The sequence below is a fragment of the Soonwooa buanensis genome, from assembly GCF_900167905.1.
Taxonomy (GTDB): Bacteria; Bacteroidota; Bacteroidia; order Flavobacteriales; family Weeksellaceae; genus Soonwooa; species Soonwooa buanensis.
Window position 1 is genome coordinate 461,374 of sequence record NZ_FUYZ01000001.1, and the last position, 57,671, is coordinate 519,044.

General features: G+C 37.0%; 48 protein-coding genes and 4 pseudogenes (2 of these 52 only partly in view). 24 read left to right on the top strand and 28 right to left on the bottom strand.

Going from position 1 to position 57,671, the window contains the following annotated elements; translation table 11 throughout:
* From B5X62_RS02270 to B5X62_RS02280, 3 genes are all read right to left on the bottom strand, one after another.
* Positions 1-874, bottom strand: the beginning of a protein-coding gene (locus B5X62_RS02270; RefSeq protein ID WP_079665755.1) for a type IA DNA topoisomerase. 1,265 nt of this gene lie to the left of the window's left edge; 874 of the gene's 2,139 nt are visible here — the first part of the coding sequence; the start codon lies at positions 872-874; the stop codon falls past the left edge of the window.
* Between the two features lie 76 nt (positions 875-950).
* Positions 951-2,417 (bottom strand): DUF3945 domain-containing protein, encoded by a 1,467-nt coding sequence (locus B5X62_RS02275; protein ID WP_079665756.1) that lies wholly within the window; start codon positions 2,415-2,417, stop codon positions 951-953.
* 91 nt (positions 2,418-2,508) lie between these two features.
* A complete protein-coding gene (locus B5X62_RS02280) occupies positions 2,509-2,799 on the bottom strand; it encodes a helix-turn-helix domain-containing protein (RefSeq protein WP_079665757.1) in 291 nt (96 codons plus the stop codon).
* Positions 2,800-3,040: 241 nt separating this feature from the next.
* Here B5X62_RS02280 and B5X62_RS02285 point away from each other — a divergent pair, with 241 nt between their 5' ends.
* Together B5X62_RS02285 and B5X62_RS02290 are read left to right on the top strand one after the other, a co-directional pair.
* Complete coding sequence (locus B5X62_RS02285; RefSeq protein WP_079665758.1) at positions 3,041-3,916, top strand: AraC family transcriptional regulator; 876 nt, start codon at positions 3,041-3,043, stop codon at positions 3,914-3,916.
* 66 nt (positions 3,917-3,982) lie between these two features.
* On the top strand, positions 3,983-5,149 hold the full coding sequence (locus tag B5X62_RS02290; RefSeq protein WP_079665759.1) for an iron-containing alcohol dehydrogenase: 1,167 nt from the start codon (positions 3,983-3,985) through the stop codon (positions 5,147-5,149).
* 79 nt (positions 5,150-5,228) lie between these two features.
* Here B5X62_RS02290 and B5X62_RS02295 read toward each other — a convergent pair whose 3' ends face one another.
* Complete coding sequence (locus tag B5X62_RS02295) at positions 5,229-5,840, bottom strand: alpha-ketoglutarate-dependent dioxygenase AlkB family protein (protein WP_079665760.1); 612 nt, start codon at positions 5,838-5,840, stop codon at positions 5,229-5,231.
* Positions 5,841-5,986: 146 nt separating this feature from the next.
* A complete protein-coding gene (locus tag B5X62_RS02300) occupies positions 5,987-6,763 on the bottom strand; it encodes an XRE family transcriptional regulator (RefSeq protein WP_079665761.1) in 777 nt (258 codons plus the stop codon).
* Positions 6,764-6,823: 60 nt separating this feature from the next.
* On the opposite strand from B5X62_RS02300, the gene dinB reads away from it, so the two are divergent.
* From dinB to B5X62_RS02320, 4 genes are all read left to right on the top strand, one after another.
* Positions 6,824-7,969: a DNA polymerase IV gene (gene dinB / locus B5X62_RS02305; RefSeq protein WP_079665762.1), complete on the top strand. Its 1,146-nt coding sequence runs from the start codon at positions 6,824-6,826 to the stop codon at positions 7,967-7,969.
* An 8-nt stretch (positions 7,970-7,977) separates the two neighbouring features.
* Positions 7,978-11,064, top strand: a complete 3,087-nt coding sequence (locus tag B5X62_RS02310; RefSeq protein ID WP_079665763.1) for a DNA polymerase III subunit alpha — start codon at positions 7,978-7,980, stop codon at positions 11,062-11,064.
* An 82-nt stretch (positions 11,065-11,146) separates the two neighbouring features.
* Entirely contained in the window at positions 11,147-11,992 is an 846-nt protein-coding gene (locus B5X62_RS02315; RefSeq protein ID WP_079665764.1) for a helix-turn-helix domain-containing protein, read from the top strand.
* 85 nt (positions 11,993-12,077) lie between these two features.
* Positions 12,078-14,027 carry an oleate hydratase gene (locus B5X62_RS02320; RefSeq protein WP_079665765.1) on the top strand — a complete coding sequence of 650 codons (1,950 nt, stop codon included), beginning with the start codon at positions 12,078-12,080 and terminating at the stop codon, positions 14,025-14,027.
* 97 nt (positions 14,028-14,124) lie between these two features.
* Here B5X62_RS02320 and B5X62_RS02325 read toward each other — a convergent pair whose 3' ends face one another.
* Positions 14,125-14,418, bottom strand: coding sequence for a T9SS type A sorting domain-containing protein (locus B5X62_RS02325; protein WP_079665766.1), 294 nt, complete (start codon positions 14,416-14,418; stop codon positions 14,125-14,127).
* Between the two features lie 37 nt (positions 14,419-14,455).
* Positions 14,456-14,626, bottom strand: coding sequence for a lmo0937 family membrane protein (locus tag B5X62_RS15420; RefSeq protein WP_144038275.1), 171 nt, complete (start codon positions 14,624-14,626; stop codon positions 14,456-14,458).
* Positions 14,627-14,805: 179 nt separating this feature from the next.
* On the opposite strand from B5X62_RS15420, the gene B5X62_RS02330 reads away from it, so the two are divergent.
* Entirely contained in the window at positions 14,806-15,354 is a 549-nt protein-coding gene (locus B5X62_RS02330) for a type 1 glutamine amidotransferase domain-containing protein (protein ID WP_079665947.1), read from the top strand.
* A 101-nt stretch (positions 15,355-15,455) separates the two neighbouring features.
* On the opposite strand, the gene B5X62_RS02335 is transcribed toward B5X62_RS02330, so the two are convergent.
* Together B5X62_RS02335 and B5X62_RS02340 are read right to left on the bottom strand one after the other, a co-directional pair.
* On the bottom strand, positions 15,456-16,145 hold the full coding sequence (locus B5X62_RS02335; RefSeq protein ID WP_079665767.1) for a DUF421 domain-containing protein: 690 nt from the start codon (positions 16,143-16,145) through the stop codon (positions 15,456-15,458).
* Positions 16,146-16,391: 246 nt separating this feature from the next.
* On the bottom strand, positions 16,392-16,898 hold the full coding sequence (locus tag B5X62_RS02340) for an RteC domain-containing protein (RefSeq protein WP_221405210.1): 507 nt from the start codon (positions 16,896-16,898) through the stop codon (positions 16,392-16,394).
* 122 nt (positions 16,899-17,020) lie between these two features.
* On the opposite strand from B5X62_RS02340, the gene B5X62_RS02345 reads away from it, so the two are divergent.
* The 11 genes from B5X62_RS02345 to B5X62_RS02395 are packed head-to-tail and all read left to right on the top strand — an operon-like array spanning position 17,021 to position 25,571.
* On the top strand, positions 17,021-17,683 hold the full coding sequence (locus tag B5X62_RS02345; protein WP_079665769.1) for a MarR family winged helix-turn-helix transcriptional regulator: 663 nt from the start codon (positions 17,021-17,023) through the stop codon (positions 17,681-17,683).
* Positions 17,680-19,152 (top strand): phytoene desaturase family protein, encoded by a 1,473-nt coding sequence (locus tag B5X62_RS02350; RefSeq protein WP_079665770.1) that lies wholly within the window; start codon positions 17,680-17,682, stop codon positions 19,150-19,152. The genes B5X62_RS02345 and B5X62_RS02350 overlap by 4 nt, the downstream gene beginning before the upstream one ends.
* A gap of 5 nt (positions 19,153-19,157) precedes the next feature.
* Entirely contained in the window at positions 19,158-19,994 is an 837-nt protein-coding gene (locus B5X62_RS02355; protein ID WP_079665771.1) for a phytoene/squalene synthase family protein, read from the top strand.
* Complete coding sequence (locus tag B5X62_RS02360) at positions 19,991-20,455, top strand: hypothetical protein (protein WP_079665772.1); 465 nt, start codon at positions 19,991-19,993, stop codon at positions 20,453-20,455. The genes B5X62_RS02355 and B5X62_RS02360 overlap by 4 nt, the downstream gene beginning before the upstream one ends.
* A 3-nt stretch (positions 20,456-20,458) precedes the next feature.
* Complete coding sequence (locus B5X62_RS02365; RefSeq protein WP_079665773.1) at positions 20,459-20,929, top strand: SRPBCC family protein; 471 nt, start codon at positions 20,459-20,461, stop codon at positions 20,927-20,929.
* Positions 20,926-21,384, top strand: coding sequence for a sterol desaturase family protein (locus B5X62_RS02370; protein WP_079665774.1), 459 nt, complete (start codon positions 20,926-20,928; stop codon positions 21,382-21,384). Before B5X62_RS02365 ends, B5X62_RS02370 begins: the two co-directional genes overlap by 4 nt.
* Positions 21,381-22,091 carry a lycopene cyclase domain-containing protein gene (locus B5X62_RS02375; RefSeq protein WP_079665775.1) on the top strand — a complete coding sequence of 237 codons (711 nt, stop codon included), beginning with the start codon at positions 21,381-21,383 and terminating at the stop codon, positions 22,089-22,091. The genes B5X62_RS02370 and B5X62_RS02375 overlap by 4 nt, the downstream gene beginning before the upstream one ends.
* On the top strand, positions 22,081-22,851 hold the full coding sequence (locus tag B5X62_RS02380) for a hypothetical protein (protein WP_079665776.1): 771 nt from the start codon (positions 22,081-22,083) through the stop codon (positions 22,849-22,851). Before B5X62_RS02375 ends, B5X62_RS02380 begins: the two co-directional genes overlap by 11 nt.
* Positions 22,841-24,145, top strand: coding sequence for a cryptochrome/photolyase family protein (locus B5X62_RS02385; protein ID WP_079665777.1), 1,305 nt, complete (start codon positions 22,841-22,843; stop codon positions 24,143-24,145). The genes B5X62_RS02380 and B5X62_RS02385 overlap by 11 nt, the downstream gene beginning before the upstream one ends.
* A gap of 2 nt (positions 24,146-24,147) precedes the next feature.
* On the top strand, positions 24,148-24,666 hold the full coding sequence (gene idi / locus B5X62_RS02390; RefSeq protein ID WP_079665778.1) for an isopentenyl-diphosphate Delta-isomerase: 519 nt from the start codon (positions 24,148-24,150) through the stop codon (positions 24,664-24,666).
* Positions 24,663-25,571, top strand: coding sequence for a TIGR01777 family oxidoreductase (locus B5X62_RS02395; protein WP_079665779.1), 909 nt, complete (start codon positions 24,663-24,665; stop codon positions 25,569-25,571). The genes idi and B5X62_RS02395 overlap by 4 nt, the downstream gene beginning before the upstream one ends.
* A gap of 46 nt (positions 25,572-25,617) precedes the next feature.
* Here B5X62_RS02395 and mobB read toward each other — a convergent pair.
* Together mobB and mobA are read right to left on the bottom strand one after the other, a co-directional pair.
* Positions 25,618-26,882: pseudogene (mobB, locus tag B5X62_RS02400) on the bottom strand (conjugal transfer protein MobB).
* A pseudogene (mobA, locus tag B5X62_RS02405) lies at positions 26,879-27,322 on the bottom strand (conjugal transfer protein MobA). Before mobA ends, mobB begins: the two co-directional pseudogenes overlap by 4 nt.
* Before the next feature lie 526 nt (positions 27,323-27,848).
* Here mobA and B5X62_RS02410 point away from each other — a divergent pair.
* The 6 genes and pseudogenes from B5X62_RS02410 to B5X62_RS02435 all read left to right on the top strand — a co-directional run bounded on the left by B5X62_RS02410 (position 27,849) and on the right by B5X62_RS02435 (position 33,561).
* Positions 27,849-28,596 (top strand): annotated as a pseudogene (locus B5X62_RS02410) (ParA family protein).
* Between the two features lie 141 nt (positions 28,597-28,737).
* Positions 28,738-30,243, top strand: a complete 1,506-nt coding sequence (gene istA / locus B5X62_RS02415; RefSeq protein WP_079665780.1) for an IS21 family transposase — start codon at positions 28,738-28,740, stop codon at positions 30,241-30,243.
* 287 nt (positions 30,244-30,530) lie between these two features.
* Positions 30,531-30,713: a hypothetical protein gene (locus B5X62_RS15660; protein ID WP_245797117.1), complete on the top strand. Its 183-nt coding sequence runs from the start codon at positions 30,531-30,533 to the stop codon at positions 30,711-30,713.
* 23 nt (positions 30,714-30,736) lie between these two features.
* Complete coding sequence (locus B5X62_RS02425) at positions 30,737-31,564, top strand: IS3 family transposase (RefSeq protein ID WP_245797134.1); 828 nt, start codon at positions 30,737-30,739, stop codon at positions 31,562-31,564.
* A gap of 463 nt (positions 31,565-32,027) precedes the next feature.
* Entirely contained in the window at positions 32,028-32,342 is a 315-nt protein-coding gene (locus B5X62_RS15620; protein WP_079665783.1) for a helix-turn-helix domain-containing protein, read from the top strand.
* A gap of 106 nt (positions 32,343-32,448) precedes the next feature.
* Entirely contained in the window at positions 32,449-33,561 is a 1,113-nt protein-coding gene (locus tag B5X62_RS02435; protein WP_079665784.1) for a serine hydrolase domain-containing protein, read from the top strand.
* Between the two features lie 154 nt (positions 33,562-33,715).
* On the opposite strand, the gene B5X62_RS02440 is transcribed toward B5X62_RS02435, so the two are convergent.
* From B5X62_RS02440 to B5X62_RS02520, 17 genes and pseudogenes are all read right to left on the bottom strand, one after another.
* Positions 33,716-34,405, bottom strand: a complete 690-nt coding sequence (locus B5X62_RS02440; RefSeq protein WP_079665948.1) for a VIT1/CCC1 transporter family protein — start codon at positions 34,403-34,405, stop codon at positions 33,716-33,718.
* A gap of 66 nt (positions 34,406-34,471) precedes the next feature.
* Positions 34,472-35,662 carry a DUF3570 domain-containing protein gene (locus tag B5X62_RS02445; protein WP_079665785.1) on the bottom strand — a complete coding sequence of 397 codons (1,191 nt, stop codon included), beginning with the start codon at positions 35,660-35,662 and terminating at the stop codon, positions 34,472-34,474.
* Between the two features lie 35 nt (positions 35,663-35,697).
* On the bottom strand, positions 35,698-35,919 hold the full coding sequence (locus tag B5X62_RS02450) for a DUF4266 domain-containing protein (RefSeq protein ID WP_062669905.1): 222 nt from the start codon (positions 35,917-35,919) through the stop codon (positions 35,698-35,700).
* On the bottom strand, positions 35,916-36,842 hold the full coding sequence (locus B5X62_RS02455; protein ID WP_079665786.1) for an FAD:protein FMN transferase: 927 nt from the start codon (positions 36,840-36,842) through the stop codon (positions 35,916-35,918). The genes B5X62_RS02450 and B5X62_RS02455 overlap by 4 nt, the downstream gene beginning before the upstream one ends.
* Before the next feature lie 5 nt (positions 36,843-36,847).
* Complete coding sequence (locus tag B5X62_RS02460; protein ID WP_079665787.1) at positions 36,848-37,291, bottom strand: thioredoxin family protein; 444 nt, start codon at positions 37,289-37,291, stop codon at positions 36,848-36,850.
* A gap of 71 nt (positions 37,292-37,362) precedes the next feature.
* Complete coding sequence (locus B5X62_RS02465) at positions 37,363-37,752, bottom strand: hypothetical protein (protein ID WP_079665788.1); 390 nt, start codon at positions 37,750-37,752, stop codon at positions 37,363-37,365.
* Between the two features lie 50 nt (positions 37,753-37,802).
* Complete coding sequence (locus B5X62_RS02470) at positions 37,803-40,310, bottom strand: cation-translocating P-type ATPase (protein ID WP_079665789.1); 2,508 nt, start codon at positions 40,308-40,310, stop codon at positions 37,803-37,805.
* A gap of 76 nt (positions 40,311-40,386) precedes the next feature.
* Positions 40,387-40,851: a heme-binding domain-containing protein gene (locus tag B5X62_RS02475; protein ID WP_079665790.1), complete on the bottom strand. Its 465-nt coding sequence runs from the start codon at positions 40,849-40,851 to the stop codon at positions 40,387-40,389.
* Between the two features lie 34 nt (positions 40,852-40,885).
* Positions 40,886-42,040, bottom strand: coding sequence for an efflux RND transporter periplasmic adaptor subunit (locus B5X62_RS02480; protein ID WP_079665791.1), 1,155 nt, complete (start codon positions 42,038-42,040; stop codon positions 40,886-40,888).
* Positions 42,040-46,390: pseudogene (locus tag B5X62_RS02485) on the bottom strand (CusA/CzcA family heavy metal efflux RND transporter). Before B5X62_RS02485 ends, B5X62_RS02480 begins: the two are co-directional and overlap by 1 nt.
* 142 nt (positions 46,391-46,532) lie before the next feature.
* Entirely contained in the window at positions 46,533-46,844 is a 312-nt protein-coding gene (locus tag B5X62_RS02490; protein ID WP_317041882.1) for a hypothetical protein, read from the bottom strand.
* An 830-nt stretch (positions 46,845-47,674) separates the two neighbouring features.
* Positions 47,675-48,166, bottom strand: a complete 492-nt coding sequence (locus B5X62_RS02495) for a cupin domain-containing protein (RefSeq protein ID WP_079665793.1) — start codon at positions 48,164-48,166, stop codon at positions 47,675-47,677.
* 18 nt (positions 48,167-48,184) lie between these two features.
* Entirely contained in the window at positions 48,185-50,455 is a 2,271-nt protein-coding gene (locus tag B5X62_RS02500; RefSeq protein ID WP_245797119.1) for a GH92 family glycosyl hydrolase, read from the bottom strand.
* 13 nt (positions 50,456-50,468) lie between these two features.
* On the bottom strand, positions 50,469-51,335 hold the full coding sequence (locus B5X62_RS02505) for an ROK family protein (protein WP_079665949.1): 867 nt from the start codon (positions 51,333-51,335) through the stop codon (positions 50,469-50,471).
* A 110-nt stretch (positions 51,336-51,445) separates the two neighbouring features.
* On the bottom strand, positions 51,446-53,851 hold the full coding sequence (locus B5X62_RS02510) for an endo-beta-N-acetylglucosaminidase H (protein ID WP_079665795.1): 2,406 nt from the start codon (positions 53,849-53,851) through the stop codon (positions 51,446-51,448).
* Positions 53,852-53,970: 119 nt separating this feature from the next.
* Positions 53,971-55,398: a glycoside hydrolase family 125 protein gene (locus tag B5X62_RS02515; RefSeq protein ID WP_079665796.1), complete on the bottom strand. Its 1,428-nt coding sequence runs from the start codon at positions 55,396-55,398 to the stop codon at positions 53,971-53,973.
* Positions 55,399-55,528: 130 nt separating this feature from the next.
* Positions 55,529-57,671, bottom strand: partial view of a GH92 family glycosyl hydrolase gene (locus tag B5X62_RS02520; protein ID WP_079665797.1) — the 3' portion only. 83 nt of this gene lie beyond the right edge of the window; 2,143 of the gene's 2,226 nt are visible here — the last part of the coding sequence; its start codon lies off the right edge, out of view; its stop codon occupies positions 55,529-55,531.

A 57,671-nucleotide genomic window follows, 5' to 3' on the forward strand; every position in this document is an offset into this window, starting at 1 on the left:
GGTTGGCTTCTTTCTGTAGTTCTGTTAAATCGAACAGTAATGGAGACTGTTCTTTAACATTGTTAATAGAGACCTTTTCTACACTGGCTCTACCCTCCCGCTCTATGGCTTTTAAAATCTGCTCTGCCTGTTTTTTGTCTTCCCATTGTTGGTTGGAAACGCTGGTGAAATTTAAATAATCCTTGCGATGCTGTAATTGGATCTGCCAGTATTTCTTTTGTTTAAAATTTTTGTTCTCCTGAAATCTTTTGCAGATCAAAGCTAATGTTAGGGTCTGTACTCTTCCCAGGCTATACACATCGTTGTCCGCTGCAAGACATAATGCTTGGGTAGCATTGATGCCCACCAGCCAGTCTGCTTCGCTTCTGGCTCTTGCAGCATCATAAAGTCCATCGAAATCTGAACTGGGTTTAAGATTGTTAAATCCATTCTGTATGGCTTTTTCTGTGAGTGAACTGATCCAGAGTCTTTCAAATGGTTTATTACATTGGAGGTAGTCATAGATATAGCGGAAGATCAGCTCGCCTTCTCTTCCTGCATCTGTCGCAGCGATAATACTTGTGCATTGACTGAAGATATTTTTAATGATCTTAAGCTGCTTTAAGGCAGAAAGGGCTGGCTCGTAGTTTTTTGATTTGGTTGGTTTCGTCTTTCTTGGAGTGAGAATGAAAGGATCGGGAAAGATAGGCAGAGAGGCTTTGTCAAAGCCTCTTATGCCATAATCTTCCGGCATTCCCAAGGATACCAAATGACCTAATGCCCAGGTCACGCAGTATCCGTTTCCTTCAAAGTAGCCGTCTTTTCTGTTGTTAGCATTGAGTATTTGGGCAATTTCTCTGGCAACACTCGGTTTTTCTGCAATGATGGCTTTCATAGATTATGGATTTTATGGTGGTTATGGTTGATTTATACTTGATAGACTGAAGATTCTGTATTGAATGGGTTTTCAATTACATTTTTCTTCCTCTTGATCTAGCAGGTTTTTTCTGCTGCTCCTGTTGTTGTTTGTTGGCAGCTTCCTGCTGTTTGGATTGAAGCGGTTCTTTGATGTTCTTTGTCGCTTCGTTTGTTTTACCATCCGTGTTCACCGCCGTTTGGGTTTTATGGGATTCTGAGGGCTGAGCTTTTTCCCTGAGCATATTAGGATTGGTAAATGAGAAGTCGGTCTTGGATGTTTCCTTGTTGAAAGTAATATAGCCTTTGTATTCTTTGCCTTTACTGTCAACAAGACCGCTGACATAGACCGTCTCTCCTGCCTTGAATTTTTCATACTGCTTTTCATCAAGTTCTTTGTCCCTGAAAACTCTTGGAGGCTCAGTATTTTTATTTTGGTTTTGATCATAGTTTTGGTTTTGCTGATCGCTATCTTTTTGAGACTGGCTTTGCTGATTCTTTTGACTGTTATCAAATATAAATTCGACATAGCGTTTATCTGCATTGAACTGCACGGTAGCATCGAAGAAAGTTCCTTTTGTAGAAGTCATCCCTTCCAAATAAAGAGGCTTGCCTTCCAATAGGGTTTGTTTTTGATGCTCATCTAATTTGATTCCTTTGATCTCGTCAGGGATCTTCATATACTCTGCCCTGTAAGCAACCAGTTCATTGGTCAGGCGGTCACGGCTGATAATCGAAGGAATGATTTCATCGGTCTTGGGATTGACCAGATCAACAACTCTTCCCATATTGCCGTTCTCCATCAGGTTCTTTTTGTCTTCTTCACTGAACTCGTGGCCTAAGAACTTAAGGTTGAGATTGGGTTCTCTGCGGATGCCGTGAAGCTTGATGCCGATATCACCTGTATCGCCTTCCTGTAAAGATAATCTGACATCCATCTTGCTGACGGCAGCGCCGAGATTGATGGTGATGGGAATTAAGGTATTGGTCTTGTAGCCTCTGAGCAGAGGATCCATAGCATTCATCTTTTCAAGCTTTTCCTGCGTAAGCCCGAATTTTTCCATGGTTTTCCAGTCGATCTGTTCGGGCTGGAAACGGTATTCCTGATGTTCTGTGTTGTTTTCCATTGTTTTCTGATTTTTTAATGGGTTGTTATTTTTAGGTAAAATTTCATACTCCTTGAGTTGTCCTTTTTCTTCAGGTGACGCCTGGTTGACATACTGCTGAAGGTCTTTGGCGGTATCGACAGCATCATACTGCGAAACTTTAAAGAAATTGAAATGCGTCGGGTTTTTAAGCTGACGGTAAAAGTTGGAAAAGAAATTGGAGAAGACGTCCCCGTGCTTATCGACCCTGATGAGCTGGTCATTGTCTTTCTTGTTTTCCGGAGGAACTCTTTGCAGGTTTCCTTCCTTATCAATTCCTTTCACCAGCTCGATCCTGTTATTATGGATATTCAAAACCAAAAGGGTATCTGCTGCCGGTTCGATTTCATTGGTATTATTGGGTTGGTTATCTCCCATCGCTGATAATTTTAACAGGACGAAGATAGACGGGCTTGTTTTTAACCAATAGAAATAAGAAAGGTGTCGGTTGATTTGGCCGTCTGTGTCTTTATGTCTTCTTTGAATTCAGGCTGTTCCTGATCAACTGGTGGACATCGGACAGCTTGTAGTAAAGTTTGCCGCTGATGGTATAATACGGAAGCTTTTTATCAGTACGGTAGCGCTGCAAAGACCTTGAACTGATTTTCAGGAGCTGCAATACATCTTGGTTGTCGAGCAGCTGCTCGCCGTCGATTTCTATAAATCTGGACTGTTTTGTTACGATGTGTTCCTTGAGGATGTCGAATCGTTCCATGATTCTTTCCATCCATGCCATAAATTCTGTTCTCTCGATATTCATAACCGTGATTTTAAATGTTAAAATGAAGTGAACAGCTGATCAGCTTTATTGGGGTAAAGTTGAAGATTGGAGTTGAGATAAAATCACTACTTTTTCGTAGTACCGAAAAAACTATGGTTTAATTTAAGCAAGCAATATCGAATTTAGTGATTATTAAAGATGCTATTAAGCCTGCTTGACAATTTGAAAATAACTAAATTTGCCACTTCTATCAGATTTGAGATAGCAGGAAATAGGAGCAATGAAGAAATTTGAAATAAAGAAAAACATAAAGAAGCAAGATGATAAAAATTTATCTTTTCGAGTTTTTGATTTGACGGAAGAAAATTTGAAAGATTATTTCAAGCCCCATAAAAAAGACCATTTTTTTATTATTGTGATTCAAAAAGGAACTTTACAACTCCATATTGAAGACAAAATCCATTATTTAAAGGCAGAGAAAATTTCTGTGGTTTTCCCTGAGCAGGTTCACTTTATTTCAGATTTAAGCTCAGATTTAAAAGGGAAAATTATTTTATTTGAGGAAATATTATTCTGTTCTGATATTCTGAAAAATGAATTGAGTGCTTACAATGTTAATCTTTCGACTCAGCTTAATTGTACAATTTTATCTTCCGAAGATTTCGAACAAAGCTTGAATGCCATCAAAATTATCAAAGGAATTTATGAATATCCAAGCTTGATTAAAAAAGAGCAAGCAAGATTTCAAATCAAGATTTTTCTATTAGGTTTGATAGAATCTATTCACGGCTTGCATCCTATTTTACATAAAGAAACGGTTGACAAACCCATTTATGTTCGGTTTAAAAAATTGTTAAATGAACATTATAAACAATACCGTACCGTTCAGTATTATGCCAAAGAATTAGCCATTACCACGAAAAAATTAAACTCAATTACTAAAAAACATTGTGGAGAAACAGCAATCCAGGCTATTCATAACCGAATTTTAATTGAAATCAAACGTCAACTGATGTTTTCTGACCTCTCACATAAGGAAATTGCTTTCGACTTAGGTTTCAATTCACCATCTGCACTCAATAAATTTGTAAAAGCAAAATTGAAAGAAACACCAACCGAACTTCAGCAGGAACTGGCACAAATGTATAACGCATAGTCTTGTTTGTATAACATCGTCGGATTTTTCTAATTTAATTTTGTCACATTAAAATTTAAATAAAAAATGAGCAAATTATTTATTGCAGGAGAAGTTTTCCACGGAGCGGGAACTCTTTCCGAATTGGCAAATATCAAAGGGACAAAAGCGGTAATCGTAACAGGCGGAAGCTCGATGAGAAAGAGCGGAACATTGGATAAAGCGGTTGCTTACCTTACTGAAGCGGGAATCGAAACTCAGATTTTCGAAGGTGTGGAAGAAGATCCGTCATCTGCAACTTGCATGAAAGGTGCTGAAATGATTCAAAATTTCCAACCGGACTGGATTATCGGTTTAGGAGGTTGTTCAGCGATTGATGCTGCAAAAATCATGTGGGTTTTCTATGAATATCCTGATGCGGATTTCGATGCAATGATCAAACCTTTCACTGTTCCGGTTTTAAGAAACAAAGCGAAATTTATCGCTATCCCTTCTACCAGCGGAACTGGAACTGAAACTACGGGTCTAGCGGTAATTACAGACAGAGAAAAAGGGGTAAAATATCCTATCGTTTCTTACGAATTAACTCCGGATATCGCAATTGTTGATGGTGAAATCTGTGCTTCAATGCCGGCTCACGTGACTTCAAACACCGGTCTTGATGCTTTGACACACTGTGTGGAAGCTTACGTTTCCAATATCGATAACAATATCGCTGATGCTCTTTCTAAAGGAGGTTTGGAGATTGTTTTTGATAATTTGAAAGAAGCGGTAGAAAATCCTAATAATATTGTGGCTCGTCAGAATATGCATGATGCTTCATTTATGGCAGGTTTGGCGTTCAACAATGCTTGGTTGGGAATTGTTCACTCTTTGTCTCATCAGGTTGGTGCTTTGTATGGAATTCCTCACGGAGCTTCTAATGCCATTTTCCTTCCGAATGTGATTCGTTATAATGCTCAAGCAACAAACCGTTTTCCTGATTTAGCAAGAGTAATCGGTAAAGAAACGGCTGAGGATTTAGCTCAGGCTATTGAGACCTTACGTTCTGAAGTTAACAATCAATCAGCGATCAAAGAATTTGGAATTTCAAGAGAAGATTGGGATAAAAACCTTGATTATATCGCCAACAATGCTTTGGTAGATCCTTGTACAGGTTTCAACCCAAGAGTTCCTTCTTTGGAAGAGTTGAAAGCTATTTACAATGCTTGTTATGAAGGTCTTGTGTATGCTGAGAAAGTTATTGCGGAGTAATGAATATGGAAATTATAACTTCAACTAAAAAAGGAAGCTATTGTTAGCTTCCTTTTTTAGTTGAAATATTCAGTATTAATTACCTGTTTAAAATTAACCGAAAGGTAAGATTGATCCTTTCCTTCATAGCTATTATGGATTTAGCAATCCGGTGTTCCCAGTTTTCCTGTAAATCACCTTTCATAATGAGTAATGAACCGTGAGGAAGCGGTAAGCTGTATTTGCTTTGATGGTGATCTTTCTTTCTGAAGTCAAAGTTTCGGGTCTGTCCAAGACTTATAGATGCAATCACAGGGCATTTGCCGTATCGGCTTTCTTTGTCTCTGTGCCAGGCAACGGAGTCATTATTATCACGATACAGGTTTAACAAAACACCATTGAACTTATACCCAAATTCTTTTTCTATCCTTTCTTTTAAAGCATAAAGCTCGGGAGTCCAAGGATTAGTACCTGAAACATTTCCATCTAAATCGTAAGAGCTATCATTCCCTCCATACCAGGCAGTAAGGCGGGGTGTTACAACTGTTTTGTCATACATCTTTTGGGTACGCTGTTCCCAAGGTGCTGTTTTCAGCAAAATATCTTTAAGTTCATCAGCTTCTTTGCTGCTCAGGAAATTTTCCCTGTATTCCAAAAGGTCTTTTGGAAATTCATAAAATTCTTCCGCATCAAATAAACTCAGCTGACCCATTGTAGTTTTCTGTTAAAATATTTATATTTGATTTGTCCTGTTTATACAGGATTTTTTTCATCATTTGTGTTTTTGCTTCCCTTCGGGGAAGTTTTTTTATGAAGTAGCTTTAAGAAGCTTTATTTCTAAACTTCATTCAAATGAACTCAATCCTTATCCCCCATTTTTTCTTTGATCTGTTTGATATCGGTCTTAATCTCTGTCATAAGGTTTTGAATATTACGTTCTGCAAATTCATCAGCTCCATATTCTATGGTATTGATACTACAGGCAAATTGCCAGATCTCTTTAATTTCAGATAATGGAATTTTATAGGGCTCATAAAATTGATTATCCGACTTAACCCATATGCTGTCTGCTTCATGAAACTGGAATCTTTTGTAACTGATTCCATCATTGGTGGTAATGAAAATATAAGTCCTGTCTGTTTTCAGGTCAGAAAGATTTTCTACATATTTTCCAACAATATAAGTTCCATTCTTATAGGGTGGCATAGAATCTCCTTCAGCTGGAAAAGCCCTGAACTTCCCTCCTTTTAAGAAGGGTAAGGATATGGTTTCAAGATTTTCTATATATTCCGGATCACCATAACCGTTTAAGTATCCCATAGAAGCCTTTTGTGGAATAATCTCAATCTGATCGTTTCCATCCTGATCAACCCTGATAGGCAGAACAATCCTGTTATCCGGAAGTTCCATAATCTCATCAATCGAATATTTGCTGACGTTAATGGTCAGAAGCAAATCGATACTGATATTGTAATATTTTGAAATCTTCACCAAGAGATCAAGCGGCGGTGCTGAGGCATCATCCTCATATTTACCGTATCTGCCTCTGGTGATTAAGAGATCATCAGCAACTTTCTGTTGTGAAAGATTAAGCTTACCTCTCAAATACCGCATGTTTTCTGATAAAATTGACATTGCTATAAATTATAGCAACAAATATACAAGTTTTGCTACAAATCGTAATAATTTTGTCAAATGGAACGAGCGATTGCACATATGGATTTGGATACCTTCTTTGTTTCCTGTGAACGGCTGAGAGACTCTGTACTTGAGAAACAGCCTGTTATCATAGGCGGTGGAGATCGTGGTGTGGTGGCATCTTGCTCGTATGAAGCTAGGAAATTCGGGGTTCGCTCTGCGATGCCTTTAAGAATGGCTTTGCGATTATGTCCCGAAGCGCAGGTTATCAAAGGTGATATGGAGTATTATTCCAAAATGTCACATTTGGTGACTGAAATCATTCAGGAAAAAGTTCCTGTTATGGAAAAAGCAAGCGTAGACGAGTTCTATCTTGATCTGTCGGGAATGGACAAATTTTTCGGCTGCTATCAATGGACATCAGAAATTGCTGAAACGGTAAAGAAAAAAACAGGTCTGCCTATTAGTTTTGCCTTGTCTACCAATAAAACAGTTTCAAAGATTGGAACCGGAGAGGCAAAGCCATCCGGTAAATTAGAATTGAAACCGCTCGCAATACAGCCTTTTTTAAATCCTTTATCCGTCAGAAAGATTCCTATGGTTGGTGATGTCACTTTTGAACTGCTTTCAAGATTAGGGATAAGAAAGATTGAAACATTGTCTCAAATGCCAGTGGATGTTCTACAGGAATTAATTGGAAAAAATGGAACTGAATTATGGAAAAAAGCCAATGGAATTGACCTGACTCCTGTCGTTCAGTATTCCGAACGTAAATCAATATCAACTGAAACGACTTTTGCTGAAGATACTATCGATATTCCTAATATCAGGAGTATTCTTTCCGGAATGGTCGAACAGTTATGCTACCAGTTAAGACAGGAAAAATGGCTTACCTCAACAGTTTCTGTTAGAATCCGATATGCCAACTTTGATACAGAGACCAAACAATGTAAGGTTGCTTATACCTCGGCAGACCATACCTTGCTGAAATATATTCTGGAACTCTTCAAGAAAGTTTATACCCGAAGAATGAGAATTCGATTAGTAGGTGTCAAGTTTACAGGACTGGTTCATGGCAATCACCAGATGAATCTCTTTGAAGACACCGAAGAGCTGATCTCATTATATCAGACCATGGATAAAATGAAAGACCGTTTTGGTGCTAAAAGCCTCGGAAGGGCTTCCGGTTTTTTAACTCAATAAATAAAATTATGTTCCTCAATTGCCATACCTATCATAGCCTTCGTTATGGGACTATTTCTGTTGAAGAATTGGTTGATTTGGCTATGGATTATAAGCTGAAAGTTCTTGCGCTAACTGATATTAATACCGTAACGGGAATCTATCAGTTTTATAAACTGTGTGAAGATAAAGGCATTAAACCTATCGTAGGCGTTGATGTCAGAGTTGAAAATGAGCAGTATTATATATGCTTAGCTAAGAACCCAAAAGGGATTGGTGAGGTCAACAGACTTTTGACTGATTATAATTGTGAAGGCATTTCAATTCCGAAGGCAAATCCTAACCTGGAAAATTGTTTTGTGATTTACTCCTTGAAGAATATTCCTGAAAAATTAAAGGAACACGAATTTATAGGCATCAGGCAGGATGAATTAAACCTTTTAATTAAACCTGAGTTGAAACCATTAATTCATAAAATGGTTATTCTACATCCGGTAACCTTTAAAACTGATAAACATGATGAACAGTATCAACTTCATAAAGTATTACGGGCAATTGATGGTAACGTCCTGTTGACAAAATTAAAAGAGAATGATTATTGTAAAAGCGATGAAACGTTCATCAACAAAAAACTGTTGTTGAATAAATACAGTGATTTTCCTGAAATTATTGAGAACACCAAATTCATCGTAGATGAAAGCAGCTTTGATTTTGATTTTAAAACACCTAAGAATAAAAAGCATTATACAGACAGTAAAGAGAGTGATTTTAAATTATTATCAAAGCTGGCTTATGAAGGTCTGGTCAGAAGATATCCGGATGAGAATAATCAGGCTGTTGAAAGGGTTAAAAAAGAATTGACCGTCATTGATCAATTGAATTTCTGCGGTTATTTTTTGATTACCTGGGATATTATTCAATACAGTAATCGAATGGGATTTATGCATGTCGGAAGAGGTAGCGGAGCCAACAGCATTGTTGCTTACTGCTTAGGAATCTCTGACATTTGCCCTTTAGAATTGGATTTGTATTTTGAACGGTTCCTCAACCTTAATCGTAAGTCCCCTCCTGACTTCGACATCGATTGGAGCTGGAAGAACCGGGATACGATTCTGGACTATATCTTTAAAAAGTATGGAAAGGATCACGTAGCTTTCTGCGGAACCAATGTGGAATTCAAAAAAAGATCAAGGTTCAGAGAATTGGGGAAAGTATTCGGCCTTCCAAAAGATGAGCTTGATCAACTGTCTAAAAAACCAAAAGAACAGCACGATCAGAATGCTGTGGTTTTGGATATTTATAAATATGAACAGCTCATGATTGGCTTTCCTAACCAGAGAAGTATGCATTCCTGCGGCATACTTATTTCTGAAGAACCTATTACCAATTATTCTGCCTTGGAATTTCCGCCAAAGGAATTTCCTATCGTACAGTTCGATATGCATACCGCTGAAGAAATTGGTCTGGAAAAGTTTGATATCCTTTCGCAAAGGGGCCTGGGAACGATTAAAGATACTGTAAACCTGATTGAGGAAAAGAGAGGGATTACTGTCGATATTGAAGATACAACGATTTCAAAGAATGAAGAAAAATGCAATGAGTTTCTGAGTATTGGAAAAACGATAGGTTGCTTTTATATTGAATCGCCTGCGATGCGCGGATTATTGCGGAGGCTGAAATGCGACAATTACAAAGTATTGGTTGCAGCCTCTTCTATTATTCGTCCGGGCGTTGCACAAAGCGGTATGATGCGGGAGTATATTTTCCGCCATAACCATCCTGGTCAGTTTGAATATTTTCATGAAGTCTTTGAAAAGGAACTGGGCGAAACCTATGGTATTATGGTCTACCAGGAAGATGTCATCAAAATTGCTCTTCATTATGGAGGAATATCTGCTGAAAATGGTGATGTTCTGCGTAGGGCGATGAGCGGGAAAGGAAGATCGCTGTCAGCTTTGCAACAATTAAAAGATGATTTTTTTAAATCCTGTAAGAAAAAAGGTCATCCTGAGCAGCTCTCTCAGGAGGTCTATCGACAGATCGAATCTTTCGCGGGGTATTCTTTTTGTAAAGCCCATTCAGCTTCCTACGCGGTGGAAAGCTATCAGAGTCTTTATTTAAAAGCGTACTACCCTATTGAGTTTATGGTCTCTGCGATTAATAATGGCGGTGGCTTTTACAGAACAGAAGTCTATGTCCATGAAGCCAAAATGGCTGGTGCTAAAATTCATAATCCTTGTGTTAACCTCAGCGAATTTCATACAACATTATATGGAACTGATGTCTATTTGGGATTGATGCATATTGAAAGACTTGAAGCAGCTGCTAAGTTATTGATTACTGAAGAAAGGAAAAAAAATGGTGATTATAAATCATTGGAGGACTTTGTAAAAAGAATTCATATTGGCATAGAAACATTACAGATATTGATTTTTGTCGGGGCTTTCAGATTCACGGGCAAGCAGAAACATGAGCTACTCATTGAAGCCAGATTTCTTTTGTCTAAGAATCAATATAAAACTAAGATGATCTCTTTATTTGAAGAACCTCAAAAAGACTATCAGTTACCTGTCATCGAAAGAAATCCTTTTGAAGATGCTTTTGACGAATTGGAAATATTAGGCTTCCCTGTTTCTTATTCCATTTTCGATTTACTGAAGATCAAATACAGAGGCGATGTGATGGTTAAAGATCTTTTGAAGCACCATAAGAAGCAGGTGAGAATGTTAGCTTATCTGATCTCAAGAAAACACGTTCCGATTAAAAATAAATATGAAAATAGAGATGATATGTATTTCGGAACCTGGATCGATGCAGAAGGTCAGTATTTTGATACCGCACATTTTCCTGACAGCCTTTCGAAGTTTCCTTTTAAAGAGGGTGGAATTTATCTTTTATTGGGAACGGTTGAAGTAGATTACCACTTTCCTACTGTTACTATTATTAAAATGGAAAAGATGCCGCTTATTGCAGATCCCAGATATTCAAAGGATGAGGAAAAAGCGAAGGAAGTTGAAAATAATCTTCGTGAAGATGTCAGCTTAACTTTCAGGAAGCCTTATCCTCAAGAACATGAAATTAAAATCCCTAGACTGCAAATGTCATCTGAAACATAAAAAAATAAGCTGTTTGGAAAGAAAAGCCTTGATTTTATAACATCAATTTGATATATTTAGCTTTAATTCCATTAATCATTATATGAAGGATATACTTTCATTATTTAATGTTTCAAGCGAAAATTCCTTTTATGTTTCTGCAGGGAATTCTCTTGGTAAGCTTCCACAAAAGCCATTTAGAATGAATTTTTTCAATGTATGTTTATGTCTAGAGGGAAGTACAGTTGTTGAAATTGACAATATAAAGTTTACTTTTCAAAAGAATTCTTTGCTTACCTCATCTCCTAACACTACAGTAAGATTTATTAGTCAGAGTGATAACTTTAAAATGAAGTTACTTTTTTTTGAGAAAAACTTTCTCTTAAAAAATATATCAAATCCTTTTATTGTAGAAAAAAGCTCATTATTTAAAAATCATTCATACAATATTATTAATCTCAGTGACGATAAATCCACAGAACTCATCAAACTACTTAATTATCTCAAAGAAAAATCATCTTCAGACAGCATGTACAAAGATGAACTTTCAAGAACCATTATCTTTAATATTTTACTTGAAATAGCAGATTTCATGGATAAGAATTATGATCAAAATTCAAATCCAAAAACCATTTATTACCAATTCTGCCAGTTATTGCAGAAGCATATTAGTAAACAGAAAAATGTGCAGTTTTATGCAGACAGCTTATGTATCTCCAATAAGCACTTGATTACAATAATTAAAGAAGCTTCGGGAAAAACACCTCACCAGGTAATGGACGAATATCTTTTAAAAGAAGCTTTTTCTCTCTTAGGTAATCCTGATAAAAACATATCTGAAATAGCATTTCAACTTAATTTTAGCGCCGTTTCTTCTTTCGGTCGTTTCTTTAAAAAACAAACAAATTATTCGCCTGTGGATTATCGCAAAATCCAAAATATTTCCTAAGGAATTTAAGTATAATCTATCAGAATTTGGGTGTACCAAAAAGCATGTGTCTCGGCTTAAATTTGTAATAATCTAATTGAATATTATGAAACCAGACACTTCTAAATTCGACAAAGTTTTGAATACTTCCAATCAAAATGGAAAGTTCATTCATGAACCAGATGCCAGTAAAGAAACTGTAAGAAACACCAAAGAAAAAACTCTTCCTTTTGCGGATCAGATTGGTAACTATCAACGAAACAAAGCCATCCCTTTACAATCTTTTGACGATAGTAAAGTATACATTGTAGGAGGTGGTATTGCAGGTCTATCTGCGGCATATTATTTTATTCGTGATGGTAAAATCCCCGCTGAAAACATTACATTTATCGAGCAGCTGCATGTAGAAGGCGGGTCTATGGATGGTGCAGGAAATGAAGAAGATGGATATATCATCAGAGGCGGACGTGAAATGGATTTTACCTACGAAAATTTATGGGATATGTTTCAGGATATTCCTGCAACAGAATTACCAGAGCCCTACTCTGTCTTAGACGAATACCGTTTGGTAAATGACAATGACCCCAATTATTCTATTGCCAGATTGATTCATAACAAAGGATCTATCAAAGATTTCAGTAAATTTGGCTTGAATAAGAAAGATCAGTTATCTATCGTTAAATTGCTTCTTAAAAAGAAAGAAGAACTGGACGATATTACAATTGAACAATATTTCAGTCAGACATTTTTAGACAGCAATTTCTGGTTTTTCTGGAGAACTATGTTTGCATTTGAAAACTGGCACAGCTTGTTAGAATGTAAGTTGTATATGCACCGATTTTTACATGCAATTGATGGGATGAGGGATTTTTCATGTTTGGTTTTTCCCAAATACAATCAATATGATACCTATATTAAGCCCTTGCGTGAATTCTTACAAAAAAAAGGTGTACAGCTTCAATTTAATACCTTGGTGAAAGATCTTGAAATCCACAATGACATTTCAGGAAAAGTTGTAACAGGTTTAATAACTGATCAAAACGGAAAAGATACAGTCATTCCGGTCACCGAAAAAGATTACGTTATTGTGACTACAGGATCTATGACGGAAGATACAGCCTATGGAAATAATACAACAGTTCCTGTTTTAAGCGTAGACAATAGTACAAGCGGCATGAGTCCCGGATGGAAACTATGGAAAAATCTTGCAGCCAAATCCGAAGTTTTTGGAAAACCTGAAAAATTCTGCGGCAATATCCAAAGATCCGCATGGGAATCTGCAACTTTAACATGTCGTCCATCTGCCTTTACAGAGAAACTAAAAGAATACACAGTCAATGATCCCTACTCCGGCAAAACAGCCACGGGAGGAATTGTCACCATTACCGATTCTAATTGGCTGATGAGTTTTACCTGCAATCGCCAACCGCATTTTCCGACACAGCCTGATGACATACTCGTAATTTGGGTATATGCTCTATTTATGGATAAAGAGGGAAACTACATCAAAAAAGCAATGCCGGCATGTACAGGTAATGAAATTTTAAGCGAACTCTGTTATCATATGGGCATTGAAGACCAAATAGATAATGTAATAGAAAATACGATTGTACGCACAGCGTTTATGCCTTACATCACTTCCATGTTCATGCCCCGAGCAGCCGGAGATCGTCCTAGAGTTGTTCCAGAAGGAAGTAAAAACTTAGGTCTGGTCGGTCAATTTGTAGAAACGAACAATGACATCATTTTTACTATGGAAAGTTCAGTTCGCACAGCAAGACTTGCAGTATATGAATTATTAAACCTGAACAAGCAAGTTCCTGATATCAACCCTTTACAATACGATATCCGCCAGCTAATTAAAGCAGCTTCAACTTTAAATGATGATCAGCCTTTCGTTGGAGAAAACCTCTTGAGAAAAGTTTTGAAGGGAACTTATTTTGAACATATCTTACCCCAGATTCAAGAGGAAGAAGAGCACGAATCTTTTTTACAGGAACAATATGGTAAGTTTAAGGATTGGTTAAGAGAGATCAAAGATAGATTTGAAAAATAATTAAAAGTAAAAAGAGAATACGTTGTATTCTCTTTTTATTTTTAACCCTTCATCGCATAGCGCTAATGATCCCATTAAAGTATATTGTCACCATTATTTATTTCTTTAATATTTTAAAACTTTTTTCTTTTCCAACAATCATGACAGAAAGAATATACATCCCTGTTTTCAAAGACTTGGTAGAAACTTCCAGATTTTTGCTTTTTGGTAGAAACTCCAACACTTTCTGCCCGGACAAGGAAGCAATCTTTATCTTTTGAATGGATTGTTCGGATGAGACATAAAGTTGGTCGTCTACAGGATTGAATTTTGCAAATGAATCTTCTTTTACGGATAGCACCTGATTATCGTGAACCTCCAAACAATAACTCAAAATTAAAAAGAGACGCATATGCGTCTCTTTTTAATTTTAATGTTCTATAATTAATTTAATCTAAAGGTTTTCTGCCAGATATGATATTATATAGAACAACAATTATTGCAATCAGCAAGAGTGTATGGATCAATCCTCCTGTATCCATTCCCGGAATAATACCAGCCATTCCTAATACCCAAGCTATTATACATATAACAGCGACTAACCAAAGTAAATTTTTCATAAGCATATTTTTTGATGTTATTGTGCTATTACATAAAGTATGCCTTTAAACTCATTACCATATAAAATATTTTGTTTCTGGGTGGTCAGATATTTGTTAAGTTATTTTATAAATGAGAGCCAAATTGAATGGAATTAAATTTTCTTATCTACATTTTCATAACACCAAATAATTATATTATGTCACAAAAAATTGCAATATTAGCAACACACGGATTTGAAGAGAGTGAATTGAAATCTCCAAAAGAGCATTTGGAAAAACAAGGATGGACAGCTCATATTATAAGTCCTGAAGCAGGAACAATTAAAGCATGGGCAGAAAAAGACTGGGGAAAAGAATATTCTGTGGATAAAACTTTGGACGAAGTTGATGCTTCCGAATATGATGCACTTGTTTTACCCGGCGGCGTTATTAATCCAGACCAGTTAAGAACTAATGAAAAAGCCATATCATTTGTACAGGATTTTTTCAGACAGCATAAACCTGTAGCTGCAATCTGTCACGGTCCACAGGTTCTCATTAGCGCAGGAGCAGTAAATGGAAGAAAAATGACTTCTGTAAAATCAGTAAGTATCGATTTGAAAAATGCAGGTGCTATTTGGGAAGATAGCGAAGTTGTAACTGACAGTGGACTTGTAACCAGTCGTACACCAAAGGATCTTCCTGCTTTCAATGATAAAATCGTTGAAGAAATAAAAGAAGGTCGTCACGGAAACCAGTATATTTAAAAAATCTACATTTATTTTCTACAAAAAAATACATCTCATTCTTTCCAATGGGATGTATTTTCATTTAATAATCAAGCTAAGAAATTGGTCTATATATTTATCTAAGTAATTCTTTTTCTATTTATCGCTTCGACCCAATGAAACTTTCCACAGTTTTTGCAGCTCTTCTCAGAATTACTATTTTTCAATTCGGTATATCCGCAAAACATGCAGGAATAGTGTTTTTCCACAGTAAAATCCTTTGTACAATTCTCCAAAGAATTCAATAAGACTGGCAAACCATATTTGACCTCGTGGTCTTCATAGTAAAATACGCTTATTTCTCCGGAGGTTTCTTCAACAGCCTGTTTTATCTGCCCAAGATGCGAAATTCCTTTCAATCTTAATTCAGCAAAAAATTCATCACTACCTAAGTTTTCTTTTTTAAAGTTTTGAATTGCAAATACGCCATCTTCAATCAAAACAATAGGTTGACCTTCCAGAAGGATTTCCATATTTTTAGATTTTCCGCTGAAGAAAATCAAAGTCGAATACAATGCAATAATTATTACAAAAACTACAAGGGACGATAATAATCCTACTTCACGGTAGAACATAGGATCTCCTGCTGCTGAACCTAACCCAATAATGACCACTAATTCGAAAATCGATAACTGCTTGACTCCTCTTTTACCTAAAACTCTAATCCCAATAATAATGGCAATAAACATCAATAAAGTTCGAAAGACAATTTGAAATAAAAAATCCCAGCTTTCAGATCCCATCCAGAGCTCTTTCCAATCTATTTGCATAAATCATTATTTTATTTTATAGTTTTCAGGAAAAAGCCTTTTGAGCTGAAAACAAGGCTCTTATGTGGATAATCAAAGATTGTAAGGTAACGTTTTGGTAACGGTGCTTATTGCTTTGCTTTTCAATACGTTTCCGTTAGCTCATAGCAAATATACGAAATTTATGTTTCTTCAAAACAATTAAACAGTTTTAATTGTGTTGGGATTGCAGGATAAGACAAAAGGGCTTTTAAAGCCCTTTTGTTGTTATATCCCGTCCTGTTCGTCCATTCTTTTGGTAAGGCTTTCTTTTAGTTCATCTAAAAACTTTGTCCTGTTTATTTTTCGGGCTTTAAGTTCCAAAAACGTATGGTAGAAATCGCCTAAATCAACATTGAATGTTCTTTCAAATACTGTTACAATAGGCTTAATATCTACGTTGCCGTTATTAAATATCCCTTGCGAATGCAGAGCGTAAATCAATTCTGTCAATGCTGATTTGTTCCCTGTCCAATTCAGTTTTGTTGGGTTTTTGGGACTATCATTGACAGCCGTTTTGAACAACTGATTTTCGAGGTATTCCTCTATCAAATCGTTAGCAATAATCTTGGCTACTTTGTAATCGTGGGAAGTATTAAAATTGTGGTCGGTTTCAAAATAGTAGGTATCTAAACCCAATTTAATATTGTGCCTGCCACGCAGAAAATAGGTTTCATCAAGGTGAGTGCTTTCCGTTCGGTAATAGCTGTAAAGTATAAATTTTGTTGTGAAAATGTTCTATAGGAATTATCTCATTGATTATAAATTGTTTTAAAATCTGTGATACAAAATAAAAGTATACAAATATACTATTTTTTAATTTAAAATAGTATATTTGTATGCTAATATAATTCAAAATGAACTATAACCTGATTAAAGATATACTTGATTTGTTCGTGGAATTTGAGAACCAAAACCCTGGTCTGAATAAATCGGCAGTTACTATCGATGATTTCAAAAAATGGATCGTTATAAATTACAATGCCGAAGACTTAACTACCGAACCAAACTGGGAAGGAAAAGAGAAGGGACGAAGTCCCGAAAGTGTCATTAATACGCTGATCGTGCATATGAACCGCTATGCCAAAAGCTATTCAAGGTCGGCAATTTTCGGGTCGGATTTTTCTTCGCAGGAAGATTTTATTTACCTCATCAATCTCAAAGCATTTGGCGATATGACAAAAATGGACCTGATAAAAAAGAACGTTCACGAAAAGCCTGTCGGAATGCAGATCATCAATCGCTTAATTTCAAAAGGATGGGTAAACCAAATGGCCTCGGAAATTGATAAAAGAAGTAAGGTTTTGAAAATTACGGACAGAGGTATTCAGGTTTTGGATAAGCAAATGGATAAAATCAGAAAAGCAACTGAAATTGTAACAGGAGATTTGACCCAAAATGAAAAAATGGAACTAATCCGCTTGCTCAATAAGCTCAATGACTTTCATAAGTCGATTTATGACAAAAATATAGAACCAGAATATTTATTGGAAAAAGCCTTAAAAAATACAAACTTATGAAAAAGAAAATAGCTGTTATCGGTTCGGGGTTTTCGGGTTTGTCAGCTGCGGCATATCTGGCAAAAGCGGGAAATGATGTACACGTTTTTGAAAAGCACGACCACCCAGGTGGCAGGGCAAGGCAATTTACTACCGAACAAGGCTACGTTTTTGACATGGGGCCTAGCTGGTATTGGATGCCGGATATTATAGAGGGCTTCTTTGCCGATTTCGGCTACAAAACGGCTGATTTCTTTGAGATGATTTCATTAAATCCACAGTTTGAGATGATTTTTTCTAATGAGAAAATTGATGTGCCTGAAAGTTTGGGGGAATTGAAAATCGTGTTCGAACAAATCGAAAAAGGTGCAGCTTCGCAATTAGAAAAATTTATGCAATCTGCAAAATTCAAGTACGAAGTAGGTATGCAGGATTTTGTCAATAAACCTTGCCATAACTGGGCAGAATTTATTTCTCTCAAAATAGCAAAAAGTGCCTTGAAGCTGGATTTGTTCACTAATTTCAGAACTTATGTCGCCAGATATTTTAAAAGTGATAAACTGAGAACCTTAATGGAATTTCCCGTAATTTTCTTGGGTGCTTCTACCAAAAACATTCCGGCATTGTATAGCCTTATGAACTACGGAGGTTATGCTTTGGGAACACATTATCCTTTGGGCGGCTTTTATCAATTGGTACTGGCGATGAAAAAAATAGCCGAGAAACAGGGTGCAAGTTTTCATTTTAATAAAACCGTTGAACGCATCAATACACAGACCGACAAGGTGAAATCTTTGACTATCGATAGCAAAAACTATGAATTTGATGTCGTGGTTGCTTCTTCGGATTATCATCATACCGAAACACTTTTGGATAGGGAATATAGAAATTATGATGAGACTTATTGGGAAAAAAAGACATTTGCACCATCGAGCCTGATTTTCTATTTGGGTGTCAATGAAACCATTCCCAACCTGAAACACCACACGCTTTTCTTTGAGAATGATCTGGACGAGCATATTGACTGTATTTATAAAGAAAAAAAATGGCCTGAAAAACCTTTGTTCTACGCTTGCTGTCCGTCAAAAACTGATAAGAATGTTGCTCCCTTAGGAAAAGAAAATTTGTTTTTGCTAATGCCTTTGGCTATCGGGATAAACGATGAAGAGGTTGTTAGGGAAAAATACTTAACAGAAATGCTTTCAAGAATCGAAAAGCACACAGGCATGAGGGATTTGCAATCTACAATAGAATACAAAAAAAGTTATTGCGTCAGCGATTTTATGTCAGATTATAATGCCTACGGAGGCAATGCCTACGGACTGGCAAATACGCTTGGTCAGACTGCGGTTTTAAAACCTAAAATCAGCAATAAAAAACTGAAAAACTTATTCTACACGGGTCAGCTGACGGTTCCGGGACCCGGTGTTCCGCCGTCAATCATATCGGGAAAAATTATAGCCAACGAAATAAACAAAATCAAAAACTGAGTAATATGAAACATCTATTTGACGAACTCTCTTACTCGGTAAGTAAGATAACCACCCAAAAATACAGCACTAGTTTTTCTTTGGGTATTTTAGCGCTAAAGCCCGCTATTCGTAAGGCTATTTATGCAATTTACGGCTATGTAAGATTGGCAGATGAAATCGTGGACAGCTTTCACGATTACGACAAAAGCAAATTGCTTAACCGTTTGAAAATGGAAACAGAAAACGCTTTATCAGAAAAAATTTCTCTGAATCCGATTTTACAATCCTTTCAGGAAACAGTGCACAAATACGCTATGGACAAAAATCTGATTGACCAATTTTTGCACAGTATGGAAATGGATTTGCAACAAGTAGATTATAATTATGAATTGTACAAAGAATATATTTTCGGGTCGGCAGAAGTGGTTGGCTTGATGTGTTTGCAGGTTTTTACCAATGGAAATAACGAAAAATACGAAGAGCTAAAACCCTATGCAATGAAGCTGGGTTCGGCGTTTCAGAAAATTAATTTCTTGAGGGATTTGAAAGACGATTATCAGATTTTGGGACGCACTTATTTTCCGAATATCGATATGAATGTATTTGACAATGCTGTGAAATCCGAAATAGAAACAGAGATTGAAGAAGAATTCAAAGAAGCTCTAATCGGCATTAAGAAGCTCCCAAGCTCTTCAATTTTTGGGGTGTATCTGGCTTATAAATATTATTGGTCATTGTTTAAAAAGATAAAAAGAAAATCGTCGAAAGAGATACTGAATAACAGGGTGCGTATTCACAATTCTGAAAAAGCTTATGTAGCGCTTACAAGTTATTTGAGATATAAAGCGGCTTTTCTATGACAAAAATATTCATTTTGCTGATGTCTGTACTTTATCTTTTTGTAATCTCTGAAATGCGTGCAGACATATTAGACGATGTACGAAAAAATTACGATAAAATGGCTTCAAACGAGGAACTGTGCAAAAGTGCGATAGCGAATTTGAAAGGAACAAAAAACAATTCGAGTACACATTTGGGGTATCTGGGAGGCTTGCAGACCATTTGGGCAAACCACGTTTTTAGTATTATGAGCAAGCTCAATACATTTAAAGAAGGAAAGAAAAACATAGAAGAAGCCATTAAAAAGGAGCCGGATAATGTTGAGTTGAGGTTTATCCGACTTTCTGTTCAGAAAAATGCACCGTCTTTTTTGGGGTATAAATCAAACATAACAGAGGACATACAATTTATTAAGAACAATCGAAGTCAAATAAAATCGCCTGTACTGAATAGGCACATAGAATCCTTGCTAAAAGAATAGAAAATGAAACATCGATTATACAGAGAACAACAATTGCATTGCAATATAGAAACGGCTTGGGCATTTTTCTCTTCCCCAATGAATTTGTCGAAAATAACACCAAAGGATATGGGATTTACGGTATTGTCCGATTTTCAAAACGAACCGATTTTCAAGGGAATGATTATCGATTATACCGTTTCACCGATATTACGTATTCCGCTACAATGGCAGACAAAAATAACGCAGGTAGATACACGCAAAAGTTTCACTGATTTTCAACAAAAAGGACCTTACAAATATTGGAATCATTTTCACGAATTTATTCCCAACGCAGACGGTGTGCTGATGAAAGATACGGTAGAATATGAGTTGCCTTTCGGTGTTTTGGGAACTATAGCACATCGGGCATTTATAAAAAAGAAATTGGAGTCAATTTTTGATTTTCGCTACCAAGTTTTAGAACAACAATTTAAAAAAACAATTTCGATATGAACGTATTAATCACATTGCTGACATTTATATTGATGGAAGGAGCAACCTGGATTATCCATAAATACGTGATGCACGGCTTTTTGTGGGTTTTGCACAGGGACCACCACGACCATAGCAATGAGGGCATTTTGGAAAAGAACGACTATTTCTTTGTGATATTTTCCTTGCCAACGATAGCTCTGATGTATTTCGGTTCGTTAAAGGATCTTAATTATTTATTCTTTATCGGCTTGGGAATAATGCTTTACGGAATGGCTTATTTTTTCGTACACGATATTTTTATTCATCAACGCAACAAAATTTTCAGTCGTACTCAAAACCCCTATTTCTTGGCACTTCGCAGAGCTCACAAACAGCATCACAAGCACACGGGAAAAGAAGATGGCGAATGTTTCGGATTTCTGTACGTGCCTTTCAAATATTTCAGAATGTATTTTAATTCCGCTAAAAAATGATGGCTTATACTTACGCATTAATCCTGTTTTTCACGGTCATCATTTGTTTCATCGCATCTTTTGACCGAAGAATACTCTTTAATCGACATTTCGGAGCATTTCTGAAATCGGCTGTTTTGGTGGCCATTCCTTTCAGCGCATGGGATGTTTGGTTTACGGCAAGAGGCGTTTGGTGGTTCAATACTGATTATACGCTCGGAATAGTCTTGGCAGGATTACCTTTGGAAGAATGGCTATTTTTTATGTTCATTCCGTTTTCCTGTGTGTTTACCTATTTCTGTTTTGACAAATTTTTCAAGTTGGATTGGCTTTCGGGATTTAATAATTTGATTGTTTTTGTGATTGTAATCGTATGTTCGGTGATGGCTCTGCTGCATTACGACAAAATTTATACACTGGTAACAGCTATCGCTACAATAGCGACCTTAATCTATCTGCATTTTATAGTTCGTGCAGATTGGATTGGCAAAGCATCACTTATTTTTACGGTTTTGATGTTGGGTTTCTTTCCTGTAAATGGTGTATTGACAGGAACAGGATTGGAAACGCCTATCGTGAATTACAACCAGAATGATTTTCTAGGGTTACGCATGCTCACGATACCTGTAGAAGATGCTGTATATGGTTATACGCAATTTCTTTTGGTACTATATTTTTTCAAGAAATTTTCTGGTAAATCACTAAAACAGCAAGGTAATGAAGAATAAATTTCAACTTTTAAATGGGCTTGCTTTAGTCGCAACCATCGCCATAAACTATCTCTCCAGTAGTGGTATGCTTAATGGCGAGACAATGGCAAGTATTTCGGCAAAACATCCAACGCTGTTTACTTCGGCAGGATATGCGTTTTCTATATGGGGAATTATTTACATCGGACTGTTGGGTTTTGTGATTTACTATGGTCCGCTAACAAAAAGCACCGAAACGAAAGAAAAAACGGTTTCAACTATTGGTTGGTGGTTTGTCATATCCTGCATAGCCAACAGTTTGTGGGTGGTGGCGTGGATGTACGGCTATACGTTTCTTTCTATTCTTTTAATGGTCGTTATTTTTGTTTCATTATTGAAAATAATACAGCAAATTAAGCCTGAACTACAATCTCCCAACTTGAAAACAAGGCTTTTTCTCCAGTTACCTTTTCATATTTATGCGGGTTGGATTTCGGTTGCGTTGATTGCGAATGTTGCCTTTTTGTTAAAAAAAGTAGAGTGGAATGGTTTTGGGATTTCAGAAACCATTTGGGCAATTGTGATGATTATAATCGCCGCATTGGTTCATTTATTTATGCTTTGGAGACAAAAAATGCCGCTGTTTTCCTTGATTGCCGTTTGGGCATTGATTGCCATTGCGGTAGCCAATCAAAAGAGCAATCAAACTGTTTTTATTACAGCTGTAAGTGTTGCGATATTCATTTTTGTAAATATTGCTGTTCAGTTTCTAAAGAAAAAATATCTGAATGAAAAGTAAGATATCCGTTTTTTGGTTTCGTAGGGATTTGCGTATGGAAGACAATACAGGCTTATGTCAGGCCTTGGCTTCGGAATATCCTGTTTTGCCGGTTTTTATTTTCGACACGAATATTTTGAAACATTTTGAAGATAAAAAAGACCAAAGAGTGGATTATATTCATCAGGCACTTTCTGATATAAACATGCAGCTGAAATCGTCAAATGCGAGGTTGAATACGTTCTATGGAAATCCGTTGGATATTTTCAAAATGCTTTCTGAAAAATTTGAGGTTCAAGCCGTTTTTTGCAATCGGGATTACGAACCACAAGCCATTCAAAGGGACACGGATATTTACCAATTTTTCAAAGAGCAAAACATTCCTTTCAGGGCCTTCAAAGACCAAGTCATTTTTGATAAAAACGAGGTGCTGAAAAATGATGGAACGCCTTACACGGTTTATACGCCCTATTCTAAAAAATGGAAAGAACGATTAACAGAAGAACACTACAAGCCGCACGAAACGGATTTTACAAATTTTCTAAAGCAAGATTTTAAGAAGATTCATTCTTTAAAAGAAACTGGTTTTGAAAAAACGGATATGAATTTGAAAACACCCAAATTGGAGGCCTCAACAATTGATGTATATGATAAATACAGAGATTATCCGGCATTGCAACGAACTACTCAACTCGGTACTGCTTTGCGTTTTGGCACAATCAGCATTCGTAAATGTGTAGCTTTTGCTTTGGAACACAATCAAACTTGGCTGAACGAACTGATTTGGCGGGAGTTTTTTATGCAGATATTGTATCACTTTCCCAAAGTGACCAATCAATCGTTCAAAGCTAAATATGACGCTATCAAATGGAGAAATGATGAGTGGGAATTTGAACAATGGTGCGAGGGAAAAACCGGCTATCCGATAGTCGATGCGGGAATGCGGCAGTTGAACGAAACTGGTTATATGCACAATCGGGTACGGATGATTACAGCGAGTTTCTTGTGCAAGCATTTGTTGATTGACTGGCGTTGGGGGGAGGTTTATTTTGCAAAAAAACTCAACGATTATGACTTGTCCGCCAACAACGGCAACTGGCAATGGGCAGCAGGTTCGGGTTGTGATGCTACACCTTATTTTAGGGTTTTCAATCCGAGTACACAAACCGAAAAATTTGATAAAGATTTAGTATACATCAAAAAATGGGTTCCTGAATTTGGAACAGAAGAATATCCCAAACCTATTGTCGAACATGGATTAGCGCGGCAAAGAGCCTTGAAAGTGTATGCAGATGCGGTTAAAGAAAATGCTTAAATATGGAAAGAAATAAAGTTATCCTCGTAGATGTAGATGATAATGCCATCGGAGAGATGGAAAAGTTGCTTGCCCATCAGCAAGGCGAGTTGCACAGGGCTTTTTCGGTGTTTATTTTTAATGCTAAAGGCGAATTGCTGTTACAGCAACGGGCGAAACATAAATATCACGGTGGTGGTTTGTGGACGAACACCTGTTGCTCTCATCCACAATGGGGAGAAGATGTAGACTCAAGTGCTTTAGAACGATTAAACTATGAAATGGGGTTGAAATCCAATTTAGAGCTGGTGTATTCGTTTATCTACTACACTACTGTCGAAAATAACCTAACCGAACACGAGTTAGACCATGTTTTTGTTGGTTATTCTGACCAGAATCCGTTGCCCAACGACGATGAAGTGCAGGATTATAAGTGGATGAATCCTACTGAAATATTATCAGATATAAATGAGAATCCCTCACTTTATACAGTATGGTTTAAACAGGCTCTCCCGGAATTGCTTTCAAAAATAGAACGATGAAAAAAATACTGATTGCTGGAGGGACAGGTTTTGTGGGGAAGGCATTGATAAAACATCTCGTAAACTGTGGTTATATAGTTCATGTTTTAACCCGAGGAAACAATATTTCGGAGACTGAAAATATACATTATTTTCGATGGAACATAGAGAAGGCTGTTATTGATGGCAAGGCTTTTGACGGTGTTACAATAATCATCAATCTGACAGGGGTTAACATCGGTGAAAAGCGATGGACAAAAAAAAGGAAAGTTGAAATCATCGAAAGCCGCATAAAGGCAATCAACCTACTGTACCAGTATGTCAATAGACTAAATATTGGTTTAGACACTTTCATTTCTTCATCTGCTGTGGGGTACTATGGAGCAGTTACTTCCACTAAAATATTCACAGAAATTTCTGATAGCGGCGACGACTTTTTAGCTTCTGTTTGTGAGCAATGGGAAAAAGCTGCACTACAATTTGAAAATAGTGATATTGCCACCACTATTTTAAGGAAAGGTGTCGTGTTGGGAAAAGAGGGTGGTATGTACCAAAAATTAGCTCCGTTGGCTAAATGGGGTATTAATATTGCTTTGGGAAACGGAAGGCAATTTTTACCATGGATAGATATACGTGACTTGGTTCGTTTGTACGAATTTATTTTACAAACCGATGAAATAAGAGGTGTCTTCAATGTGGTTTCTTCCGAGCATATCACGATGAATGATTTTTCTAAAATTTTACTTCAATCCTTCAGGAAGACAAGTATTTTACCTAATGCACCGGCATTCTTGATACAACTATTGCTCGGCGAAATGTCTGTAATGTTGTTGGAGGGTTCAAAAGTGAGTAATGAAAAGCTAAAAAAAGCAGGCTTTCAGTTTGAATACAACACCATTGAAAAATCATTATTCGGTTTAAAGTAAGTGCGGTTTACGGAATTAGCATTATTTGAGATAAACATTTACGTATTCACAATTTCCTGCCTTTCTTCTTTTTCTTCTTCATTCGATTGGCGAGCTGTTCTTCCTCGTAGTCCTCGCCCTGTGCTTGTGGCAACAGGCTGAACAACCCCAAATCAGAACTGTGCGAATGCTCCTGTGTGATGAACTCAAAAAGGTCTTTTTTCGGTTGGTTGTCTATCGGGTCCGTATTGGAAACAGGGCTGTCCTGTGCTTTCAATTCGGGTTTGTTTCCGTTGTTCCACCAATCGTTAAACAGATTTGCAGACAAGTTTCTGTCCAACTGCGAGCCATTCCAAACAGTACGGCTACCATTGTCAATAAACGTAATGCCGTAAATCCGTCCGCTGTTGTTCCTGCGGACAACCGTCTGAATATTCTGTTCGGCAAGTTGCTTTTTAAATTCCTTTTCGCTGTCTGTGGTATGAATGGCAAGCTCCACCGCATTTTTGAGGACAGACCTCGCAGGGTTGGTTTTCATTTTCTCTTTCGACTGTTCAAAGTGCCGTTGTAATCCGTTTACTCCTGCGTGCTTGCCAAACAAAGACGCTTTAAACGGATTGCTTACTTTTTCTCCCTTATCTTTCAAAGCGAAATATACCAATCCGTGTATCGGCTCTCCGTTGCGTTCGCCTTTTATTTCCTCTGCCGTAATATTCAAAAACGAAAGCAAAGCGTTGTATGTTCCAATGCTTGTGTATTGGTAATACTTCGGCAGATGCCAACTACCGAAGCCATTTGACTTTTAATATCGCCTTTCTGCTGTTCTACCTTTTTGAAAATCTTATCGGTTTGTTTCTGTTCCTGCTCGGTAGCTTTGTGCAGGTTGTATTTGGTTTCCAAATCCCGACAGACAGCCATTGAGCGTGGGTGGTCGTAATCATCGGGAATTTTCTTGCCATCAATGCCCACGCAGGTCGAAACAATGTGTATATGTGTGCGGTCAATGTCCGTATGTTTGAATACGATATACGGCTGATTGCCGTAACCCATACGCTCCATATACTCCTGTGCCATTTCGGTAAACTGTTCATCGCTTACCTCGTCTTATGGATCGGGGTTCAATGAAATGTGCCGTACCGTCTTTTCCGTTTTGATATTGGCAGACAGATACGGCTCAAAACATTTATTAAAATACGCAACGGAATACCTGCCGTCCACCGTGTCGGGTATCTTGTTGAGCAACAGAACCGCTCCGTTTTCCTTTTCCACTTTCTGCTGATTGTACAAAATCGCTCCGTACATATTGCTTCCCTTTCCGATTTTTGCAATCATTTTTCTTGCTCTTTATTCAGATATTTCTTTTCAAACTCCTGTGTCAAACGAATGATTTCCCTTGTTACCTTTACCAATTCAATAGTCTGTTTTTACAATTTGTAGAGGTATACCAATGCCTTTTTCTCCGAAAAATTGGAATTCAACAGCTTTACAATCTGGTTGTAATTGGTGGCTATTCCTCTGAACTGTCCGAAAAAATTGGTCAATCCTGCGTGGTATTCTACGGCATTCATATCAATTTTTACGGTCTTTACCGTCTTCTGAAAGATACAAGCCGTAATGAAATGTGCCATTACGTTCATTCCCGATTGGTCGAAAAGGGCAAGGAATTTGGCATTATCTTCATCGCTTAGGTTAAAGGAATACCGATGTACGGCAGGGTCAATCTTCGGTTTTCGACCTGTCTTTTTAATCTTTTTTCTGTTCATTTCTTCCATAATCAAATCCATTTTTAATGTTATCGAAACTGCGACTTCGGAGCGGTTTTCAGCCCCCTGCAAGGACAAGTGCTTTTGAGGTGCGGAAATTTATTTCGAGGACCTCAAGAGATAACTTGCTCTGAACAAGGGTTCAGAAAATCCGTTTTGCAAAAGGATTAGAGTTAGCCGAAAGAAAACAGTCCGAAACTGTTTTTATCGTATCCGTAAATACTTTGATTTTAAAGGATTAAACCCACTCTGTTATTCCTTTACAAAGTAAAGGAACTATCAGCATTTGGCACTCGGACAAACACTGCCACTGAACGCCAAACACTGCCATACTTCAATCATCGGATACTTTAATCGCTTTATTTGCCTTATCGTTTTAATGCAGGTAGGAAAACAGGCAACAAAATCCGTGTTGCGTAAAAGCATAAAGTTTTAAAAGTATAAAATTGTAAAAGCGTGAAAGGATTTTGCTTCTTGCCAAAACATATACCTGTGTGCAAAACGGATAAAGTGTGTGACAATAAATTTTTGAATAATGGGAACAACAAAGAAAACCTTAAAAATCAGTTTTGCCACCCAAAAAGGCGGTGTGGGAAAATCTACGATGACAACCCTGTTGGCAAGTGTGCTTCACTACCGCTTGGGTTACGATATGCTTATAATGGACTGCGACTTTCCGCAACATAGTCTTACCAATCTGCGTGAAAGGGATTTAAAAACCATAATGCAGAACGAATACCACAAACGAATGGCAATGAAACAGTTTCAAGCCATTAACAAAAAAAGCATATCCGATTATCAGATGTAAAGCTGATACCGCTTTGCAGACAGCTTCGGACTATGTAAACCAATCGTCTGTAAAACCCGATGTGATATTTGTCGATTTGCCTGGAACGGCAAATACCAAAGGTGTTTTGACGACTTTAAAGAAAATGGATTTTATCTTCTCTCCGATGTCGGCAGACCGCTTGGTCGTGGAAAGTACATTGGGCTTTACCAAAGCATTTATCGGGCTTCCTCCCATTGAGGGCGAAAACAAAGAACAGGTAATGTGGCTGTTTTGGAACGGTGTGGACGGCAGGGAAAAAACAGGCGTATATGAAGCCTATCAAAGCGTAATCCAACAGCTTAATCTGTCCCTAATGCAGTCGAGGATAATGGACAGTAAGCGTTTCAGAAAGGAAACGGACGATACGGGAACTTATGTGTTCAGGTCGAGCCTGCTCCCTGTCGAAGTACCGTTGATGAAAGCGACAAAATTGGATTTATTTGTCGATGTGTAGAATCCTGTAAAACTGACCATATCATTCCTGCCAAAGTGAGCAGTTAATTCCTGTTCAAATTTACCAGGGTATTCCTGCGAAATTGACCACCAAAAAAAGTCGATAAATGTGTCTTAGAAATAACTTGCAAAAAAGCGAGTTATGGCTAATAAAAAAATAGGCATGTTACATTTAAGACAATTATTACGACTTTACACCTCTGGTGTTAGTAAATTGCAGATTAGCAAACAGCTGGGTGTATCAAGGAACACCGTCAAGAAGTACATTCATCTTTACCACGAGCATCAGTTTACTTTTGACGAATTACAGGCACTTAACGATGAAGATTTTGACGATCTTTTCGGAGCGTCATCATCTGACGTACGACATCAAGACACAGTTCATAAGCAATTAGAAAGTTTTTTTCCGTATTTTTCTAAAGAATTGAAACGTGTTGGTGTTACCCGTTACTTACTTTGGGAAGAGTATATCGACAAACATCCCTCAGGTTATAGCTATTCACGCTTTTGTTTTCATTACAGAACTTGGTGCAAGAGAGTCAATCCCTCTATGCATATCGATCACAAAGCTGGAGACAAAATGTTCGTTGATTATACGGGGAAAAAACTTCAAGTCATCAATAAAGAAACAGGCGAAGTAAAAGATGTAGAAGTCTTTGTAAGTGTGTTAGGAGCAAGCGGAATGACCTTTGTCGAGGCAACCTATACCCAGACCAAGGAAGACTTTTTGTCCAGTCTTACAAAAACTTTGCATTATTACGGCGGCGTTCCCGCAGCCATAGTTACGGATAATCTGCGTACAGCAGTAAAAAAAAGTCATAAATACGAACCCATTATCACAGACTCTTTACTCGATTTTGCTTCCCATTACAGTACCACTATTTTGCCCACACGAGCTTATCATCCCAAAGACAAAGCTTTGGTTGAAAATGCTGTTAGAATAGTTTATACCAGAATATTTGCGCCACTTCGCAAGACTCAGTTTTTTAGCTTAGAAGAGCTTAATAACGCCATACATCTTCTTTTAGAACAGCATAACAAAGCGCCTTTACAACGCAAAAAATATTCCCGAGAAGATATCTTCTTGGAAGTTGAAAAACCTGCATTATCACCACTTCCTTCTTTGATGTATCAGCTAAAATACACCACGAGGGCAACAGTTCATAAAACAAGCCATGTTTATCTCAATAAAGACAAGCATTACTATAGTGTTCCCTTCAGCTATATTGGTAAAAAGGTGAATATTATTTTCAATAAAAACACTGTCGAAATTTACTTTGAGCAACGCAGAATCGCTTTTCATAATCGGGTTTTACTAAAGTATGGTTATACCACGATTAAAGAACATATGCCTTCCTCACATCAACTTATGACAGAATGGAATCCCTCGAGGTTTTTGTCGTGGGGACGAAGCATTGGCGAATCTTGTGAAAAATACATTGAGAAAATATTGGAAAAGAAACAACATCCCGAGCAATCTTATAAAACCTGTTTGGACATATTAACCTTGTCTAAAAAGACCGAAAATCAACGTCTTGATAACGCTTGCAAAAGAGCAATAGACTACGAAAGATACAATCTTGCCATTATTAAAAGTATTCTGGAAAGAGGTTTGGACAACCTTAGCAATTGCATCGTCCTAAAATAGGTTGACCAAAAATTAAGCACTTTTATTAAACAATGGACTGAACAAATGGACAAACCTGCCGAATTCTAGCGAATGCGCAGAATCGTGAGAACCTTGAAATAAACAACAAATCTCGAACAAAAAGAAACGGCAAAAAAACTTCTTTTGAATTCAAAATTTTTGTCATTTCGCAAATCAATAATGGGCAAATTTCCACTAACTTTGCTTCAAAAAAGTATGATATTTCTAGAAGTACAATCGATTATTGGCGAAAAAAATTAAGTAATTACACCTCAAAAAAGAAAGCAATGAGCTTACAAGATGAAAACAAAAAATTAAAAGAAAAGCTCCAAGAACTGGAGTGGATAAAGGATTTCCAACAAGATGTTATCGTAGAATTTGAAAAAGTTACAGGTAAGGAACTTTCAAAGGAATTATTGCCCAAACATTTAGCAAACGAGATTCAGAAGAGAAAGAAAAAGCTAAAATAAAGCTTCTGTATCAAGTTTTTGGGATTTCAAAACAAGCTTATTATCAACGTCAAAAATCTTTTCAGAGACAAATGTCTATCAATGAAAAAGTTATTGAAATAGTTCAAAAAATACGAAAAAGACAACGTAAAATGGGAACTAGAAAACTCTACGATAAAATGAAATCTGAACTTTTAAAAAACAACATCAAAATGGGAAGAGATGCTTTATTCACGCTACTTCGCAACCACGGAATGCTCATCAAAAAGAACAAATGCTATCACATAACAACCGATTCAAAACACTTTTATTACACATCTCCTAATCTACTGAAAGAGACTGAATTAACTCATACTGAACAAGCCGTCGTTTGTGATATTACTTACATTAAAACCGATCAAGGACATGCTTATTTATCGCTTGTTACAGATCCATATTCCAAGCAAATCATGGGTTATGCTCTGGAAGACAACATGAAAGTAGAAATGGTGAAAAAAGCCCTAAAAATGGCGCATAACAATCTGCAATTTGGATTAGAAAACATCATTCATCACTCTGATCGAGGATTGCAATATTGTTGTCCAGATTACACGGAATTTGCCAGGAAATTAGGATTCAAAATGAGTACCACTCAGAAATACGATCCTTACGAAAACGCTGTCGCAGAAAGGATTAACGGAATTTTAAAATACGAATTTGGATTTAAAAATGTTATTAAAGATTTAAAAACCGCTCAAAAAATGATTAAAGAAGCTGTGGACATCTATAACAACGAGAGAACGCATTGGAGCCTCGGTTTTAAGACGCCTGCGCAAGCTCATAATGAGTTCAATCAACACATTTATAAATCTTATTCAAAAAAATCTGCATGATGATGTTGTTGAAAAAATCGGTAATAAAATGTGGGAAAATCGACTGGCCAAAGCGAAGGGAATTTTTCCAAATTTTATTCCGAAATTAAAAACAAAAATTCCTATTTTTAAATCGTGAAACAAATCCTAAATATTAACCAAAAAGAGTCAACCTATTTCAGGACATGACATTTTCATCCATCCGGATTTTTTTGCCGGGCATCCACTTGCCAGGTTAATAACAAAATTCGGATTTTTCGGTTACAATATACATGAAGCCCTTCATCTATCAGAAAAAGAAAGGAATAAAGTTCTTCATATTTTTGAAGATATCAGGGACGAAATTGAAACGGTAATAGACGATACAAGCCAGGAGCTGATCATTTCATACCTTGAAGTTTTGCTTAATTACAGCAACCGCTATTATAAACGGCAGTTTATCACCAGAAAGGCAATAAACAGCCCTTTGATAGAGCGGTTTGAAATGATACTCAACAAGTACTATGAAGAGAATGAATCCATGCAGAAAGGTATTCCAACAGTTGGTTATTTTTCAGCCCAGCTGAATGTTTCTTATGGTTATCTAAGTGACCTTCTGAGAAATATGACAGGAATGAATACGCAGCAGCATATCCACGCTAAACTGATCGAAGTTGCCAAACAAAAGCTGTCGACATCGGAACTTACTGCTGCCGAAATTGCTTATGAACTGGGGTTTGAGTACCCGCAATCATTTAATAAACTTTTCAAAAACAAAACCGGGTTGACACCACTGCAATTTAGGGAACAGCTTAATTAGGCTCAACATCAACCGTAAAACAGCTTTTATAATATAGAAAATAAATAGCCAATCTATTTTATGTCCCGCTAAGTAGCCCCATCTAAAAAAATAGTAAAACAATAATATGAACACTGTTAAAAACCTTAAGGTCTTATTTCTGATCATCCTTGCAGCCTCAAATTCCTATGCACAAGATATACAGCAAAAGATAAAAAACATCGTTGATTCCACTTATGCTGCTAATCCGAAAGCAGTTGGTCTTGCACTCTATGTTGAATCACCAGAACAAAAACTTTCTTTTGGATATGCCAAGGGCTATGATAATAGGGACACTAAACATCAACTCTCTGTAGATCAACCTGTACTGATAGCAAGTACTACAAAACCTTATGTTGCCGCAGCTCTATTGAGGCTTGCTGAAAAGGGAAAACTTAATATTGATCAACCCATCAAAAACTACTTGAGCCAAAAGTCTGAAATGGAACTTAGCCAAGCAGGTTACAATACGTCTCTCATCACTATAAAACATCTACTCTCCCACACTTCAGGCATTAGAGATTACGTAGATGCTGACTATTTCAAATTTATTGGTGAACACCCAAAATATGCCTGGACAAGGGACGAGCAGATCTCCAGAGCAGCAAAACTCGGAAAACCTCTTGCTCAGCCAGGTGAAGGTTTTAAGTATGCAGATATTAACTTTGTATTACTTACCGAAATCATTGAAAATATCACTCATCTCCCCTACTATCTTTCGATCAAAAAACTGCTCAGTTACAAAAAAAATGGATTGGAAATTACCCGTTTTGCTAAATTTGAGAAAGCTGATAAAAATAGCCATGAATGGGCACACCAGTATTGGGATGAATTTGGATGGGACACCTACAACCTGGATCCGTCATGGGATTTATATGGTGGTGGTGGTATAGCCACAAATGTGAAAGAGATGTCAATATTTTTCCAGCAATTATTTGGTGGTAAGACCATTAAGAATAAAAAAATTCTTTCTCAAATGACAGCTGATGTACCACCAAATCTCGAGGTAAACTATTGTCTTGGTATTCGTAAAATAAAATATGCAGGCCTTTTAGGTTACAATCATGGAGGGGGATTAGGAACAGACCTCATTTATATTCCCAAATTGAAGACATCAATTGCAGTAGCAGTGCTGGAAGCCTCTAATCGACCTATAACCGTAGAAATGAGTAAACAAATCGTAGCACTTTTATCAAGATAATAGACGTTTGATTGTTAATCTTCTTTTCAAATCCTATTTATATTCTCAATGCAAATAAATGGCACTTTATTCCATATTTTCTAGCAATATGGTGCTTACGTGTATAATAAAATAAAAACGACTGCACTTTAATGTCAGTCGTTTTTATTTTATCTTAAGAAACGCTCACCCCGAAGAAATGACCTATAAATGCTGTAATTCCCATCGCAACAGTTCCCCAGAAACAAATTCTTAAAACAGCAATTCCTATTTTTGAACCACCTATTTTGGCGGAGAGAGCGCCTAAAATCATTAAGAAAATAATTGAAAATCCATATTGAAAATAAACCATTTGTTTAATCGGAGCTAAAAGCGAAACTGCAAACGGCAGTAATGCACCCAAAGCAAATGATCCGAATGATGCAAATGCAGCCTGTAAAGGTTTTGCCTGCGTTATTTCATTGATTCCCAATTCGTCATGAGCTGCCAAAGCATCGTGCTCCATGAGTTCGGTGGCTACTTTTAAAGCGGTTTCTTTACTTACACCTCGTCTCTCGTAGATCTTTGCCAATTCTCTCAGCTCAACTTCCGGCATTTCTTCAAGCTCGCGTTTTTCCCTTAAAAGATCGGCTTTCTCGGTGTCTTCCTGCGAACTTACCGACACGTATTCTCCTGCTGCCATAGACATCGCTCCGGCGATCATTCCGGCTAAAGCGGCAAGAATAATGGTATTTCTGTCGGGATTGGCTGCAGCAACACCAATGAAGATGCTTGTGGTAGACAATAATCCGTCATTTGCACCTAAAACCGCTGCACGAAGCCAGCCGACCCTATTCACATAATGTTTTTCCAATTGATGATGCATAAGCTTGTTTGTTAGTTTAAAAAATGACTTGCCAAACATCTTTAGCAAGTCAAATTTAAAATGATTTTATTTAAATCTCAAATTCAGGGAAATAATATCAGATTTCATTCCCACAGATTTCGTATAATGTCCGTATCTGATTTCCAGCATATTCAGCCTTTCGACACCAAATAAACCATTCTTCGGACTGATCCTGATTCCTGCCCCGTAAAAATTACTGCTGAATTTTGAAAGGTCATAATTACTTGTATAAAAATCATCAAAAGCCGTGTGCTCTTGATAAGGCGCAAAATATTTAGCCGCAGTCTGAGAATAATACCTGTAAAACGGACTTACCGAAACAAAAGGCGAAATTTTCACCGGCGTTTCCAGGCTGAAAGTATTGGATTTCAAGCCCCAATCGTCAGTATAATAACGATAATACGCTCTCAGAATCACTTTGTCCCCGAGGAAATAATTAGCTCTTAATCCCAAAGGAATTTTAAACCTTTTATCCGGCAAAGCTTCCTGATGAACCGAATGATCATTGAAATAAACCCTGTGGAAAGGCAAACTTAAATATCCTGTCTGCTGAACACCATCCGCCAAAAATTCAACCTGAAAATTCTGATTGATGATCTGCGAATATGATAAGGACAACGCATAAGTATTTCTTCCGCTTGTTCCGTAGTTTTCGTGTTCTCCTCCGGTGCTTCCGGTTGTTCTGAGCTCAATCGGAGCAATCAGTTTTACCTGATCCAGATAAGCCTGGAATTTTGCGGTAAACTCTCCCATTCTGTTTTTGGTTTTTTGCGAAAACCCGATGTTTGCACCGTAAGATGCATAATCAAATTCAAAAGAGGTAGAAACACCCGCCATTAAAGTCGTTCCTTTTTTAGTATTCTCACGGCTCCAGCTTAATGCAGGATAAATTCTGTTGTCTGCGTGGGAAGCAGATGAATTGGCTTTCAGATCGATCATATCCGACGAAGCGGAAGTATAATGATCGATCCCGACACTGAGATCGAATTTGTTTTTCCTGTCTTTCTTGTCGTATTTTACCATAGTTACATCGATGGTATTGGAAATGTCGGTCAGTTTTTCCGTCCCGATTCCTCCTGTAACTGCGGAATTGTTTCCGTTTTGTTTATAATAGCTTGAAACTAAATTAGCTTCATCAAAAGTCAGTTTTTTAGGCTGTTCATTGTTTGTGTTTTCCTGTGCTTTTGCGTTGAAAATTCCGAAAAGAGCAATAACACTTACGATCAATTTTTTCATTTTTGAATCACAATTAAATTTTACGATTACTCTTTTTAGTTACATCCGCACCCACCGCCAACTTTTCCGGCATTTGCGCCCGAAGATCCTTCTCTGTACGATTGAAAGCTCAGTTCGGTTTTTTCAATTTTTCTGTTTCCAAGAGCCATTTCGGCATCGTTTAATTTGTTTTTCTCGTACTCTTTTACCGTTGTACAGGACTGTACTGAAGCAACGGTGATTAGTAAGAAGCCGAATATTTTTATAAGGTTTTTCATTTTAGATTAATGTTTTGAGATGAATAAATTTTGTCCTGATCATCAATAATGATGCATTCCAGATGGTTGATCTGGTTGATCATATGGAGTGCCACATCGTTTCCCATAATACTTACCGGAGTTGCCATTGCATCTGCAATTTCTGCGTTAGGACAAAAGATCGTAACACTTTTTACGCCCGAAACAGGTATTCCCGTTTTGGGATTGATGGTATGAGAATATTTTTTACCGTTGATAACGACGAATTTTTCATAATTTCCTGAAGTGGCAATTGCCATATTGGTAATATTCATATACGAAAATGGCTGTTTTGCGTTATCGGGATCGGCAATTCCCACAGTCCAGGGCCTTCCGTCTGCCTGATTTCCCCAGGTCGTTAAATCTCCTGAAGCATTTACAATTCCGGAAGTGACACCTCTGTTTTGAAGCATCTGTTTTGCCATTTCAGCAGCATATCCCTTACCGATTCCTCCAAAGCCGATCCGCATGCCTTTTTCTTTTAGCAGAACAGTTTGCTTTTCACGGTTAAGAATAATATTCTGATAATTAACGAGTTTCAGATGATCTTTAATCAGTTCAGGATTCGGAAGTTCTTTCATTTCACAATCGAAATTCCAGAAACTTTTATCGATTCCACCATAGGAAATATCGAAATATCCGTCTGTTATCCTGCTGATTCTAAGGCATCTTTCAATCAGATCAAAAATCTCCCAATCCACTTTTACAGGTTTGATTCCTGCATTTCTATTGATGAGATTGGTCTGGCTTTCCTCACTGAATGTCGTCAAAAGCTTTTCAATTCTCCGAATCTCGTTAATCGCTGCATCGATATGCTGATTTGCCGAATTTTCATCATCACTTACTACAGTAATTTCAAAAGCGTTCCCCATTAATTTCTGGGGTCTTTTGAATTCTCTTAACATACCTTTTATTTTTGATTTCCTTTGATATCTCTGATCTCTTTGCTGAAAGCCAATGCATTTTCCGAAGGCAGCCCTTCCCAGCTTTTCAGGACTTTTCCTTCCGAATTTAGTAATAATGTATAAGGAAATAATCCTTTTTGATTATACTGATCAGCAAGTGAGGCATTTTCTTTTTTCAATTCTGGGGGAAGCTGATTCTTTTTATTTCTTGGAAAATCTGCATTGATGTAAACGACAACATTTTCCGTTTCAAGCTTTTTAAATTCATCGGTCTCGATAATATTTTTATGAAGCTTAATACACGGAATACACCAGTCTGAACCAGAGAAATTTAATAATATAAGCTCTTTTTTTTCTGATGCTATTTTTTGGGCATTCTCAAAGCGGCTTTGCGCATGAATGCCAATAGCGAATACAACCATTAATATGGCTGAAAATAATGTTTTCATTATTATAAAAATTAATGATATAGAATAATTGATGATGTTGGTCTGTGAGTACAAACCAAATTGAGACTGAATTATGAAAAAGAAGATCTTGGCGGTTCCCATACGGAATTCAGAAAACCTTTACAGCAAAGATCTTCGTCTTTTGAAGGAATTTTATGTATCTGTAAGGGGCTGAAATGATACGTTGCAGTTTCAAAAGTGAATCCCTGATTAATCGTAAAAACTAACGACAAAGGCGTAGAATGTATAATAAATGGAAGTCTCTGATCTTTGCCGTAATCTCCATCTTTCACAGGATGATCATAATGTGTTCTCAGAAATGCAGTGAGAGACATTTCAGGATTAAGCTTTTTATGTTCACAATAATGTTCTATCAAAGTCGGAATCTTAAACAACTGATACACTTCAGTTGTAGAAACCAAATAGAGTGACAGCAACAATATGGAAATCAACTTTTTCACAAATCAAAATTATATTTTTTTTATTATGGATGAGTATTTTTCTATGTTAATTATTTCCTAAAATAAAATCTTTTTAAGAGTTTATAAATCTCAAACCATAACACAGAAATTGAAGCAGTGAGCAGTGTCAATCCAAGTTCTTTTATGTTGAGAGCCGTCACGCTGAAAAATCCTGAAACAGGTGATACATAGAGAATAGTCAGAAGGAGAAGGACAACCAATACTGAGATCCCAGCAAGCAGGATGTTCCGGTTCTTAAAACTCTCCAGCATGCTGTAATAGAAAGAACGGTTCACCAAACTCAGTAATATATTACCAAATATCAAAGTACTGAATACCAAGGATCTTGTTTTTGATTCGTCATTCCCCAGACCAACTGAATACTGATACAGCCATAATATTCCTGCAGTAATGACAAGCCCCTGAATAATGCTTATTGTGAGCTCTTTCCAGTTCAGAAAAGTGTCTGTAAGTGCTCTTGGAGGTTTTTGCATGGCATCCTTTTCCATAGGCTCATTCTCATAAACAATAGAACACGTGGGCCCCATGACCAGTTCAAGAAAAATCACATGCACCGGAGTGAAGATATGAGGAAATACCCAACCCAGAAATAAAGGCAAAGAAACTGTGAGAATAATAGGAATATGAATGGAAATGATATACTGGACCGCTTTTTTTATATTGGCATAAATTCTTCGTCCGGCAGCAATTCCGACTACTAATTTTTCCAAATCATCATTCGTTATGACCAAAGCTGCCGCCGATTTGGCAATTTCAGTTCCTTTATTTCCCATTGCGACTCCTATATGAGCTGCTTTTAATGCAGGTCCGTCATTTACTCCATCTCCCAACATAGCCACGACGTTACCTTGTGCTTTCAAAGCATTCACCACATCAAGCTTAGCTTCAGGAAACATTCTTGTGAATAAGGTCGTTTTTTCAGAAATCTTCTTTAAATCATCTTCTGAACTTGAGGTTACTTCATTTCCATTAACAGCTGGCTCATCGTTCATAATACCTGCCTGCATTGCAATAGCCTTTGTCGTATCAGCATTGTCTCCAGTAATTACTTTTACCTTAATTCCCGCATCATAAATATGCTGAAATACATTTTTTATTCCTTTTTTAGGAGGATCATAAAATACGGTAAGTCCTAAAAATTCAAAACTGAAATCCTGTTGTTTTTCAGGAAAATTATTTCCTTCAAAATGAGATTTGGCAACTCCAAGTACCCGATATCCTTGTTCTCCAAATTCTTTTATGATATTTCTGATTTTATTCTTTTCCAGTTCTGAAAAATCAGAAACATTGAGAATTGCTTCAGGAGCACCTTTTGCTGCAATAATCCGGTTTTTGTGTTCATTTTCAAAAAGATGGGTCATCATTGGTGGTTTACCTTCCAGCGGATATTCATGAAACATTTGATAGTCTTTCCTCTGATCAGGCTTTCGGTTCTGTTCATAGATCTTATGCAGTGTCATTTCCATGGGGTCAAAAGGTACAGGTTCACTACTCCACATCGCATAATCAATGAGCTCATGCAGTTCTTTTGTTCCAAACTCTGTTTCTTCATAGATTCTGTCAGAACGGTAATCATAAAGATGTTTCAGCTGCATAGAATTTTCTGTAATCGTACCTGTTTTATCAGTACAGATTACAGAAACACTTCCCAGCGTTTCTACAATACTGCTTCGCTTAATAATGATTCCTTCCCGCATCAGTTTCCAGGCTCCCAAAGCCATAAAGGTCGTAAAGGCTACAGGAATTTCTTCAGGAAGAACAGACATTGCCAATGTAAGCCCACTCAATAAACTAGTCACAAAATCTCCTGTTTTGACAAAGCTGAAGACACATACTGCCAGGAAGATGATGAGCCCGATAATAGCCATTCCCTTTACAAAGTTTCGGATCTGAAGCTGTAAAGGAGATATTTCTGTTTTTATATTGAGTATAGACTGTCCTATTTTACCTACTTTAGTTTCTTTTCCAATATTTTCGACCTCAAAAACAGCTAGGCCGGAAACAGTGATGGTCCCGCTGTACACTTTATGATCTTCAGATCTGCTGTCCTTAAAAACAGAAAAGCTCTCTCCCGTAAGGGAAGATTCGTTTACAGAAAAATCGTTGCTGTGAACAATTCTTCCGTCTGCATTGATGAGATTTCCTTCTTCGGTAATGCACAAGTCTCCAACGGCAATTTCAAAAGTGGGAATATCTATGATCTTTGAATCCCTGATCACTTTACTCAAGGGTTCATTCAGTTTTTCAAGTTCTTCCAAAGCCTTTTTACTCCGGTTATCCTGGTAAAAAGAAATGGCGGTAACTCCAACAATAGCCGCAAACATGAATAAAGCCTCACCATAATCTGCTGTAAGCACATAAATAAAGGAAACACATATAAGAAGAATCAGCATCGGCTCTTTCAGGATGTTGACAAGAAGGTCCGCCCATGATTCTTTCTTCACCGCGTCAAGGCGGTTACATCCGTATTTTTTTCTGGAAGCGGCTACTTCAGATGCTGTAAGGCCTTTCAGATCTTCAGGTATATTGTAATTCATACGAAATGGATATGATATTAAATTTACTGATTGTTTTTGTTATATCAGAATACTATTTCTGTTTTTTAACCATCTATTATTCAATCTGTTTTTTCACCTCTTTCACCCATTGTTCTATTTCTGACTTTTGGATGTCAGACAACTTTGCATTCTGATGAACAACAGTATAAGATGTAAGCGGCATTTCACCTTCTCTGATGGTTTCTGCAACTTCATCAAGTTTCTTTAATTTTTTTTCTTTTGAGTAACTGTTAAATTCATCAAAATTGAAATGCCTTTTACCTGAGTTTACATGATCTGCCAGCCACCATTTTACAGACTGTATGTTATTGTACCACGGATAAGACGTCGTGTTGGAATGGCAGTCATAACAGCTCATTTTCAATGACCTCTGTACGTGTCCGGGGACCACATAATGTTTTTCAATCGCATTTTCCGAAGGAACTGCTGCAATATTTTTATCGGTATCAAAAAACTGAATTACAATCAGAAACAGAACTATAAAACCTGTTCCTGTTTTTATAAAAGATGATGTTTTCATAATTTATCTATTTAAAAAGTTTAACCACTGCAGTTTACTCATCAGCAGTATTTTTAAGTTTCATGAGAAGTGTATACGCATTCCTGATGACTATTTTTTTATTCTTAAAATCATCAGCATTCATAATTTGCACAAATCCGTTTTCTGTTTCACCTAATGTTACAGGAGTCAATCGGTAAGTCTGCTTTTTTTCTTCTACGAAGACAAAGTCTTTTCCTTCAAAATTGACAATACTCTCTTCAGGAACAGCATTGGAAAAAGAAGTGCTAATCTCGATCTCGGCATTCATATACATTCCCGGTATAAGGCTCTGATCATATTTTTCAAAATGACAGTGTACTTCAGCCCATCCGCCTGGATTAACATCCTTGCTGATCAGCAGAATTTCACCATAGTATTTTTTATCAGGTTCGGCATTGGTATAGGCGGAAAACCTCTGCCCCTTCTTCAGATTCGCCAGATCTTTTTCATATACTTTAAGATTAAGATGAATATCATCCGGATTAATGAGTTCAAAAAGGACATCCGAAGGATTCACATATTTTCCGATATTTACGTTTACTTTGCTTACAAAGCCATTGATACTGCTGTAAACCGGTACGCTTTTCTGAATATTTCCTGAGTTCAGAGATTCAGGATTTATATTGATAAGACGGAGCTGCTGAGCCAAAGAGTTCATCAGAATTTTCTGGTTGTTCATTTCAGACTGAGCCTGCTGCATTACTTTATCACTGGTAGCCTGACTTTGGTTAAGCGTTTTCTGACGGGTATAATCCAATTGGGCAAAATGACTTTTAGACTTTGCCATTAAATAATCCTGCTGAAGCTGAATAAACTGTGGATTTTCTATAACAGCAATGACCTGACCTTTTGAAACGGGTTTTCCCGGAAGCAAACTGCTCGATTTTAGGTATCCTCCTAAAGGAATACTGACAGAAACCAGATTTTGTGGCGGTACATCTATCATTCCGTTAAGTTTTAAAACGGAGGAAATCTTCTGTAGAGAAAGTACTGCTGTTACTACAGGTGCATTCTTCAGTTGAGCATCGGTAAGTGTTACGATGTTTTCATCTTTGGAAGACTCTGCTGCAGTTTCCGGCTCTGTTTTTTCATGGTCTTTACATTCATAAAACATTAGCAATCCTATTAATGGCAGGGCGTATGATATAATTTTAAATTTACGTTTCATTATGATGGGTTTAAAGTAAGATATTCCAGCTCTATAGCACTCTGATTCAGTTTCCAGACTGCATCGGTGTAGCTGTTTTTTAAAGTAACTGCCTGATTGATCAGGATGACAAATTCCAGATAATTGATCTCTCCTGCAAGAAATTGTTTTTTAGCTGTTTCTGTGATGATATCGGCATTTTTCAATTCCGAATTTTCATATTGCAAAACAATATCGAAATTCACCTGATAAATCTCTGATGCCTTTTTGTATTGATTCTGCAGATTAAATTCCATATTGGCAATATCACTTTCCACAACAGATTCTGCAATTTTTGCAGCCTGAATTCTGGCTTTCTGCCCACCTGAAAAAACAGGCACAGAAACCCCAAACTGTACAGAATGAAACTGAGGCGCACCATTATACACTTTATCATCTGCACCCATCCCTCTGAAACTGTTTAGATTATAAGCCAACTGAAGACCGGGAAGCATTTTTGCCTTTTCAAGGGCAATCTGCTGTTCAGAAATATTTCTCTGCTGCTGCAATACTTTAATAGCAGGATGTAAACTAAGATCCTCTTTAAGACCTCCATGAAAAATTTTCTGATCTTCCGGAAGGAAATCTGTTTCTGCATTTAAAAACCACTGAAGCTGATATTTCAACACTGAAAGTTCCTGACGCAACTCCTTTAGCTGAATTTCAATAGAAGATTTCTGATTGGAAGCTGTAGTTTTTTCCAGAATATTACTCTCCCCTGCTTTCAGGCGGATGTTCGCCTTATCCAGAAAATCTGTGTAAAGCTTCAACGTTTCCTGAAGAAGCTTCTCCTTTTCTTTTCCGTAGAGAATATTATAAAAGGTAAGACTCACAGCTTTCTTTAATTCAAATTCTTTCAGAGAAACATTTAGCAGAGATTTTTTCCATTCTTCGGTGTATATATTCTTCTGTTTTTTATAGACGGTGGGAAATGCGATGTTCTGGGATATTCCGAATTTTATATCCGTGAGTGCACTGTTAATTTGCCCGTAATCTGCTGTTACACCCGTGTGAGGAATATCAGCAGATGAACTGATAAGGGCTTTTGTATATTCTGATTTTAGTTTTTCATTTTTAAGATTCCTGTTATTTTTCAAAGCAATATCAATAGCCTTCTGCAATGTAACGGGAGTCTGGGAGTTGACCATCCCCGCAAAACCGATGCATACAAAAAATGCCAGAACGGAAACTTGTTTTTTATTTTTTATTTTTTTCATTTTTAAATCCTTTTTCAATAGTTACATACAATAATGGTAAGACAAACAGGGTAAGAAAAGTTGCGACCATCAGTCCGCCAATAACCACTGTTGCCAAAGGTCTCTGTACCTCAGCGCCCGCTCCGTTGCTGACAGCCATTGGAATAAATCCCAGTGAAGCAACAAAAGCTGTCATCAGCACTGGTCGAAGCCTTGATTCTCCACCATCAATAACGATTCTTACAATATTTTTAATTCCTCTCTTGTGAAGACGGTTAAACTCAGATATCAAAACAATCCCGTTTAGCACTGCCACTCCGAAAAGAGCAATAAACCCGACTCCTGCACTGATGCTGAAAGGCATTCCTCTAAGCGCCATCAGGAATACACCACCAATAATAGAAAGGGGAATCGCGGTGTAAATCAGCAAGCTTTCTTTAACAGAATTAAAGGCCAGGAAAAGCATGACGAAAATAAGAGCCAAAGCAATAGGAACTGCTATCATAAGGCGCTGTTTGGCGTTATTAAGGTTTTCAAACGAACCTCCATACGTCATATAATATCCCGTAGGAAGTTTCATCTTCTGATCTACCTTCTGCTGAAGTTCTTCTACAATACTCTGAACATCCCTTCCTTTGATATTAAAACCTACTACAATTCTTCGTTGAGCATTTTCTCTCTGAATCTGGTTGGGACCATTCTTTACTTCCACTTTAGCAAGCTGAGACAGCGGAATCTGATTTCCAAAAGTTGTAGGAACCAAAAGATTCTTAATATCAGTAACATTTTTCCTGTCTTTGGTATCCATACGTACGACCATATCGAAGCGTTTTTCACCTTCAAAAACCAATCCGGTACTTTGTCCTGCAAATGCAGTATTGACCACCCGGTTGATATCTGAAACAGATAAATGATACTGAGCAATCAGAGGGCGATTATACTCTATAATTACCTGAGGCATTCCCGAAACAGGTTCTATATAGAGATTCTGGGTTCCTTCTACCGTCTCTATAATTTTTCCGAGCTTCTGTGCATTTTGAGAAAGTACATCAAGGTCTTCCCCAAAAATTTTAATCACCACATCCTGTCTTGCTCCGGTCATTAATTCATTAAAACGCATCTGTACAGGATATTGAAAGCTGGCAGTAATTCCTGGAACATCCTGCAGCTGTTTACCCATCTTATCCGCTAATTCCGGAAAGGTAGATGCTGAGGTCCATTCTTTTTTATCCTTTAAAATAACCATCATATCAGAAGCATCCATCGGCATCGGATCTGTAGGGACTTCCCCGCTTCCTATTTTTGTAACCACCTTTTCCACTTCCGGAAACCTGGATTTGAGAATATGTGCTGCTTTCTGGGTACTTTCAATCGTTGTTGTCAGACTGCTTCCAGGCAAAACTCTTGTATCTACTGCAAAATCACCTTCTTCAAGGGAAGGAATAAATTCACCTCCCATTCTGGATAGAATGACAACAGCGGTTATAAATAAGACTGCCACCACACCAAAAACTATTTTGGATATTCTGAGAAGTTTGAGCAAAACTGTCAGGTAAATCTTCTCTACCTTTTTCATCATTCTGTCTGATAATGTTGGTTTGTTGCTTCTTTTTCTCAGCAGTACCGCACTCATCATCGGAATATAGGTCAGTGAAAGCAAAAATGCTCCAAGCAGTGCAAAAGCTACGGTCTGGGCCATCGGTTTAAACATTTTCCCTTCAATTCCCTGCAGGGTAAGGATCGGGAGATAGACAATCAAAATGATAATCTGTCCGAAAACGGCGCTGTTCATCATTTTTCCTGCAGATTCAATAACGACAGTATCCATTTCCGATTTTCCGACAGAGAAAATCTTTTTAAACTTTGAGTTATGACTGAACTGGTGTAAAACAGATTCCACAATAATCACGGCTCCATCAATAATTAGCCCGAAATCTAAAGCCCCAAGACTCATCAGATTTCCACTGACTCCAAAGAGGTTCATCATACATATTGCAAAAAGCATCGCCAAAGGAATAACAGAGGCTACCAGCAAACCAGCTCTTATATTTCCAAGAAATAAAACCAGTACGAAGACTACAATCAATGCTCCTTCCGTAAGATTTTTTTCTACTGTTCCGATAGCATTGTTCACCATTTTAGTCCTATCCAGGAAAGGTTCTATCACGACTCCTTTTGGAAGTGTTTTCTGAACCTGGGCAATTTTCTCTTTTACATTTTTAATTACCTGGTTACTGTTTTCACCTTTAAGCATCATAACGACCGCTCCTGAGACTTCTCCTTCATCATTGAAGGTCATGGCTCCGTAACGGGTTGCAAAACCTTGCTTTACCTCAGCAATATCGCGTATAAACAACGGAACATCATTTGTTTTTGTCGCAATAGAAATATTGTTGATTTCCTCAATACTTCCTACTAACCCTTCACTCCTGATATATAGAACAGTAGGCCCTTTTTCGATATAAGCTCCCCCAGTATTCTGATTGTTGGCCTGCAATGCATCAAATACGTCATTGATTGTTATTCCATATGCATTAAGCCTGTCCGGATTTACAGCAATTTCATATTGTTTCAGTTTGCCTCCAAAGCTGCTTACTTCTGCTACTCCTTTTACTCCCAGAAGCTGTCTTCTTACTATCCAGTCCTGAATGGTACGTAGCTCTGTGATATTGTATTTTTTCTCATATCCTTTTTCCAGTCTTACAACATACTGGAAGATTTCGCCCAGACCTGTGGAAATAGGTCCCAACTGTGGACTTCCTATTCCCTGTGGAATAATGCCCTGTATCTGCTGAAGCCTTTCGGCAACCTGCTGCCTTGCCCAATAGATATCTACATCATCTTCAAAAACAATGGTAACCAGGGAAAGTCCAAACCTGGAGAAACTTCTGATCTCTTTTAATCCTGAAATATTATTGTTCGCCTGTTCTATAGGAAAAGTAACAACGCGTTCTATATCTGTTGCACCAAACGATGGTGCGGTGGTAATAACCTGTACCTGATTATTGGTAATATCCGGTACCGCATCTATCGGCAGTTTGGTAACCTGATAAGCGCCTACGCCAATAAGTCCCAATACCAACAATGCAATAATGAGTTTATTCTTTACAGAAAACTCAATGATTTTTGTAAGCATATAATGATTGATTAACCTTAATTATTATGATAAAATTCCGGTATTCTGCTGATGCATAGATCTATGCATCCGTATTAGATACAGATACTTTTTAAAAAAAACAGAATACCTTCCCGGTCAAAAAATGACTGAGAAAAATAGATTAAGATTGACGAAATCTTGGCGGCTGCCAGATAGAATTGAGTATTTCCTTATTATAAAGGACATTTTTATAAAGGATCTGTCTTATTCCAATAGGATTATATACCTTTCCTATACAATGAATATCTAAAATTGGATTAATGGTAAAAACTACAGAAAGAGGACTTGCGTGTGAAACAAAAGGCAGCTTCTGATCCTCATCATAGTCACTGTCTTTAACCGGATGATCATAATGGGTTTTTAGAAATGCAGTAAATGACATTTCAGGATTAAGGTTTTTGTGCTGAAAATAATGCTCAATGAGAAGCGGCATTTTCAAAAGCTGATATAGTTCGGTTGTAGAAACCAAATATAATGACAACAACAATATGGAAATCAGCTTTTTCACTGTATCAAAATTATAAATTATTTCATTAAGAATGATTTTAAATAAAAGAAAGAGAAATTATTTCGGCTTATATTATTCATGAGGACTTAAAATTATGGCACCAACATACTTTAGCGTACCAAATAGTAATTTTGTATAAAACTTACTTTTATTACTTACTGTCAATAAATTTGATGTTTAAAATAAGTATCAAGTTTTTTTGATTTGGTACATTAAGGTATATAATTATCAAATATTACTAAAAGTCTACTTTGTAATTCTTGCTTAATTTGCTTGAGTCAAATTAAGCAAGAATTACAAAGCATTGAAGATAAACCAGTTAACATCACATGACAGGATTATTTAATTCTACAATTCTTTCCAAATCCTCCACCAAATGTTTCGATATTTCTTCGGTTATGGGTACAAGACCGGAACAGCCTAATAAAGACTTACTCAACCAACACTGATTGTTAAAACTTTTGCAAATTAAATTACATTAGACAAAAGTTAAAATAACTTGTTTGATTAAATTGAGATTTGTAATTGATTTTTAATTTGACTTAATCGCACCAAATCATCTATAAAAGTGTTTGAAGATACACTCGTCATGGTCACCATACCGACAAATGAAACAAGTTTTCTTTGTCGGTTTTTTGTTTTTATAAGTTTTTGTAAATCTGTTATTTAACAATTAAAAAAAACATTCTCACAGAATCTATGAGAATGTTTTCTTAATTAAAATTCAACTAATATTGAATTATATATTTTAAATTCTAGCGACCAAAATCGTCCTGAACTCTTACAATATCGTCTTCATTCGAAGGATTGGAAGCATCAACGTGTTGCCAAATTTCTGCAACAACGCCCCAATTATCCAATCCAATCAAACGATGTCTTTCGCCTTGCTCAAGCTTGATTTGATCTTTTGGTTTGTATTCAACAAGCTCGCCTTCCTCGTCCGTTGGACTTCTTTTGATACCAACTGTGCCTGAAACTACTTGCCAAATTTCAGCTCTTCTGTGGTGATACTGCCAACTTAATCTAGCTTCTGGCGCTACCAAAAGAATTTTTGGACTTAGCTTTCCTCCGATTCTCAACCCATCAACATCGATACCATCAAAATAGATGTTTGCAAAATCTTGCGCCTGATTTTCATCAATTACAAAAAATCCACCCCACGGTCTCGTGTCATCTTTTGTAATGATATTAAAATTTTGTTCGGTCAGCATTTTTTCAACCTCATCAAAGATTTTATTCTTTTCCATTTATTGTTTATTTAAATTTTACTTTTCTTTTGACATCGAGTAAGGAAAATCTTTTTCCTCACTTCCTCTTTGTTTATTTGGAGTTTTATCCATTTGGAAATCTAAAACCGCACCTTTCATCAATTCTTTATGACTTAACCAGTTTTTAGAATAAACTTGATTATTCACTTTTAAACTATTAACATAAAGATTGTCAGCACTATTTTCTGGCGCATTGATCTTGATTGAATTTCCATTTTCTAAATTAATAATCGCATTCTTAAACAAAGGCGCTCCCAAAACATATTGATCCGTCGCCGGCGTCACTGGATAAAAACCTAAAGCCGAGAAAATATACCAAGCCGAAGTTTGCCCATTATCCTCGTCACCACAATATCCGTCGGGCGTTGGTTGATACAATTTATCCATAACCTTTCTTGCCCAATATTGCGTTTTGTATGGCGCACCAGCATAATTATAAAGATAAATCATGTGTTGTATCGGTTGGTTTCCGTGGGCATATTGTCCCATATCCATAATCTGCATTTCGCGAATTTCGTGGATTACAAAACCATAATAACTGTCATCGAAAACTGGAGGAAGGGTAAAAATTTCGTCCAATTTTGATTCGAATTTCTTTTTGCCACCCATTAAAGTTGCCAAACCATCAACATCTTGGAAAACAGACCATGTATAATGCAGACTATTCCCTTCTGTGAAAGCATCGCCCCATTTATAAGGATTAAACGGCGATTGGAACTTTCCGTCTTTATTTTTGCCACGCATCCAACCTGTTTCTTTATCGAAAAGGTTTTTGTAATTGTAAGCTCTCTTTTTATAAATATCAATCTCCGAAGCTGGTTTTCCCAAAGCTTTTCCTAGCTCATAAATTGCAAAATCATCATAAGCATATTCTAGAGTTCTAGCGGCGTTTTCATTGATTTTAACATCATAAGGCACATAACCCAAAGTATTGTAATAATCAACACCTTTTCTACCGACCGCGCTCATCGGTCCTTCATGATTTGCGCCATGTTTAACAGCTTCCCAAAGCGTTTCGATGTCGTAACCGCGAAGACCTTTAAGATAAGCATCCGCGACAACCGACGCCGAATTGTTCCCAATCATAATATCGGAATAACCAGGACTGCTCCACTCTGGTAAAAATCCGCCTTCTTTGTACGCATTAGCCAAACCTTCCTGCATTTCTACATTAATGCTTGGATAGACCAAATTCAACAATGGATATAACGCACGGAAAGTATCCCAAAAACCTGTACCAGCAAACATTCTTCCATCCATAATTTTTCCGTTGTATGGACTCCAATGTTTGATTTTGTTTTGAGCATCAATCTCATAAAGTTTTTGAGGGAAAAATAAGGTTCTGTACAACGAAGAATAAAAAGTTCTTGTCTGTTGATCTGTCCCGCCTTTAACTTCGATTTTACTTAAAGTTTTGTTCCAAATGTCTTTAGCTTCGGATTTAACTTGGTCAAAAGTTTTGTTAGCGATTTCTCTTTTTAAATTTAACTCAGCTTGTTCAAAACTGATAAAAGACGAAGCGACTTTCGCATAAACCGATTCTTTATTTTTAAGTTTAAAACCAACAACTGCACCAGCGTGATTTGATGTAATTTCTAATTGATTGTTTACAAATTGATCATCCTTCCAAGTTGTAGTTAAATCAAAATCTTTATCAAACTGAACAACGAAATAGTTTTTGAAATTTTCATATTTCCCTGACGCATATTTGGTTGTATAGCCAATAATTTTGCGTTCTATAGGAAGAATTTTAATATAAGAACCTTTGTCCAAAGCATCAATAACAACATAAGCGCTATCCGTTTTTGGAAAATCAAACTTAAAAAAAGAAGCTCTTTCCGTTGGAGTGAAAGCGGTTGTAACATTCGCATCCGCTAGATAAACGCTATAAAAATAAGGTGTTGAAATTTCAGCTTTATGACTGAACCAACTTGCTCTATCTTCTTCCTTAAATTTTGGTTTTCCAACGCCTGGCATAATGGCAAAAGCGCCATAATCATTCATCCAAGGCGATGGCTGATGTGTTTGTTTAAAACCTCTAATTTTGTCAGCATCGTAACTGTAAGCCCAACCGTCGCCCATCTTTCCCGTTTGTGGCGTCCAAAGATTCATCCCCCACGGAAGACCTACCGCAGGATACGTATTTCCGTTAGATAAAGACGGTTTCGACTGCGTCCCCATCAAAGGATTGACGTAATCGACTGGCGAATTTTGACCAAAAACGATAAGATTTAAAAAAACAAAAAGTGAAGTAAATAAGAATTTCATTTTCATAGTTTTATTAATAATTTAACGATTGTTTCAAGGCATAACTTGCGGCACCAAGAATGGCTGCATCTTCAAAAATTGCAGATATTTTTATTGGTAAATTAATGTTATTATTCTCAAGATTATTAGTCAGTTTCTCCTGAAAATAAGGATAAGCTTTTGCAATATTACCGCCAATCACCAAAACTTCCGGATTATAAGCTTTGACATGTTGCACAACAAAATCACTGAAGTGATCCGCATACTCATCAAAAATTATAGTTCGGAGGTCTTCTGATTTTTCCAGTAAATCTTTAGTCCCAGAAATATCTTCGCCTGTTAATTCTCTATAACGTTTAATAAGCCAATTGGTTGTTAAATAATTTTCAAAAATACTTGTTTTATATGGTGAATTCCACAAATCTTCGTCAGTTGCGACTTTGCCATCATAAAAAGTGCTCCCTAGTCCAGTTCCTAAAGTAATTCCAAAAACTCTTTTATGATTTTGAACTGCACCACCAAAAATTTCGCCTTCCAAAAATGCAGCGGCATCATTAATAAAGTGAATTTGCTTCTCAGAAATCGAAAGTCTTTGCGCTAATTCTTTTTTAACATTCAAATTAAGAATATTGATAAATTTGCCATGTGCCATCAACGATATACCGTTTTCGTAATCGAAAGGTCCAGGCATCGCAACACCTATTAACACTACATTTTTATCGAGATCAGCAATAAGTTTTTGTATCGCCGAAACCCAAGCTGATAAAATAACTTCCTTTTCGGCTAAAGAATCGACATGTTCTCGCAGATAAGTTGAAGCGATTATTTCGCGATTTTCGGTTGTTACTTGTGCCATCGTAATATGCGACCCACCAACGTCTATTCCTACAATTTGTTTCATTTTATTTTGGCTTAAAAATAAGATAAACAAGCGCAAATTCGACATTTTTGAACGTCAAATTTGCGACTTGATTTTTAATAAAAAAATTTTAAAAATATATGAAAAAAGTGTTATTTAACCATTATTTTTCCAGAATCAATAATATTATTATCTGTTGACTGAACCTTGTAGATGTAAAGTCCTGTACCTAAGTTAGAAGAACTAACCGAAGCTTTTTCTCCCGACACTTTTTGAGTTTTCACCAACTTGCCAGTAGCGTCGTAAAGCGAAATAGTTGCAGACTTTTCTTTAGTTACAAAGTGAATATCGTCACCTTTTTTAACTGGATTAGGATAGATTTTAGTTTTAGCAGAAGCAACATCATTAACTGCCATATCTACCGCACAAGCTACATCTGTACTCCAGTTAGCATCTGTCATATTACTCAAAATTGCGAAATGCGTGTTAGCCGTTTGGTCAAAAGCCGCTACACCACTACCTTCGTTAAACTTCCAGTTAGCTTCTAATCCAGCAGCATTTGGTGCTACAATACATTGCGTTGCTACAACTTCCTCTGCAGATAAAGCTCTTTTCCAAACTCTAAATTCGTCCAAGAAACCGTTAAGCCTTCTATCTCCACTGTTAGAGTTTCTTGCTGCTAAAAAGAAATTACCATTTGCATTAAATGCTCCCGAAGCCGGAACTGTTGCGTCTAAAGCACCATTAACATAAAGTTTCATTGCTGTACCATCGTAAGTTGCTGCAATGTGATACCAAGCATCTTTGTTAAATTTAGTCGCGGATTTCAATTTAATTTGCGCCCCACCAATACTTATAACAAATTGTAAATAATCACCCGTTGGGATATCACCATCACCAAAACGTAATAAAGCAGAGTTGTTGTCACCACCTTCGATACCTGCAACAGATGAAATGTATGGGAAACTTGCTTGGAAGGCATTCATTTTAACCCAACCTTCAAGCGTTAAAGCATTACCACTAATATTAAAATTACCAGCATCTAGATAGTTGGTTGTTCCGTTGAACGAAAGCGAACGATTACCTGGACTTTGTACCGGCGTGAAACCACTTTTGAATGTAGACTCAGCAGAAAAAGCACTTAATTGTCCTCCACAAGATCCTTGTACTTTCCAAGAGTAAGTTGTGTTAGGCGTTAAACCTTGTAAGTCATAAGTATTAGTCGTTACATTATTAACTGTTGTCCAATCTGATGCTGTTGAAGCTTTGTACTGAATCGTATAAGAACCTGCATTGGTAGCCGTCCACGACACAGTTGTTGATGTTCCTTTATAATTAGAAGAAGACAAATTATATGGAGGAACGCATCCATTACCACTATTAAAACGAGGTGCAAAAATATAAGTACTCGTTAAAGAAGCCGAACAAGAAGACTGAATTCTCCAGTCATATTCTGTATTTGCCGTTAAATTATTAATCGAAAGACTACTTCCAGAATAATTAGTAGCTGCTGAAATCCAAGTTGACGAGTTTGCTAATTTATAATCGATGTTATAAGTTTTTGTAGCATCTCCAGTCCAACTAAGCGTTGCGGAAGTTCCTGCTAAATTGACAGCATCTAGACCAATTGGTGGTTCGCAAGTTACTCCCGATGTCCAAGCATAAGTTTGTCCTGACAAAGTCGTTGCCTCACCATACAAATTATTAGTAGAAGTAGAAATCTTAGCCGATGCATCTCCTTGACGAAGATCGTACCAAACAATCACACCATAACCATCGGTTTTTGTTCTTGTAGATTGTGTATTAATAGTCGCTGTAGAAGTCGATTGTACATTAAAAGCTGCTGCACCTAATTTTGGTTTCGTTAAAGGTGGAACTGCAGTCGACATCTGCGTCATGTATGTTCCGTACAATCCATTGTAAGCATAATTGATATAGTTACCCGCGCGATCAGCCCCACTTGTCAAATAAGTTGTCGGTATTGGCGCACCAACCGCATCAGAATAATCATAAAGCGTGATAAGTTTATCTGGCATCGCTGCTTTTAACTCTTGTAAAAGCATTGTGAAAGATGCAGGATTTTTGATATTACCCGTTGTTGGATATCCCGCATATTCGTCATCAAAGTCGATACCGTCAAGACCATAAGTATAGACTGTATTTGCTACTTGAAGTGCAAAATCTTTCGCAGCTTCTTGTGTCTGAAAGTTAAGAATTCCAGCGCCTTGGTGGTTACCGATAAGACTCAAAAGAACTTTAATACCTTTAGCTTGTAATGGTCTTACATATGTATTAACATCGTTAAGAACTTTTGTAACATTGTTATTGTTGTAAATGTAAGCACGACCTTTAGCAGCATCATAATTAATATTTCCAGCAAAAATTATCGCCGAATCAAAGGCTTGCTTTCCAGACGTTGCTAAAGTGTAAGAACCTACGTTAAGCAAGTTATTATCATTAACTTCTACATAGCAGAAGTTTTGAGGATTTTGCTGTGCTTCAACTTGTGTCGATAACAAGCCTGCAAGCATCATCATAAGAAGAGATTGTTTCTTCATATTAAATGTTTTTTAAGTTAGTAAAATTTGAAAAGGTGTATATATACATTTGTGTGTTAAAATTTTGTCTTACAGTCCTTTTTCAATAATAAATAAAATCAGGATTGTAAAAATGTTGATTAGCTCAACAATTCTGGACTTTCTTTAAAGGTTTTCCAAAGTAGTTCTCCAAATAAAGTATTCGCCCAAGCAAACCACGATCTCGTGAATTTTTTACTATCATTTTTATGAAAAGACTCGTGCATAAATCCTGTTCCGCCGTGTGTTTTTTGTAAAATCTGAATGCAATTTTTGATTTCAGTTTTATCTTTCGTTGTCAACGCTTTCATGATTAAGCTCATTGGCCAAATCATATCCAAACCAATGTGTGGTCCGCCAATACCTTCCGCAACTTTTCCTTTAAAGAAGAATGGATTGTTCTCAGACCAAACAAATTTTCTAGTATTTTGATAAATCGGATCGTTCTCTTTAACAGCATCCAAATACGGCAAACCTAATAAACTTGGGCAGTTAGCGTCGTCCATTAAGTTGTAACTTCCAAAACCATTAACCTCGAAAGCGTACATTTTTCCAAACTCTGGATGGTTGTAAATTCCGTATTTATTAATCGCATTTTCAACTTCATTTGCCAAAGCCGAAAGCTCTTGCGCTAGTTTTGTTTCATTTTTAATTTTAGAAAGCATCTCAGAAGCTTGTCTCAAACTAACAACAGCAAACAAGTTAGATGGAATAAGATATGCCCAAATTGTTGCATCATCACTTGGTCGGAACATCGAACAAATCAATCCGTTTGGTTTTACAGGATAACCGTAACCGCCCATCGGGATGCCATCGGTTGCCCAATCTGTCGTTCTTTCAAATTTGTAAGGACCGAGATTTTCTTTTCTTTGTTGCTCTTTAAAAGTCTGAAGCGTCAACTTTATCCCTTGCAACCAATTGTTGTCAAACGGTTTGGTATCGCCAGTTTCTTTCCAAAAATGATAAGCCAAACGAATCGGATAACACAAAGAATCGATTTCCCATTTTCTTTCATGTGTACCATCTTTCATGTCTGTATGATCAAACTCTTTCCATTTACTGATTTTTTTATCATCGTTGTAGAACGCATTTGCATACGGATCTTTTAGGATAAATTTCGTTTGTTTATGGATAACGCCAGCAATTAACTTATGTAGATTTTGATCATCTTTAGAAAACTGTAAATATGGAAAAACTTGCGCCGAGCTGTCTCTCAACCACATCGCGTCGATGTCACCAGTAATGACGTAAGTATCGGGCGTTCCGTTTGCTTCGCTAAAGAAAACCGTTGTGTCCAAAGTGTTTGGAAAACAGTTTTCGAAAAGCCAACTTAGCTCTTTATTTTTTACTTTCTTTTTAAATTGTGAAATTGCACTTTCTACCGCTTCACTAGAGAAGTTACGCTTGTCTTTTGCAACACGTACCACTGGATAATTTTCTCCCCAAATAGCTTTTGAAAAAGCCAAGTTTGGGAATAATAATCCTGCTCCTGCTAATGAACTTGTTTGGATAAATTGTCTTCTTTTCATATCTATTTATTTTTCGCGATTTTAGATTTTTTGTTTTTGATTAAAATAGTTCTCGATACGATTTTTGCAAAATCTACTCGAACTGACGTTAGTTTTTTTAATCAAGTTTAATTACATTTCTTGGTTTAAATTAATTAGCTGGTTTGCTTCCAATAACGAATTTTAGCTCGCCACCTTTCATAATATCTGCGTGATCCAATTCCCAAGTTTTATGCTCTTTTCCGTTTAAAAATATTTTTTGAACATAAAAATTCTTGTCAGAAATCTTATCAGCAACGACCGTAAATGTTTTTCCGTTTTCTAGTTTTAAACTAACTTTTGGGAATTGTGGTGTCCCGATTGCATATTTTCCGTTGCCTGGCGTCACGGGATAAAAGCCTAAAGACGAGAAAATATACCAAGCCGACATCTGTCCACAATCTTCGTTATTCACGATGCCATCTGGTTTTGCATGATACATATTGTCTCTAATAAACTTCACCATTTTTTGAGTTTTGTGCGGAACATCAGCATAATTGTACAAATACGGAACATGATGTCCTGGCTCATCACCAAATCCCAAAGAGCCGATAAAGCCCGAAATATCAACATGTTGCTCGCCAATCATTTTTAAATCTTGGTTAAAGGTATTATCCAATTTTTCTTCAAATCCTTTTTTGCCACCATAAAGATTTATCATACCAGGAATATCTTGCGGCACAAACAAATCGTAAGCCCAAATATTCCCAGAAACCCAATGTGGTTGTAACTTTGTCCAATCATTTAATTCAAAATTTTCAACAAATTTTCCATCTTTTTTTCTTGGCCAAAAATGATTGTTGTCTTTATTAAATGTATTAAGATAATTTTGAGAGCGTTTCATATAGATTTCCGCTTCTTCTTTTTTACCAAGTTTTAAAGCCAATTGCGCAATACACCAATCGTCATACGCATATTCCAAAGTTTTGGAAACCGAAGCCACGTAATCTGACGGCACATAATTGTACTTCAGATAATCATCGATTCCACCGTCTGGTCCTTTAATTTTCTCTGTTAAAGACGCGTCTTTCATCGCTGCAAAAGCATCTTCTAGATTAATCCCAGGAACGCCTTTTGAGATGGCATCCCAAATCACCGAAACACTGTGGTAGCCCAACATACAGAAGTTATCATAACCTGTAAGCTCCCAAATTGGCATGTGATCTTTACGATCTTTGTGACGACTAATCAAAGAGTTCGCAAATTCGGTGGTATGTTTTTGATCCATAATCGTTAACAAAGGATGCGTCGCGCGGAAGCCATCCCAATACGAAAATGTGCTGTAATTTCTGAAACCTTTAGCCATCATATTTTCCTCAGCTGCCACATATTCTCCATTAACATCCATGTAAAGATTAGGCGCAATAAATGTGTGGTAAACGCCAGTGTAGAAAATTTTGCGTTGGTCGTCTGTTCCGCCAGTGACTTCAAATCTTGAAATCAGTTTTCGCCATGTATTTTGTACGTTTTCTTTAGCTTTTGCAAAGTCAACATTTTTAGCTTCAGCATTTAAGTTTTCTTCAGCATTCTCAATACTAATCGGCGATAACGACACTTTTATTTCGATCGCTTCATTGTTTTCAGTTGAGAATCTCACATAGGCTTTTGCATCTTTTGCGATGGCTGCTTTCTCGTTTTCAAGAATTTTTCCTGCTTTGTAAACGCCCGAGCTTTTAAAAGGTTTAGAAAACTCCATCACGAAATATGCAAAGCGTTTTCCGCCCCAACCTGTGCTGTAAGAATAGCCAATAATTTTTTTATTTGATTCTATCGTAATCGCAGTGTGATAAACTGTTCCGTAGATTTTATTAGTTGGATCGATGATAATATTAGCTTCCTCTGTTTTGGGAAACGTATATTTATGAAAACCAACTCTTTCCGAAGTTGTCAATTCTGCTTTAACATTGTAAGAATCCAACATCACCGAATAATATCCAGGCGACGCCGACTCTCTATCATGACTAAATGTCGAACGATATGTATTTTGCGGTTGTTGCTCAGTGCCAGCAATCATATTGATTTTGCCAGTTGTTGGCATCACCAAAATGTCGCCCAAATCTGCCCAACCTGTTCCACTAAGATGGTTGTGACTAAAGCCCATAATGGTTTTGCTGGAGTAATGATAACCCGAACACCAATCCCAATCGCCAGATTTTGTGTTTTGGTCTGGACTTAGTTGTATCATCCCAAACGGCGAAGTCGCGCCAGGAAATGTGTGTCCATGACCACCTGTTCCAATGAAAGGATCAACCCAT

Bases quoted from the DNA above. Each gene is read 5' to 3' on its own strand.
- B5X62_RS02310 (WP_079665763.1), top strand. From the start codon at position 7,978: ATGTTCCTCAATTGCCATACCTATCATAGCCTTCGTTATGGGACTATT.
- B5X62_RS02290 (WP_079665759.1), top strand. From the start codon at position 3,983: ATGAGCAAATTATTTATTGCAGGAGAAGTTTTCCACGGAGCGGGAACT.
- B5X62_RS15620 (WP_079665783.1), top strand. From the start codon at position 32,028: ATGATACTCAACAAGTACTATGAAGAGAATGAATCCATGCAGAAAGGT.
- B5X62_RS02315 (WP_079665764.1), top strand. From the start codon at position 11,147: ATGAAGGATATACTTTCATTATTTAATGTTTCAAGCGAAAATTCCTTT.
- B5X62_RS02285 (WP_079665758.1), top strand. From the start codon at position 3,041: ATGAAGAAATTTGAAATAAAGAAAAACATAAAGAAGCAAGATGATAAA.
- B5X62_RS02275 (WP_079665756.1), bottom strand. From the start codon at position 2,417: ATGGGAGATAACCAACCCAATAATACCAATGAAATCGAACCGGCAGCA.
- B5X62_RS02375 (WP_079665775.1), top strand. From the start codon at position 21,381: ATGATGGCTTATACTTACGCATTAATCCTGTTTTTCACGGTCATCATT.
- B5X62_RS15420 (WP_144038275.1), bottom strand. From the start codon at position 14,626: ATGAAAAATTTACTTTGGTTAGTCGCTGTTATATGTATAATAGCTTGG.
- B5X62_RS15660 (WP_245797117.1), top strand. From the start codon at position 30,531: ATGAGCTTACAAGATGAAAACAAAAAATTAAAAGAAAAGCTCCAAGAA.
- B5X62_RS02295 (WP_079665760.1), bottom strand. From the start codon at position 5,840: ATGGGTCAGCTGAGTTTATTTGATGCGGAAGAATTTTATGAATTTCCA.
- B5X62_RS02445 (WP_079665785.1), bottom strand. From the start codon at position 35,662: ATGAAAAAATTGATCGTAAGTGTTATTGCTCTTTTCGGAATTTTCAAC.
- B5X62_RS02355 (WP_079665771.1), top strand. From the start codon at position 19,158: ATGAAACATCTATTTGACGAACTCTCTTACTCGGTAAGTAAGATAACC.
- B5X62_RS02325 (WP_079665766.1), bottom strand. From the start codon at position 14,418: ATGCGTCTCTTTTTAATTTTGAGTTATTGTTTGGAGGTTCACGATAAT.
- B5X62_RS02500 (WP_245797119.1), bottom strand. From the start codon at position 50,455: ATGAAATTCTTATTTACTTCACTTTTTGTTTTTTTAAATCTTATCGTT.
- B5X62_RS02455 (WP_079665786.1), bottom strand. From the start codon at position 36,842: ATGTTAAGAGAATTCAAAAGACCCCAGAAATTAATGGGGAACGCTTTT.
- B5X62_RS02370 (WP_079665774.1), top strand. From the start codon at position 20,926: ATGAACGTATTAATCACATTGCTGACATTTATATTGATGGAAGGAGCA.
- B5X62_RS02495 (WP_079665793.1), bottom strand. From the start codon at position 48,166: ATGGAAAAGAATAAAATCTTTGATGAGGTTGAAAAAATGCTGACCGAA.
- istA (WP_079665780.1), top strand. From the start codon at position 28,738: ATGGCTAATAAAAAAATAGGCATGTTACATTTAAGACAATTATTACGA.
- B5X62_RS02280 (WP_079665757.1), bottom strand. From the start codon at position 2,799: ATGAATATCGAGAGAACAGAATTTATGGCATGGATGGAAAGAATCATG.
- B5X62_RS02300 (WP_079665761.1), bottom strand. From the start codon at position 6,763: ATGTCAATTTTATCAGAAAACATGCGGTATTTGAGAGGTAAGCTTAAT.
- B5X62_RS02510 (WP_079665795.1), bottom strand. From the start codon at position 53,851: ATGAAGAAACAATCTCTTCTTATGATGATGCTTGCAGGCTTGTTATCG.
- B5X62_RS02435 (WP_079665784.1), top strand. From the start codon at position 32,449: ATGAACACTGTTAAAAACCTTAAGGTCTTATTTCTGATCATCCTTGCA.
- B5X62_RS02490 (WP_317041882.1), bottom strand. From the start codon at position 46,844: ATGCCGCTTCTCATTGAGCATTATTTTCAGCACAAAAACCTTAATCCT.
- B5X62_RS02480 (WP_079665791.1), bottom strand. From the start codon at position 42,040: ATGAAACGTAAATTTAAAATTATATCATACGCCCTGCCATTAATAGGA.
- B5X62_RS02345 (WP_079665769.1), top strand. From the start codon at position 17,021: ATGAACTATAACCTGATTAAAGATATACTTGATTTGTTCGTGGAATTT.
- B5X62_RS02350 (WP_079665770.1), top strand. From the start codon at position 17,680: ATGAAAAAGAAAATAGCTGTTATCGGTTCGGGGTTTTCGGGTTTGTCA.
- idi (WP_079665778.1), top strand. From the start codon at position 24,148: ATGGAAAGAAATAAAGTTATCCTCGTAGATGTAGATGATAATGCCATC.
- B5X62_RS02330 (WP_079665947.1), top strand. From the start codon at position 14,806: ATGTCACAAAAAATTGCAATATTAGCAACACACGGATTTGAAGAGAGT.
- B5X62_RS02395 (WP_079665779.1), top strand. From the start codon at position 24,663: ATGAAAAAAATACTGATTGCTGGAGGGACAGGTTTTGTGGGGAAGGCA.
- B5X62_RS02380 (WP_079665776.1), top strand. From the start codon at position 22,081: ATGAAGAATAAATTTCAACTTTTAAATGGGCTTGCTTTAGTCGCAACC.
- B5X62_RS02365 (WP_079665773.1), top strand. From the start codon at position 20,459: ATGAAACATCGATTATACAGAGAACAACAATTGCATTGCAATATAGAA.
- B5X62_RS02335 (WP_079665767.1), bottom strand. From the start codon at position 16,145: ATGCAAATAGATTGGAAAGAGCTCTGGATGGGATCTGAAAGCTGGGAT.
- B5X62_RS02385 (WP_079665777.1), top strand. From the start codon at position 22,841: ATGAAAAGTAAGATATCCGTTTTTTGGTTTCGTAGGGATTTGCGTATG.
- B5X62_RS02440 (WP_079665948.1), bottom strand. From the start codon at position 34,405: ATGCATCATCAATTGGAAAAACATTATGTGAATAGGGTCGGCTGGCTT.
- B5X62_RS02470 (WP_079665789.1), bottom strand. From the start codon at position 40,310: ATGAATTACAATATACCTGAAGATCTGAAAGGCCTTACAGCATCTGAA.
- B5X62_RS02515 (WP_079665796.1), bottom strand. From the start codon at position 55,398: ATGAAAAGAAGACAATTTATCCAAACAAGTTCATTAGCAGGAGCAGGA.
- B5X62_RS02360 (WP_079665772.1), top strand. From the start codon at position 19,991: ATGACAAAAATATTCATTTTGCTGATGTCTGTACTTTATCTTTTTGTA.
- B5X62_RS02505 (WP_079665949.1), bottom strand. From the start codon at position 51,335: ATGAAACAAATTGTAGGAATAGACGTTGGTGGGTCGCATATTACGATG.
- dinB (WP_079665762.1), top strand. From the start codon at position 6,824: ATGGAACGAGCGATTGCACATATGGATTTGGATACCTTCTTTGTTTCC.
- B5X62_RS02460 (WP_079665787.1), bottom strand. From the start codon at position 37,291: ATGAAAACATTATTTTCAGCCATATTAATGGTTGTATTCGCTATTGGC.
- B5X62_RS02475 (WP_079665790.1), bottom strand. From the start codon at position 40,851: ATGAAAACATCATCTTTTATAAAAACAGGAACAGGTTTTATAGTTCTG.
- B5X62_RS02320 (WP_079665765.1), top strand. From the start codon at position 12,078: ATGAAACCAGACACTTCTAAATTCGACAAAGTTTTGAATACTTCCAAT.
- B5X62_RS02450 (WP_062669905.1), bottom strand. From the start codon at position 35,919: ATGAAAAACCTTATAAAAATATTCGGCTTCTTACTAATCACCGTTGCT.